The organism is Alcanivorax sp. 97CO-5 (genome assembly GCF_000524665.1).
GTDB lineage: Bacteria > Pseudomonadota > Gammaproteobacteria > Pseudomonadales > Alcanivoracaceae > Alcanivorax > Alcanivorax borkumensis.
The window spans coordinates 115,343-172,004 of the sequence record NZ_KI965905.1; the positions used below are offsets into that span (position 1 = coordinate 115,343).

Consider the following 56,662-nt stretch of genomic DNA (forward strand, 5'->3'; position numbering starts at 1 on the left):
GGGCGACCCGTGAAGAAGTGTTAGCGCTGGCTAAGGAAGTGGAAGCGGCGGGTGCAAGCTTACTCAATTCCGGTATTGGCTGGCACGAAGCACGCGTGCCCACCATCGTCACGTCTGTTCCCCGCGCCGCCTTTGTGGAAGCGACACGGCAAGTGAAAGAGGTGGTCTCGATTCCGGTGGTGGCCTCCAATCGCATTAATGACCCGGATGTGGCGGAAGCGATTTTGGTCGCTGGCCAGGCAGATGCCGTGTCCATGGCGCGCCCATTGCTGGCGGACCCGGATTTCGTCAAGAAAACCGAACAAGGCAAGGCGGATGAGATCAATACCTGCATCGCCTGTAACCAAGCGTGCCTTGACCATACGTTCCAGCTTAAGCGGGCTTCCTGCCTGGTAAACCCCCGTGCCTGCCATGAAACCGAGTTGTTGTACCTTAAAACGGCAAAGCCGAAAAAAATTGCCGTTGTTGGTGCTGGCCCGGCGGGCTTGTCGTGTGCCACGGTGGCGGCAGAGCGTGGCCATGCGGTGACGTTGTTTGATCAGTCGGGGGAAATCGGTGGCCAGTTCAATATGGCCAAGGTGGTCCCAGGTAAAGAAGAATTTCACAACACCATTCGTTATTTCAGCAAAAAGTTGGAAACCACCGGTGTCACCACGAAGTTGAACACCCGGGTGGAAATCGCCGATCTTGAAGCGGCGGGCTTTGACGAAATTGTTATTGCCACCGGTGTGCTGCCGCGTACGCCGGACATTCCTGGTGTGGATCATCCCAAGGTGTTGTCCTATGTGGATGTGTTGCGTGGCAAAGCCAAAGTAGGTGAAAAAGTGGCAGTCATCGGTGCCGGCGGTATCGGTTTCGATGTGTCTGAATTTTTGGCCGAACATCCCCGTGAAGGCGAGCAGCCGTTACCGGAATGGATGAAAGAGTGGGGCGTGGACATGGCCGGCGATACCGCTGGTGGCCTGGTTGAACCCGCCCCTGAAAAGCCGGCACGCCAGATTACCCTGCTGCAGCGCAAGCCTACGCCATTGGGTAAAGATCTAGGCAAAACCTCTGGTTGGGTGCACCGTGCCACACTGAAATCCCGTAACGTGGAAATGCTGAAGAACTGCAGCTACGAAAAAATTGATGATGCGGGCCTGCACATCAAGATCGGTGAAGAAAGCCGAGTGCTCGACGTGGATAACGTCATTCTGTGTGCCGGCCAAGAATCATTGCGAGAGTTGTACAAGGAAGACAGCAGCAATTTCCACTTGATTGGTGGTGCAGATTTGGCCGCTGAACTGGATGCCAAACGCGCAATAAAGCAAGGGGCGGAAGTGGCTGCGAAGCTTTAAGCGCCCCGACAAGCTGTAAGCGAACAGGAACATAAAAAGCCCCGATATTCGGGGCTTTTTATGTTAGCGATTGATAAAAAATGTGCGCCATCCATGCGCATCATTTTCTTGCAGCTGTCCGTTCAGATGTTGGCCCGTAACCGGCGGGTCTTGAAACTGCCAACGCCCATGGTTGCGATAACCTTGAACAGGGCGAGTAATACGCTTTCGTTTGGTTTGGGCTCTTTGCCGGCACCCATGCGGTGTAGCTGACGGGTATACCAGGACACTTCCATCATGGCCATTTCATCAATGGCTTTAATGCCGGTTTTACGCGGGGTGACGCGGCTGACAACACCTTCTCGGCCAGCTTGAATGGCGTTGGGTAGGTCGGGTTCAACGGCTAGAGGACGAGCAATGCCGATGACGTCGGTCGCGCCACTATTTACGGCTTCGGCCATGGCTTTGGCCGAGCGGAAGCCTCCGGTAACCATCAGCGGAACGGAAACCCGCTTGCGAATTTCATTGGCGTAATCGAGGAAGTAGGCTTCCCGGTTGACGGTGCTTTCGCGCACGCCTTTGGCGCCTGCCATGACCGGGTTTTCGTAGTTGCCGCCGGAAATTTCCAGCAGGTCTAGGCCTTCATCCGCGAGGGTTTTGGCTACGGTCATGGATTCTTCTTCGCTGAAGCCCCCGCGCTGAAAATCGGCGGAGTTGAGCTTGATGCTTACCGGGTAGCCCTCACCCACCTCCTTACGAATAGCGCGGTAGATTTCCAGTGGGAAGCGCATGCGATTTTCCAATGAGCCGCCCCATTGGTCTGTGCGACGGTTATGGTGGCCGGACAGGAATTGGCTTACCAAGTAACCATGGGCACCGTGAATTTGTACGCCGGTGAAACCGGCTTTCTTACAGATGCTGGCGGTGCGGGCAAAACGTTGGATGATGTCTTGAATTTCTTCTTCAGTCAGCGCGCGGGGAGTTTTAAAGGCACTTTTCAGTTCCTTGCCAAAGGGTACGGCAGAAGGAGAGAGGGTATCGCCGCTGGCCAGCATACGAGGGATTTGCTTGCCGGGATGATTCAGTTGCACCCAGATAGCGCCGCCCTGAGATTTGCCTGCCTCTGCCCAACGCTTTAGTAGTGGCATGTCACGCTCATCTTCCACCACCACATTGTTTGGCTCACCGGTATGGCGGCGATCAATCATGATGTTTCCGGTAATGTTCAGGCCGGTGCCGCCCTTTGCCCAACGGGCATAGAGACGTTCCAGCTTCGGAGTAACATGATTATCGATAGTGCCCAGTGCTTCGCTCATGGCGGATTTACCGAAGCGGTTGGGTAGGGTAACGCCGCAGGGTAGTGTCAGAGTCTGGCTCAGGGTATCAGCGTGGCTCACAGTGTTTTCTCCGGTGGTGACTAACTGTGACGGCAAGGTTTGCCGCAACGGTATAGTTTGATGGTGGTCAAACTATAAGCTAGTTTTATAATCGTCAAACTGTTTCTCGTGGGGGGTGTGGGTTTTGGCACAGGAAGACACGGTGACGGCGGATCAGCTTGCTGTAGCCTTTCGTGCACTGTCGAACCCCAATCGGTTGAGGATCTATCAGGTTATTGTGGATCATTGCCGCGAGCATGGTCAGGCGGACCTTGCCAATGTGCCGGCAGGCTGTGCCTTTGGGGATTTCATGCAACGATTAAATATTGGTGCGTCAACGGTATCTCATCATGTTCGGGCATTGTCGGATGCGGGTTTAATTCGGGTTGAACGCGAAGGCCGCCGTCGGTTTTGCCATGCGGAGTCGATGATGCAAAGTCGGTTGGCGCATTTTTTTGAAATATAAGGGTACCAAGTACCAGGGGTATGTAATGGCAGTAAATCTATGGGCTCTTTACGGTTGATGACTTAATAAAGTATTTAGCTGTTATCGCTGTCTTGGAGTGACGCCACTCCCCTCCGGCCACTCCCCACCCGCCATTCCCCGCCTCGTTGCTGTTTGAATAATGTCGGAGTGCAGCAAGGTTATGCCTTCTATATTCGGTTAATCAAAAAAGCCGCTTCTGACTAATATCAGAAACGGCTTTTTATCAGAAGGTATTGCTCGGGCAATGTTACTTCAATTCTTTGGAACTAAGCCCCAATATACGGCGAGCGATAACGAGTTGTTGAATTTGTTGGGTGCCTTCAAAGATATCTAGGATTTTTGAATCACGGGCCCACTTTTCTAGCAGTTCATCTTCGGTGTAACCCAAACTGCCTGCTAATTCCACACAGCGTAAAGTAATGGCATTACCAACACGCCCAGCCTTGGCTTTTGAAATGGAGGCCTCCAAGGTGTTGGCTTTCTTATTGTCGGCCATCCATGCCGCCTTCACAGCAAGCCAGTAGGCCGCTTCCCAGTCAGCTTCCATCTTGTAAATTTCCGCTTCTACTGCGGAGCAGTTGTCTACCGGTTTACTGTAATCGTAGTTGATACTGTCTTTGAGTAACTCCTTGATGCGCTCTAGGGAGGCCTTGGCACAACCAATGGCCATGGCCGCCACCAGCGGGCGTGTATTGTCGAAGGTCTCCATGACACCCGCAAAGCCTTTCTTGGTGTCGATCTCCGGGGTGCCGAGCAGATTTTCTGCTGGTACCCGGCAGTCCACAAAATTTATCGCTGCGGTGTCGGAAGCACGGATGCCGAGCTTCTTCTCAAGGCGTGCCAGTTCCATGCCCGGGGTGCCCCAGTCTACGACGAAAGACTTGATGGCCGCGCGGCCCAGTTTTGGGTCCAGTGAGGCCCATACCACCACGCAGTCGGCACGTTCTCCGGAGGTCACAAAAATTTTCTCACCATTGAGAATGTAGTGGTCGCCGTCCTGTTTAGCGGTGGTGCGAATGGCTGCGGAGTCGGAGCCGCAGCCGGGCTCGGTGATGGCCATGGCGGCCCATTTGCCTTTAAAGCGTTCCAGTTGTTCGTCGTTGGCTACTGCCGCGATGGCCGCGTTACCTAGACCCTGGCGGGGCATGGCCAACAGGAAGCCGGTATCGCCGTAGCACATTTCCATGGCACCCAAGCATACGCCCATGTTAGCGCCATTTTTGACGCTGCCGTCATCTTGAACCTTGCCGCTACCGGTGGTGGCGGCGCCAGCGGAATTGGCCGGGTCGCCTTCGTTAAAGCCATCCAATACCGAGGCGAGCATATCCAATTCTTTCGGATATTCGTGCTCACCGCGGTCATACTTGCGCGACAGCGGACGGAGAGTGCTTTGGGCTACCTGATAGGCGTTGTTAATTAGGGGTTTAAACTTCTTGGGAATTTCAATATTCATGGTTGTCTCCCTCCTTACAGGTGCAGGCCGCCGAAGGCGATACCCACAGCACGCAGATCCCGATACCAGCGTTCCACCGGGTACTCTTTAGTGAAGCCGTGGCCACCGAGCAGTTGCACGCCGTCGGTACCGATTTTCATGGCTTTATCTTTGACTAAGGTGCGCGCCAGGTGGGTTTCTCGCTGGAAGCTTTTGCCCTGTTCGGCACGGCTGGCGGCGCGGTAGGTGAGCATGCGCATGGCATCTAATTCGATGGCCATATCGGCGATCATGAATGCCACAGATTGACGGTGGCTGATGGGTTCGCCAAAGGCGGTGCGTTCGTTGCAGTAGGGGCCAACGTAATCGAGTACCGCCTGGCTCGTGCCAATGGCCATGGCACACCAGGCTAGAGTGCCCAGATCTACAAAAGCGCGATAATCAAAATCGTCATTGCCCAAACGGTTGTCTGCTGGGATGCGGACCTCGTCCAGTTTCAGTGGGCGTTGGCTGCTGGCGCGGATGCCCATGGAGGGATCGTTACCGGCAGTGAGCCCGTCGTTGCCACCTTCCACAATGAACACAGCCGGGCCGCTATCGGTTTGTGCCGCTATCAGGAAGATTTCTGCTTCGGCCGCCAATGGCACCAGAGATTTCTCCCCGTTAAGAATGTAATCGTTGCCATCTTTGCGTGCGCTGGTGGCCAGCACCATTGGGTCGAACAAGGGACGCGGCTCGCATACAGCAATGGTAGCTTTGGGCGGATTTTCTTCCGCGAAGCTGCTTAGATATTTGTCTTGTTGCTGCGCGGTGCCCCACTGGGTCAGGGCATTGGCCACGCCCATGGGAGCAAGAATCGCTACCGCTTGGCCCATGTCGCCGTGGGCCAGGTCTTCTGCCAGCAGCATGCTGGTAACGGTGGATCTCTCGGTGGCTGCACCCCCGAGCGCTTCCGGTACCGCGAAGAAGTTAAGGCCCAACTCTTGAGCCTGACCAATAACCTCATCACTAGTCTGCTGTGCGGCGTCGGCGTGTTCGGCCTGCTCACGCAGCACGTCCATGGCAAAGCCTTGAACGCTGTCGCGGATCATCTGTTGTTCGTCGGTAATGCCAAGGTCGAACAGATCGCGGGTATGGCCGGGCGCGGCCAGGCGCTGGGGCTTGTTGCCTGAGCTAGCCGATTTGAACGCACGGGCGGTGGTGGTGAGTACCTGGAACCCGCTTTTGGTGAGGGTGTAGGCAAGCCGTTCGACACTTTTGCGCATGCCGATCTTGTCGAGTACTTCCGAGCAGGCCAGGCGGTTAAGCGCGGTTAGCGCATACCCCACTGCATTTCTCGCCATGGTGAAACCTCATTGTTGTGTCTATGGATTGCACTCGATTATGGCGAGATGGGGCAGAGCCACATTGACCAGTGTGACTGGCTGGCCGGGCATAGTGGCAACAGCCCGGCGCCACAGGCCTAGCCATTGGTAGGATTAGAGGGTATGGGAGGTAAGGGGCAATAGTAGCGGGCCACATTAGATGTGTTGTTTTAAAGAAAAAAGCAAAAGCCGTTTACGGCAGAGATTGCGGAATAAGCACGGCAATCTGTTTTTTTCGGAGGAAAAATGTCTCCTGCTCAATGTGTTACTTTCAATTAGATCACACGGAGAGGGCAGCTGCCGTATGGCACTCATCCCTCCCGCGTGGTCTTGTTATTGCTGCTGATGCAGTTTTTTCAAAGGTTTTCGTACCGGTTCATATCGAGAATGCCAGCCTGGGTTGGCTCGTGCTTTTCCAGATACTGGTTCAGCGCATGGAAGTATTGCCAAAACTCAGGGTGAGTGCGGCGAATACCATAGGCATCCACTAGTTCGGTAAAATCTTTCTCCGTTTTCACCGCTTCCATTTGAGTAACGAAAGCTTGCAGCTGATCTTCCTGCACCAGGAACATGAAGTTGGGATAGCTCGCCAAGACGCCGGGATACAGGGTTAAGGTGTCCAGTGGCGGTTGGTAGCGCAGAGATTCACCCATCATGAACGCGACATTGGTGTGTGCCCGGTTTCGGAATAAGGAATAGATTTCCTGTTCACCCTTGTTGCCCCTTACGTGGATCATGCTGACTTCCGGCATGAAATTGACGGCTTGCAGGTTGGCCGCGCGCCGTGAAGAGATACTGCTGAGGATGTGGTCTGCGTCCTGTTTCCAGGCAGAGACATTGGGCCGTTGGCAGTTTTCACCGTCACAACGGTTTATCGGGTCTGGGCGGGCGTTTAGTTTGGCAAATTTAATCAGCAGATTATTGTTGAACTCGTTCATTGGGGTGCTGGTATCGAACTGGATACTCGTGGGCAGATCCGTATCTACGGATTCATAACTGATCGCCAACCGCAGTTTCCCGGTGTTTTGATACCAGTTGGCCAACACGAGTTGGCGCAGTTTTGCTGGGAGGTAGCGGAGCGTGTTCTGTTCTGCGCCATTACGGATCAGATCAAAGTAGAGGCGAGTCTGCGCCTGATGGGACACGGATCCGAAAACATTAAAGTTCACCACTAGGTTGTAATAGCTGCGTTCGAATAACGGGTAATCCATCACCCAGGTCGTTAAAGGCAAGTCGCCGATCAGGCCTTTGCGTACCGAGGAGTTATCGTGGTGACGGAAGATGGTTAGTAGTGCATTGCGATTATCCCCATCGCCATCCCACAATGAATCCCAATCTGGGCCTTTGGGTTTATTGGTGCCATAGGCCTGTTTGCGAGCTTTCAGGTAGTCGTTACGTTTTTCACTGTACTTGAGCCACTGTGGCCCTAAAGCCAATAGGTCATCGTCTTGACCGGGTAAGCCCAACAGATCACTGACTTGCGCGCGGTAATTGTTATCGGTGATGTAAAGGTCCTGTTCCGGGGCCTGAAACACGGCCCAGAAATGATCGCGAATTACATCGGTGGCTACTTGCCCGCGACAAACCGGACCGCGAATGAAGGTACGAACAAAGTATTCGGCTTCATCCAGCATAAACTGGTAGCGGGCCCGGGCTGGGATAGCGGAAAAGGTAACAAAGGGATTGGCACGTTGTTCGTAGCCATAGCCTGGTAACGTTTCCACGCTCCAGTCAGTGCTGAAGAAGTGCTCTTTGGTCCTAGCCAGTTTGTCCTTGGCTAGGCCAAAGGTAATGTGTGTTTTGTGCACTAAGGTGCCGGGCACAGGTGCAATACGGTACCAGAAATTTTCCGGTGGCATGCCATTGGGGCGATCGGTGGCTACTGGCTTAATCGGCTCCCCGGGAGGGGTGCTAGAGCGATGAAGTTTAAAAAAATGTGCCGGCTTGCTGTCTTGACCTTTGTCCAGGTACAGGTGGGCAAGAAAAAGGTGTTCGTATAGCCAGCGGGCCACCAGCTGGTGTTTTAGGTCTCTTTGGTTGAGAAAAGCTTCCCAGTCGGCAATCAGTTGCTGCTCTTCGTTGGTGGGAGTAATTATTTTAGGCTCCAAAGGGGCCCCTTGCTCCAACCATTGACGGATGGTCGTAAATTCGCTGTCGGTCAGCCCTGCGACCGCCAATGGCATGCCTTCCATGGGGTGACTTTCGGCATAGTCATCGAATTCATCTGGTGCGGGGCATTCGTTCTGCCGAGCTAGGCCCAAGACAATATCGTCTGGAAGTTTCTGGTTCGGTTTAAAACTGTGTTTTTTTCCTAACGCCAGCATTTGATAAAGCAAAGAATCCTGCAGGCCAGAGGTGCTGTCGATGACAGAATAGAAGCCCTTGTCACGCCATTGTGCCGTGGTTTGTGCATCCTTGAACAAGCGCGTTGGGGAGATGGTTTGAGTACGAGCCCCATCGTAAACGTTTTTCTTGCTGGCCCCCCGGTCTAGGCCTTCTACCGCTTCAAGTTTCAATTGGCAGGGGGCGTCATAGCAGCCATGACAGGCTAAACATTTCTTTTCGAAAATAGGATGAATGTCGTCATGGTAATTGGGTGAGGTATTGGTGAGGTACTTGGGAGGGAGCGGGGCGCTGGTAACCGGTGCAGACAGAGCGCAAAGCAAAAAGAACAATATCCCTAGTGAAAAGGGGCCATGTGAATCCCAATGGTTTTTCATATTCCCGAATCTCCCTATAACGGATTGACAGTGTAGCGGGGGCGGACAGAGCCGGCCATGGCTGGCCCCCTATCAGCATCTGTTGTTTTGTAAAAAGCCGAAAATTGGCGGTTAGAAGCAATGCGCCCTTTATAGCATCCAGAACATAGTGGCAGCCCAACCGATCAGGACGGCGATAACGGCGGCGGCGGTGAGTTGATGCCTTAGGTGTCGATACCAAGTGGGGAGTGTGTCATTGAATACCATCTGTTCTGTGCCCCACACGAACATAAGCCCGGCGGCGAGCATGGGCAGCGATAGTTCCAACGGAAGTAGCAGGGAAAGCCATGCCAATAACGCCGGTATCAGACCAAATAGTAGTGTTGGGTACTGGTTGCTGTAGGGCATTTTATCGAGCGCCCTGCCCCAATGAATGGCGCCGAGAAAGGCCAGTACAATGGCGGAGTAGGTGGCCAGAGCATGCAGTGCCCAGCTGCCGGTTTGGGCAAACCAAGATAGCCCAGCCATGCCATAAAAGGGGATAAGTCCAGAGTAGGACAGGGCTTTGGCACGACGGATATTTTTTTCCTGACGTGTGCGCACAGTGTCGATTCCAACGGATGGTTTTTTCTATTATCGATGATGCAGAGTGAAGGTTAAGGCAAGGAGGGGTAGCCAACCCAGGGTTGGGCTTTCAGGTGGCGGGGGAGGTATAGCGGGTGTGCCGGCTCCCCGGAGCGATTAAGGCGAATGTAATGCATGGTAGGCAATTGGCGGACCACCTGCACGGCGCGGTCGTTAAAGCGTCCATGGTTGCCCCAAGCCGCCACGACTAGGTCGGCCTGACGGGCCAAGCGGCGTAGCCAGGCGTCATTTTGTGGGCCCACGGGGTCTGCGGCAGAAAATAGATCCTTTGGGTAAGTTGCCCGATATGCGAACAGGTTGGCCACGCACAGTCCTGAGTAGCCCCAGTCCTGGGCAAAGCCCATGCAGCGACGAATGGTGGGGTTGTCTTGGTGGGGATCAGTGGTGGAGGGGTTGAGGCCAATCAGCAGCATAAAATCATCACCTTCCCCCCACTGGCGCCAGAGCGCATAGCGGTACTGTCCACAGCGTGAAAAGTTGGCGTGACGTTGCAGATTATCGGCTGTCTTGGTCATGGCTGCGTATTATAAATCTCTGGCACAGTGAAGGCTAAGGGCACTTAAACAGGCTAAGAGTATGGAATTTAAAGATGTGATGGCCCGGCGCCATAGTGTACGGGCATTTACCGACCAGCCAGTAAGCGAAAAGGTGCTGAACAAACTGCTCAGCACTGCCGCCTCGGCGCCGAGTTGGTCCAATACCCAGCCTTATCAGATCGCGGTGGCGAAGGGCGAGGTGCTGGAGGATTTGCGGCAAACATTGCCCCCTATGTTTGATGAGTTAATGGACCTAGCGAAGGGCTCTAAATTCAAACAGCTCAAGGCCATGGTGACTAAAAAAGGCATGCCGGACGGTGATTTCAAACCGGTTACCGATTACCCCAAAGACTTGCAGCCACGCCGTAGTGCCACCGGTTATCAGTTATATGAATTGTTAGGCATTCAGCGTGACGATAAGCAGGCTCGCCATCAGCAGATGCGCGAAAACTTCCGTTTCTTTAATGCGCCGGTGGCGGTGTTTATTTTTGTCCATGAAGGGCTAGATGTTTACAGCGCATTGGATGCGGGCATTTTTCTGCAAAGCCTGATGTTAGCGGCCACGGATGCCGGGTTGGCAACCTGTGCCCAAGGGGCTTTGGCAATTTGGCGGTCGCCCTTGGAAAAACATTTTAATATTCCGGAAAACTATAAATTATTGTGTGGCATGTCGCTGGGCTATGAAGCGGATGAAACCATCAACCAGTTCAAACCGGAACGTCAGCCGCTGGAGGCACTATTGGTGCCAAAAAAATAATGGCGGAGTTGCTCTGAACGATTTGGGGTAGATAGATAGACTACAAACCCGCATCCAATCTGATGAAGCCAATGCCAAGGTGTCATCTTGTGCATATCCATCGCTGGTTCTCCTCAATGAATAGAAAATGATCGACTGTTTTAGTTTCAGCGCTGAAGGATGTTCGCGGGGCCTTTCAATGGAGTGTTGTTGTTTTTTTGATCGACTAGACATGGGTCTTCCCTTGTAATCTGCCCATTTCGATGCCACAGATGAAAGTAGATGGAGGGCGGCGTGCTTAAACTAGGGCGTGGTCGCTCACACTCAACGGAACATGTGCCGAAAAGGAGAGCAGTCATGTCTGATGATCATGTTTACAAGAAAGTGGAACTTGTTGGGTCTTCGCGTACCACGATTGAAGATGCCATTGAGAATGCGTTGGTAACGGCCAATGAAAGCTTGGAACTAATGGAGTGGTTCGAGGTAACGCAAACCCGTGGCCATATTGAAAATGGAAAGGTGGGGCATTATCAGGTGACCCTGAAAGTAGGGTTCAGGATTTCCGGCTCCTGAATCGCGACAAGCACGAGCTACAAAAAAACCGCACCCGAAAGGGTGCGGTTTTTTTGTAGAGAGCCCAGCGTGGTGCTGGCTGGGCAGCTCAAGCCAAGCATAACTTGGCTTTGTGTTGCCGTGCAGCGTGAAGCTTGCTGCTTCTCTTTTTTATACCATTTCTAGGTCTAGAGCCTGCTGGCAGACCCGCGCGGTACGGATAACGTGCAACTGCTTTGGAGACAGGTCTTCTGGCAATTCCACGGTGCTGTGGTCCTGATGGATCTTGATTGGACCAATCAGGCGGCTAGGCAGTTTAGCTTCATTGGCAATGGCACCAACGATATTGCCCGGCTTCACACCGTGATCGTGACCTACCTTGATCCGGTAGCGACGCATGGTTTTGTCTGTGCGACCTTTGTCGCCGCGGTTGCGCGGGTTACGGTCTTCGCGACGGCCACCCACGTGGGCGGATTCGCGACGGCGGGGTTCTTTGACCATCTTGGGTTCTTTCAGAATCAACGGTTCGCGTTTGAACATCATGGTGGCCAGTGCGGCCGCCATGTCATTGTCGCTGATATCCATGGCGTCACGTAGTTGATTCACCAGCGCGCGGGCTTCATCAACGTTGGCTCCAGAGGTGAACCCGGCCAGTTGCTCCTGAAAGCGGGCAATCCGCTTGGCATTGAGGTCATCAACGGAGGGAAGCGCCATCTTTTCGATGGACTGGCGAGTAATGCGTTCGATTTGACGCAACACGTGTTGCTCACGACGAGCCACAAACAGGATGGCGTCACCCTGGCGACCGGCCCGGCCGGTACGGCCGATGCGGTGCACGTAGGCTTCCGGGTCGCCGGGCATGTCGTAGTTCACCACGTGGGTGATGCGCGGCACGTCTAGGCCACGGGCAACCACATCGGTGGCGATCAGCAGGTCGAAACGCTTGTCTTTCAGACGCTGTACGGTTTTTTCCCGCTGCTGCTGGGGAATATCGCCGTTCAGGGCTTCGGCACGCAGGCCGCGGCGGTTGAGCTGCTCGGCCAGTTCCAGTGTCGCCTGTTTGGTACGCACGAAAACCAACACCGCATCGTGTTCTTCTGCTTCCAGAATCCGGCACACGGCGTCCAGCTTGTTCAAACCCGCGACGGGCCAGTAACGCTGGCGGATGGTGGTGCCAGTGGTGGCGCCGCCATTATCAATGCGAACCAGTTTGGGTTGCTTGAGGTGCTGGTCGGCAACCTTGCGAATGACCGGCGGCATGGTGGCGGAGAATAGCGCCAGCTGGCAATCATCCGGAGTACGCTCAAGTACCCATTTCACATCGTCGATGAAGCCCATACGAAGCATTTCATCGGCTTCGTCGAGCACCAGAGCCTTCAGATTGTTTAGCTTCATGGAGCCGCGGTCCATGTGATCCATAACGCGGCCGGGGGTGCCGACAATCACCTGGGCGCCGCCGCGCAGGCCTTTCAGCTGGGTGCGGTATTCTCCACCGCCGTAAATGGGCAGAACCTGCAGACCTTTAATGTCTTTGGCAAATTCTTCACACGCAGTGGCAACCTGAATAGCCAGCTCGCGGGTTGGGGCCAGGATCAGCATCTGCGGTTCACGCAGAGACGGATCGAGACGGGCCAAAAGGGGCAATGCAAACGCAGCCGTTTTACCTGTGCCGGTTTGTGCCTGGCCCAGAAGATCGTGTCCATCCAGCAACAGCGGGATGGCTTGCGCCTGAATCGGCGAAGGCTGCTCGAAGCCCTGACGGGCGATCGCAGTGAGCAGAACCTCGGGCAGGCCTAAAGAGGCGAACCCGGAACGGGAATCTGACATGTAGTACCTATGAATTAGGAGGGGAGGAGCCGAGCATGGGTCGGCGAGGACGGCGGAGTATACATAGGTGGGGTTGAAATTGCACGTTTTTTCGCCAGTTGCTGTTAGCGCAGAGGGGGTGCTGTGTTCGTGATGGTGAAAAAATAGAGCGGCTGATTCTGAGCAGGCAGCGATCGGAATCAGCCGGAAGCCGGGTAAAGCAAACCCGGCAAACTTCTATGTGGAGGGGGTTACATCGGTAGCACTTCAACGGTGCCGAGGTATTGCAGGTAGCGTTCCGTGGCTTTGGGGTTGCTAACGTTTTTGTCGCTTGTGCCCGCTTCCAGGAAGTAACGGCCAGCGGCAGGCCATTGGATGCTGACAATGCCTTTATCATCGCTGGTCACGGACCAGCTTTCTTGGCTGTCACGGTAGCGGGTTCCACCCGGAACCAGTTCTACCTTGAGGCCGGAGGTCGGCTTGCCATCGACCAGCAGTTTCCACTGAGCGGTTTCGCCCGCGTAAAGGTCGTTGGGGTGAGTGAGTAACTCAAGTTCCAGGCCCTTGCCGGTGGGCTTCAGGCCGGTTTCGTTTGGCGCCCCTAGGGTGACATAGGTTTCCAAACGGTTGAGAACCTCACGCAGTTTTACTTTATCGGCCCCGCTGGGCACTTCGGCCAGCATCGTATCCGCATCTTTGCCGCGGCTGCGTTTGCGCTCACCGTTGATCTCGTAGGAGATAAAGTAGCTGGGTTGCGCCACACTGATCCGGTAGCTGCCTTCCTTTTCCAGCTGTACGTCAAACACACTACGTGTGTGCATTTTCATGGCGTTATCCACGGTGGCTGGCTTGCCATCCGGGCCGGTCACTTCCATGCCATCGACAGGGTAGGCTCGCTCGAAACCAAAAATTTCATTGGAGATGCTGGCATCAACGGTAATCCACTGGGGCTCAGAAACGGTGGTGTGGCTGGGCAGTAACCACAGCTTGTGGGCATGGGCGGGTAGGGCTGTGGCCAGCACCAATGCGGCCAGTGCAACTTTAGGGAAACGGACTCGGGTCATGGTGGCGCTCCTTGAGTAGTCGGTGTTATTGAGAGACGGTGAGGGTGACAGTACCCAGTTCGTCGGTGCCTATTACTTGCTGCTGTTGAGGGCGTTCCCCGGCCGGCCACTGGAACGGTAATTTCAGCACTTCGCGGCCACCGACTTCTCGGGCTGCTTCTACCACCAAGGTGTATTCGCCGGCGGGCAGGGATTTAAGTGCGTCCACATCACTAAAGTCCACAGTGTGAGTGCCAGGAGAGCGGGTGGCGCCAGTGAGACCGTCGTAGGGCGCCGACTGGCTGCGGCCGGTTCTGCGCCACCACTGGCGAATATCTTTGAGCCATTTTTCCTGGTCGTCGTACCACAGGCCCAGTGGTTTTAGGGTGCTACGGTCAACATTTTCCACCCAGAAGGCCACATAGGGAGCATGATATTCGGCGACACTCAAACGCGGCACTTCCACCTCTACAGAAAAGGTATCAGCCATGGCCTGGCTGGTTAGCAGGGGAAGCAGGGCGAGATAACGCAAGCGCATGAAAATGTTCTTCCTTATCTGAATGTCGGGTCTTAATGCATGAAAAAAATGATCAATAGCCAGGGGAGAACTAACCCCGCCAAAGTGACCGGCCAGGTGGCCGGCCGCCGTTTAGCATGAAGCATCATTAGCCCAAGCCCGGTGAACGCAAACAGCAGGCTGGCGATGGCAAAAATATCGATGAACCAAATCCACACCGTGCCGGTGTGGCGACCTTTATGCAGGTCATAAAAAAACGCAATCCAGCCACGGTCCGTGGTTTCCGCGAGTATCGCCCCGTCACTCATATCAATCGCAAGCCAAGCATCGCCACCAGGCCGGGGCATGGGCAGATAAATTTCATCGGCTGCCCATTCCGGCTCTCCATCGGTGTGCTGCAGGTCCATTTTCCGTGCCAGCCATTGCTGAACGGCGGCGGGCAGTTGGCCGCCGGTTTGGTCTGCGAGCTGAAATAGCAGCTCGGTGGGCAGCGTGTCCTGATGTTCACGAATTACCGGTTCGGCGCTGATCTGGCTGGCATGGTTAAGGGTGATGCCGGTGAGGCTGAACAGCACCAAGCTGATCAGACAGATGGCGGAGGTGACCCAGTGCCACTGGTGGAGTTGTTTCAGCCAAAAGGCTTTGCGTTTCTTGTTCACGGAGTGGCTCGTTCATTTACAACGGAGGCAGGGATGTTAATGAGAATTGTTATATTTAACCACGGTTATCTTCGTAAAGAATGTAATCTTAGGGTGCTTGAATGAGGTTTATTCGATAAAAGCTAGCATTTACGAATGATAATTTCTATCATTTCGAAAATGAACGCCGTTGTGAAAATGCCTGCCCGTTTACTGGTCATTGAAGATGATTCGGTACTCAGTGGCCACTTGCTTGATTATTTTTCAGAGCGGCACTATCTGGTTTCGGTGTGTGCCGAAGGCCCGGCGGGGCTGGATGCGGCGACGGCCGGTGATTATGACCTAGTGCTGCTGGACATCCTGTTGCCCGGCCTTAATGGCTTGGAGCTACTTAATGCCCTGCGCCAGCAAAGCTCGGTGCCGGTGATTGTGGTGTCTGCATTGGGCGATGAGCAGGCCCGTATTCAGGGACTTATCAACGGTGCGGATGATTACCTTCCCAAGCCATTCAGTATGGCGGAACTAGCGGTGCGGGTGGATGCGGTGTGCGCTGGAACGGGTGCGTCCGGAAGAGCCGCAATGGGAATCAGTGGGTAAACTGGTGCTGTGCGACCACAGCATGGCGGCCTTTTACCAAGAAACCGACCTAGGGCTGACCAACACTGAGTTTCGTTTGTTGCAGGTGCTGTTGGAGCACCGAGGTGCGGTGCTCAGTAAACCATTCCTCTACCAGGCGGTTCTGCACCGAGGCTGTGGCCGCCATGATCGCAGCCTGGACCTGCACATTAGTCATGTGCGTCGCAAACTTCGTGACGCCGGAGCAGCAGAGTCGGCGGTGAGAACAGTCTGGGGGCAGGGCTATACCCTGATCACTGACAACCTCTGATGTTAAAACGCTACTCCCTTCTTTGGCGCCTGGCGCTACTTCTTGTTGTTACCGTAGTTACCACCATGGTAGTGGGAACGCGTGTTACCAACGCTCTGCGAAATGATGCCCAGCTTTTGAGTGACCAGGCGGTTGCCGTAATGCGCGGTTATGCGGCGGCTGCGGAGCAGGCATGGCTCGCGGAGGGGCGGGCAGGGGTAGACCAATGGCTGGCGGGCATGCGTTCCCGTGAAAGTGGTGATATCGCTGTGATCAGTAACACTGACCAGTCCCTGAGCAGTACTCCATTGACGGTACAGGAGCGTAGCGGGCTTCGCTTTCAGCGGGGTGTTCATAGCCGCATGAGTTTCCGTTACGGCAAGAAGATGCCTTATCTGGGGTTGCCATTTCCTACTGTCCCAGAACAGGGAAGCCTGCTGATGCAGCTGCCTCCCCGGTTTCGTCCGGGTACCTACTGGCCTTGGGTTGAACCTTTATTGTTAGTGGGGGTTCCTACGATATCGGCCCTCATGCTGGGTGGGCTGCTGTTCTGGCGTGCCCGCGTCTTGTTGAAGGCGTTACAAGCGCAGGTGCTCGTATTCAAAGACGATACTGATGCCCGTGTGGTTGGGCCGTTGGCCACCCGTTCAGATGAATTTGGTGAGCTTGCTCGTAGTTTCAACCATATGGCAGAGCAGGTTTGCGGCATACTCGAAACTCAAAAACAGTTACTCAATGATATGTCGCATGAGTTACGTACTCCGCTGAGCCGGTTGTCTGTGGCCTTGGAAAGCGGAATGAACGAACAGCAACTGCGCCAGCGGTTAGAGCAGGAATTGCGCCACATGCGCACCTTAGTCGATGACACTTTGGCGCTAGGTTGGCAGGACACCGATACCAATACCGGTAACGCTGGCCTGCAGTCTTTGTCGGTGCCGGTGTTGTGGGACATGGTTGTCGAGAATGCGGCGTTTGAGAGTGGTTGGAGTAAACAACGCTTCCCTTGCACCTTACCTGATGACACGGAGGTGTATGGCAATTTGAATACCTTAGCTCAGGTATTTGAAAATTTGGTCCGGAATGCCATTCGGTATTCGCCTGAGCAGGGGACGGTCTTATTGCAGGGGCAGCGTGAAGGGAGTGCCTGGCATCTTCAGGTGGTGGATCAGGGGCCAGGGGTGCCTGAAGATAAGCTGCACAGTATCTTTGCGCCATTCGTGCGCCTAAATACCGCGAGGACGACTGATAGCGGTTTTGGGCTGGGATTAAGTATTGCCCGCAGAACAGTGGAGCGGCTTGGCGGAGAGCTTTGGGCACATAACCGGGACCCTGGGTTGTGTGTGCATTTGCGCCTGCCGGCTCCGGCACGTGTATAAAGTGTAAACCTCCTTTTGTTCTAAATAAGAATCAATACCATTCCTTTTCTTCGGCAGATCCATTGCTGCTTTCAGCAGCCCTGTCTGGCCGATTTACCAGGGGGAGCTGTATCGGTTTTTCGCTACCAGGCGGCAAGCTTGAGTGGTGAAAGGGGGCGGTTGGCACTCCGGTTGGATGTTGTTGTTTATCTTCGAGGAGGAAAACCATGGGAATGCGCTTGGGGACTCTAACGATGGCGCTGGCCGCAGCCAGTGGCGCCGTGTGGGGGGAAGAGGGAGGACATGAGCTGGGGCAGGTGTCTGTGACAGCCGGAGGGTACATTCAACAGGTGGACGATGCGCCCGCGTCGATTAGCGTTATTGACCGTGAGCAGATTGAAGCGCGTTTCTACCAAGACACCACTGATGCCTTACGGGATGTCCCCGGTGTGATTGTCACCGGCGGAGGCTCCGGCGACCGTGGCACCGATATCGTTATTCGCGGTATGCCGTCCTCTTATACGCTGATCATGGTTGATGGTAAGCCGGTGTCCACTCGGGAAAGCCGTCCTAATGGTAGTGCCGGGTTTGAACAAAGCTGGTTGCCGCCGCTGCAAAGCATCGAGCGTATCGAGGTGGTCCGTGGCCCCATGTCCACCCTGTATGGCTCCGATGCCATGGGGGGCGTGGTCAACATTATCACCCGCAAAGTGGAGACAGAGTGGGGCGGCTCTGTACAGCTGGACGCGATCATCCAGGACGATTCCCGCTCCGGTGATAGCCAGCAGGGCAATTTCAGCTTGAGCGGCCCATTGAAAGACGATTTGCTGGGCCTGCAAGTCTATGGAGGCTTTTATAACCGCCAGGAAGATTTATTCGTGGATGGTTATGAGCAAAAAGACCTGCGTAACCTGACAGCTAAATTGACTCTGACACCGACAGAAAATCATGACTTTTCAGTGGAAACTACCCGCACCGAGGATAGCCGCCAGAGTTTGATCGGGCGTAGCGCAGATTCCGACGATAGTTTTACTGATCATACCCGCGAAGCTTTTTCGCTGACCCACACTGGCCGTTGGGCCGTCGGCACATCCGATACCTACATTCAGCGAGAAAAAGCGGAAAATGAAAGCCGTGAAATGACTATCACCAATACCCATGCCAAGACGGCGTTGGTCATGCCGGTGGGTAATCATATGGTGACGGTGGGGGCCGATTTCACGGAAGAAAAACTGGACGACAAAACCTCCAACCGGATTTCTGACCGCACCAATATTGAGTCATCAAAATACGCTCTATTTGTGGAAGACGAATGGATGCTCACCGATACCTTTTCGGTGACCGCAGGTGCGCGGATGGACGATGATGAAAATTTCGGCACCCATGTTAGCCCGCGCCTTTATGGCGTGTGGGGATTCAGCCCGCGCTGGACGGTGAAAGGTGGCGTCTCCACTGGCTTCCGCTCTCCGTCGCTGCGTGAATTGACCCCGGATTGGGGGCAGGTGAGCCGGGGTGGCAACATCTACGGCAACCCAGATCTGGAGCCTGAAACCTCGCTTAACCAGGAGCTGGGCCTGTACTTCAACGCGGGTCGCACGTTGCTGGCCAACGTGACGGTGTTTCACAACGACTTCAAGGACAAGATCACCCGTATTACCTGTCCGGTCAGTATCTGTCCGGATGGTCCCAACCAGTTTGGTTCCGACCCCACCTACCGGGTGAATGTGGATGAAGCGCAAACCCAGGGCGTGGAAGCGGCGCTGTCCACCACGTTGGCGAGGGTGGTGTCCATCAACCTGAGCTATACCTATACCGATTCGGAGCAGAAATCCGGGGAGTACAAAGGCGAGCCGTTGACTCAATTACCCAAGCATCTGGCCAGCCTGAACCTGGATTGGCAAGCGACAGATACGGTGTCGCCTTGGGCCACCGTTCGCTATCGGGGTGAGGAGAGTCAGCCAAACACGGGGCCGTCCAGCTGCGCCACCATCGTGCCGTCGAATACCCTGGTTGATGCCGGTATCGGTTTCCAGCTGACACCGCAGACCAAACTCAATACGGGAATTTATAATCTGGCCGACAAGGAAATTTTCTACGACGAATATGGTTACGTGGAAGATGGTCGGCGTTACTGGGTAGGGGTGGTGACAAACTTCTGATTGTCAGCCCGACGTGGGAACAGGTCATGTAAAAACAACAACGCCGGCGAATGCCGGCGTTGTGTGTTTTGCTGCGTTCAGGATTACATTTTTTCCTGAATGCGGGTGCGGAAGTCCGCATCGTATTGGGCCAGCTGAGCAATCTGGTTATAGGTGCTCAGCTCCAACCCACTCTCTTTAACGGCTTCTACCATTTTCTCCTGTGCTTCTTTCTGCACTTTCATGGCTTCTTCAGGCTTGTCTTTGTTCGCCTGCAGTTGCTGGGAGTATTTCTGCTGGATGCCAGACATGTCTTTTTGTGCATCGGCAAAGGCATCAAGCTGTTTGTCGCTGAATTCAGAGGCCTTGGGCAGCTGCTGCATCTGCTGTTGCTGCATTTGTTGCTGCTGGGTCTGTGGGGTTTGTGACGCGGGTGCACCAGGCTGCTGTGCGGCTACCGTGCCAGTGAAGGTAGCGGAAATCATCAGGGCGCCGAGCGCCATCATCCGTTTGCTCATGCTTCATCTCCTTGTCAATCGCCCCGAAGCGGTCGGGGATTACGGTGTTACCCAAAGTGGCCGAAACCAAAATACGGCGACACTGCAAAGTCCGACCACCATCAGCCTGTAAGTTCGACGAGAAATGTTAAATCATGATTCACAGTGACGATGCGTATCGCATACTGATGTGAACAAGCCTTTTCTAGGTTCTTACGTGCGATTAACTACAGCGTTGGCAGGCCCTATGTGCTGTGGTTGATCGGTTTGGGCGCGGGTTACCCTTTTTGATGGTGCACGGCGAGGCAAAATGGCCGTGCTGAGTTACTGCCTCTGTTCTGTTTTCATATCCCTTTTGGTTATAAAAGTATCACTATATATTACTTTATATTCCTTTTTAGGCCCCTATTATGGCAGCTTGAAATTTCCCTTTTGAGGTGCTGCAGATCATGGGTAATGCACAGCTGATTACACGATTTGGTGACAATACCGTTGGCTTGTCCAAAGAGGCGTTGGAGGAGCTGAATCGTGTCTATCGTCCGCTGAGCTTTGCGGAGCGCATTCGCCGTGTCTACGAAGACTTTGCGCCGGATCGGATCATGGTGACTTCGTCTTTTGCCGCGACGTCGGCTTATTTTCTGCACATCATCTCTACCATCCGTCCTGAGCAATCGGTGCATTTTATTGATACCGGTTATCACTTTGCGGATACCCTGAAGTACAAGGATTACCTGATCGAGCGATTTGGCCTGAATGTGGTCGATGTGACGCCGGATCCGGATCACCACCAGGTATCCCAAGAAAATCGTATGTGGGAAACGGATCCGGACTTGTGCTGCCAGGTGAACAAGGTTAATCCGTTGGAAGAAGCCAAGGAAAACTACGATCTGTGGATTTCCAGTCTGATGGGTTGGCAAACCGAACACCGTGCCGGTCTGGAGGTGTTTGAAGAGCGTCGTGGCATGATCAAGTTCAACCCGATGATTGATGTCACCAAGGAACAGCGTGACGCCTATATTAAGGAGCACGACCTGCCGTTTCACCCACTGGTGGCCCAAGGGTTTGACTCCATCGGGTGCAGCCACTGCACCTTCAAGGGCGAAGGCCGCGAAGGGCGCTGGAAGGGCAACAAAAAAACCGAGTGCGGTATTCATATGTAGCCGTGCGCGAATAGCCAGCTACGCAAACTTCGGTGAAGGGGTAAGTCTCGTTTAACAGCGGGTGTTTAGGTTGCTATACGCGCCTTACCCTTTCGCAAACCTGCTATGTCTTAACATCATGCCGGGCATCTACAGCCTAGCCCTCCCGATTACTTCCTGAAAAGAACCCTCAGCATGTATTGCCCATTGTAGTAACGCCTGTGTGTATGGGGCCTTACACTGCGTTGGCTAGCCTGTGGTTGAAGAATGGGCTGGCCTCGGTCGGCAGAATTTGCTTTTCTTATGAGTAACACCTGGGAGCCGGGTCTCGGTGTCTAGAGCTATAGGGGGAAAGCATGAAGCGATGGGTACAGCAAGCGCAGCGTTGGCGGAGGACGTTGTTGGTTAGCTTGGTACTGTTGATGTCAACGAATGGGATGGCTGCGCCGGCATTGGGGCCGTCATCTGCCGGTTTACGTTTAGATTTGCGCACCAATGTAGGCTGGGAAATGGCCTATTTCCGTTATATGGGCGCGGACTACGGTGAGGCATTGTTGGCCCAGGCTGGGCAAGACATTGGCCTTACCATCCTTACTCACAAGATCGTTCCTCATCACTGTATGCTCAATTTTTCCCATGAGTATTGCGATGACAGTGGGTATCCAGACACTTGGCAGCGAGCGGTGGAGCCGGTGGTGTGTTCTGGGATCACTGCGGCCTCCAGGGCGTTGTTGTCAGGGGACCATGCCCTTGCCGAGCAACTGTGTGTCACCTTTCGTGGGGGCTTTTCTTCTCCAGCAAGTGGTGCGCATACGGCGCCAGATCTTGCCAGCGACTACCTTGCTCACATTGGCCAACCGGAAAGTGGCGATGACCCAATGACGGTAGAGCTGACAGTGACTTTAACGTTGGATAGTGAGCAGCCGCTGCAACGCTTGTCGCCGGGCTGTTACGGTTCGGTTTGTGTTGGCGATACCTTGTCCAGTGCGCAGGCGACCAGCAAGGCGCCGCTGGATATTATTGCAGGGCAAGGTAGCTGTGGCCGTGTGCGCAGTGCGATGTGGCCCGCGGGGCTATCCGCCCAGTTCAGAAACAATCGTATTACCCGATGGGAGGTCACGCCGCCTTCGGATATTCGTACCCACAGCAATGTGGCGTTGGGCGAATCACTACCCTTATACGCACTCTATGAGGGCGTGTTGGAGGAGACCTCGGAGGCCGGGCCAGGGGTATCGCCGATTAAGGCGGTGTACTGGCAAGTACGAGGCAAGAAAGGTCTTCAATACACGCTCAACAGCGACCGGCAGATTATCGCCATGGCTTCGGGCGGTGAGGCGTTAATGGAGGATTGGCCGTGCCAATAGTGTGCTCACCATTGCCAATGGCAGGCTGGAGCGTGCGATGACGTTGTCAGCAACGACTCCTCAGACGATGTTCAATGGCATTATTTTTGATCTGGATGGCACCCTAGTCGATTCTCGTCTGGACTTTGCTGCCATCCGTAAGGCTCTTCGTTGCCCGGAAGATGTAGGTGTTCTGGAATTTATCGACACGTTACCACAGCGTGAGCAGGCAGCCGCTCACGCTGTGGTGCTTGAATATGAGCGTGAAGGGGCGCAACGGGCCACCTGGATACCCGGCGCAGAATCCTGCCTTGAACAATTGTCGGTAATGGGTATTCCTACGGCTATTCTTACCCGTAATGCCCGTGTCATTGCCGAGCTCACCGTTTCACGGCTGAATATTCCTGTGGAGCGTGTGCTGGCAAGGGAGGATGCTGCGCCCAAGCCGGCTCCAGACGGGCTGCTCGCTATTGCCCGTGAATGGAATATGGCGCCTGCCACCATTGCCTACGTAGGGGATTTTAAATATGACCTGCTGGCAGCGCGCAATGCTGGCATGGTTGGGGTTTACTTGGACATGGACGGCCTCAATACCCATGGCTATCTTGCGGACCGGGTTATCCGCCGGTTTGATGAACTGTTGATAGGGTGAATTTTAACCGCGGGCCGCTTGGCGCCAAACTCCAGAGAACGCGAAATCCTTTTCATCATCCACGTGAGTGTTGTTTTTGAGGGGTATTTTTAACTGCCTGTGCCCGTTATAGAAACCTGAGCGGTTTTCCTGCTGGGCTGCCGATGACCTGCTCGTCGAGCATGACAATTTGCCCTGCAATAATCGTGGCCGAAGGCCAGCCTTGCAGCATCATGCCATCGTAGGCGCTCCAGCCTGAAGGTGAGGCCAGTTTGCGGTCATCCACCGCTTGTTTACGTTGCATGTCTACTAAGGTCAAATCAGCATCGTACCCCACCGCAATTCGCCCTTTGCCAGCCATGCCGAACAGCCGCGCAGGTCCTGCGCATACCATATCCACTAATCGCGGGAGGCTGAGTCGTCCCTGGTTAACATGATTGAGCATCAAGGGTAGCAGTGTTTGGGTTCCGGTCATGCCGCTGGGTGAATTCGGATAGGGTCGCTGTTTTTCTTCTCGAGTATGGGGGGCGTGGTCGCTGCCGATGACATCCACGATACCGTTTTGTACCGCTTTCCAGAGCGCATCTTGGTGGCGTTGATCGCGGATCGGAGGATTCATCTGTGCCAGCGTGCCGAGCCGTTCGTAGCACTCCGGTGCCGATAGAGTGAGATGTTGGGGCAGCACCTCTACCGACACGCTGGACTTGTGATGTTGCAAGAACGCCATCTCCTCGGCGGTAGATATGTGCAGCACATGCAGGGGTCGGCCAGCTTCTGCTGCCAGTGCGACAATGCGATGAGTGGCTAACAGGGCGCTGTTTTCATCGCGCCAAACGGGGTGGGCTACAGGGTTTGCTGCTTCTTCAGCAAGGTGTCGGCGAGACAGTAAGCGGGCTTCGTCTTCAGCATGAACCGCCACTCGCCGGCGACCATGGCGGAGTATATTGCGTAACACGTCATCGCTATCGGCGAGCAAATCGCCAAATGAACTGCCCATAAAAATTTTTACACCGCTGCAGGCGGGTAAACATTCCAGTTCTGCCAGCTGCTCGGCATTGGCGGCGGACCCGCCGATATAAAAGGCGTAATTGCACCAGGCATCCCGTTCTGCAATGGCAATTTTGGCCTGCAAATCTTCCGCGTAGAGCGTTAAGGGCTGAGTGTTAGGCATCTCGAAGACACTAGTGATGCCGCCGATAATGGCACCGCGTGTGCCAGCTTCCAGCGTTTCCTTGTGTGTCATGCCCGGTTCGCGGAAATGGACTTGGGAATCCACGGCACCGGGTAAGAGGTGTAAGCCGCGGGCCTCGAAGATCGTGTCTGCCTGAAAGGGCTCGCCAATAGCCACAATGCGGCCATCACGACAGGCCACATCGGTTTCTTCAGGGCCACCAGGCAACAGGACCGTGGCACCTTTGATTAATAGGCTAGAGCTGTTTTCACAGTTCATTTTGAATCCTTTTATAGCCCTGAACGAGTTGCTGATTGGTATCGGATACACTTTCTGAAAACGCGGTGATGTCTTGGCTCACACGGGGAATGAGGCTGAGATCCGTGTCGGGTCCGATACGGCTGGTGGATGGGATATAAAAATTTGCGGGAAGCGTCATGCCGTCGATAACCGCATTGTGACGAATGGCGCAGCCGTCGCCGATAGTGCAGTTGAAAAGCACGCTGTTGAAGCCTACAAAAACGCTGTCTCCCACCTCACAGGGGCCATGCACGATGGCTCGATGGGCAATAGAGCTGTGCTTACCAATCGTGATGGGGCCTCCATCCTTGGAGTGCATGACGACGCCATCCTGAATGTTGGTTCCTTCGCCAATGAGAATGGGGTGAAGATTGCCTTGATCATCCGTTTCGTCCGCTCGAATGACGGCGTAGGGGCCGATAAAGACATGGCGACTTACGATGACTTTGCCACAGATGATAGCGGTAGGGTCGACGAAGGCGTCCGGATGAATATCCGGCAAGTCACCATTAGGGTTTTTACGAATCATTTGTTTCTTCCTTCGTCTTTCAGTGCCTGGTTAAACCAGGTTTTCGTCTGTTTCCAGTGCTCACGGCCGTAAAGCTCAATGAACTTGCGGGTCATGTGGTCATTGTCGTCGTCTAAAGCAATCAGCCTTTCGCGGATAAAACTCTCGGCAAGAGGGATCCCGCATATTTCGGTAATGCAGTGTCGCCATTCGGTGTAGGAGCCGGGCAGGGGCAAATTCACGGTTCTTCTCCACGAAGGTTGTTGATTATTGATGCAATGTTATAACATAACATAAAAGGAGAGCATCATGCCTCATACCATTAGTGAAGAGGCGTTGTTGGCGATGACAGCGTCGCAGTACATGAATGCGAGCCAGCGGGAGTTTTTCCGCAAACGTCTCCTTGCTCTGGCTCTAGAGTGCGAACAACACCTTGGGAACGGTAGAAACAATCTGCAGACACCGGCCCAGGCAGACCCACTGGATGCGGCTGTAGAAGAAGAGACGTGCCGTCACCAGCTACGTTTTATGGCGCGCCAGCAGGCCTTGTTGGGAAAAATACGCGGTGCGTTGAGGCGGCTGCAAAACGGAGACTACGGTTACTGCAAAATCAGCGGTGATCCTATTGGTTTACCGCGTTTGCTCGCTCGCCCCACCACGGAATACTGTGCCGAGGTGAAGGCTCGCCTTGAACAAAATGAACGCCACTATGCCCATCAACGAACCGGATAAAGACATGACAGGCCAGCAAATCAATCCCATTCGCCAGCTTCCCGTTACCGTATTGTCAGGGTTCCTGGGTGCCGGAAAAACCACGGTGCTGAACCATATTCTTAACAATCGAAGCGGGCTGCGGGTTGCCGTTATCGTTAACGATATGAGTGAAATCAATATTGATGCTGCACTGGTCAATCAGAACGTTTCTCTCAATCGGGCAGAAGAGAAACTGGTGGAAATGAGCAATGGTTGCATCTGTTGCACCCTGCGCGAGGATTTGTTGGTGGAAGTGGATCGGCTGGCCAGAGAAGGGAGCTTCGATTACTTGGTTATCGAATCCACAGGGATATCTGAGCCTTTGCCTGTGGCAGAAACCTTTACCTTCGAAGACGAAAACGGTGAAGGGCTATCTTCTGTAGCACGGCTGGACACCATGGTCACAGTGGTGGATGGGGTTAACTTTCTCCGCGATTACAATAGTTGCCGTACGCTCCAGCAAGAGGCAGAAAACCTGGGCGAAGAAGATCACCGCAATGTGGTGGATCTCCTGGTGGAACAGGTGGAATTCTCTGATGTGATCCTGATCAGCAAGACGGATTTGGCCACGAAAAAGGAGCTCGATGCTCTGCAAGCCACCTTGCGGTTGTTGAATCCGGATGCCCGTATTCTACCGATTAGCCACGGTGCGGTGCCGCTGGATGATGTGCTTAACACCGGCCTGTTCGACTTTGAAAAAGCCCAGCAGGCGCCGGGGTGGTTAAAAGAAATGCGTGGCGAACATTTGCCCGAAACTGAGGAATACGGCATCAGCAGTTTCACCTATGAAGCTCGGCGCCCGTTTCACCCGCAACGTTTCTGGGACTTTTTGCAACAGCCTTGGCCCTACGGCACGTTGTTACGTTCAAAGGGTTTTTTCTGGTTGGCCAGTCGGCCCCAATTTGCGGGTAACTGGAGCCAGGCGGGCGATGTTGTTCATCACGGCCCGGCGGGCATGTTCTGGAAAACCGTGCCGGAACAACAGTGGCCCACTGACGAGGAATACCGGGCCTTGATCATGGAAAAGTGGCAAGAACCGTTTGGTGATATGCGCCAGGAGTTGGTGTTTATCGGCCACAACCTGCAACCAGAGGCAACTCGCCAAGCGCTGGATGCCTGTTTGTTGACGGAAGCAGAAATGCTCCAAGGTAAGGCGCTTTGGGAACAGTTGGATGATCCGTTTCCGCAATGGGAGATGGCGGGGTGATGACGATGGCAGTGGCGCAAGCGGAGATTACTACGTCGCAATGGCATTGTTCGCCAGATGCAGCGGTGCTGGCGGACATCGTTCAGGATGATATGGAGGTGGCCGTCTGGGATCGTCCCAGTCCTGTGGGCCAGGACGTGGTAGCGTTGGCCTGCCAACAACGGCTGGCACTAAAACACTGGCTTGAGCTTTCTCAGCTTGAGGGGGCTATCGAGCGAATGCTTCCGGATGAGCGCTATGGGGCGTTGCGGGACGATCTAGTTTTGCTTGCCGACATGACTGCGTGTCTATTTGGCGTGTCTGGCCTAGGGTTACGTGTTACGGCTTTGCAAGCGCCTATGTGCCCACGCTTTCATGTGGACCGAATTCCGGTTCGGTTATTGTGCACCTATGGCGGCCAGGGCAGTCAGTGGCTGCCGTTTGATTGCGTGGACGATCAATTGCTCTCGCCTGGCATTAACCAGCCTTTGCTTTTTCAGCAAGAAAACGTCAAGCAACTTGAGGCCGGGCAGGTGGCGCTGTTCAAAGGCGAGTCATGGCGGGATAATCCGGGGGCAGGCGTGGTCCACCGGTCCCCGCCCATGTCTCCCGGTCAGCAGCGGTTGTTGATCACTCTGGATATTTAGGCTGAGAACATGGCAGTGAGTCGAACAGAGCAGATTCTTAATAGCGCTGAGCAGCAATGTCGAAAGCTGGGTGTGCGCATGACCCCCCAGCGCAAACAAGTTATGGCGCTAATACTGGAGCAAAAAACCCCGCAAAGTGCCTATCAGCTACTCGACCAGTTCAAAGCCCGCTATCAGAGCAATGCACAGCCGCCCACGATTTATCGAGCGCTGGATTTTCTGGTTCAGCAAGGGTTGGCCCACCGGCTTAGCTCCACCAACCAGTATCTGGCCTGTGATCACATTACCTGCCAACACGGCCATCGCGGAACGGTGTTCTTGTTATGTGATCAGTGTGGTGGCGTTCAGGAAACCCCCATGGCGGGGGCCGCTGTTGACGAATTACAACACACCCTGGATGAAGTGGGTTTTGTAATTCAGCAAGAACCGCTGTTGGAAGTGCATGGCCGTTGTGCCGATTGCGCATCGCTAGCGGGCAGCTAAACAACACTCTTCTCGGGAGACAGTAATGCAACGTTTTCGCCTAGACGTGATGGCTATCGGCCTGTCTAGCCTCTGCATGATTCACTGCGTCGCCAGCGTGGCGGGGCTCTTTGCCATCGGATTGTTATCCGCGTTTGGCAGTGTGGATGAAATATTTCACTTGGTCATGCTGGCCATCATCGTGCCGGTAAGCCTGCTCGCCATTGGCGTAGGTTACCGGCGACATCGTCGTCTTTCCGTCTTGGTTCCAGGCGTATTAGCCTTGGCGGGGTTGTGTCTGCTAACCGTTTTTGAACATGCTATGCACGGCACTTTTTGGGAACCATTGCTGACAGTTCTGATCGGACTCTGTTTGGTGGGAACCCATGTGGGCAATATTCGAGGCTGCAATGACTGCGAGATAAATCATGAAAAACCCTATGCAACCTAAGTGGCTGGCTGCTCTATTACTGCCATTGAGTGTGGCTGGCTTCGCAGCAGATGTGCATCAGCATGGTCATGCCGAGGCGGCGGTTGTACTCGAAGGCGATCAGTTAACCGTTAGTTTTCGGGCGCCGTTGATGGATATTTTCGGTAGCGAGCAGCCACCGGCCGATGCCTCAGCGCGATTGCGTTACAGCAAGCGCTTGGCGCAGGTTACAGAACCTCAGCCGTCCTCAGCTGCCCTGTGTGAATTGATCAATGTGTCCTCTCGTTCCGTAGCCGATTTGTTTCCGGAAAGTAAGGCGCATGATCGTGACGACCACGACCACGACCACGACCACGACCACGACCACGACCACGACCACGACCACGACCACGACCACGATGATGATTCCCATGAAGCGGTCAATCATCATCAGGACATCGTCCACGAATGGACGTTTGCCTGCGAGGCTCCTCAGCAGCTGCAAGCCGTAGATCTGCCGTTTCTTAGTACCTTTTCGAGCCTGACCACAGACGTGGTGCTGTTGTTACCGGCCGTCCAGAGCGCTTCGCGTCTGGCTCCGGGTCAAACTCGAATACTCGTGGAGTAAGGCCGTAGTGGGTTTGGTACTGGAGCTCAACGAGCTGGAATACCGCCATCCCGGCGACCTGCGGGCCTTTCTGCAGGTGCCGCATTTTTCCCTGCAGGCGGGAGAACGTGTGTTGCTCCATGGCCCCAGTGGTTGTGGCAAGAGCACCTTGTTGTCCTTGATTACCGGCATTCGTCCGGTGCAGCGTGGCCGTATCCACATTGCAGGCCGGCCCTTTTCCTCGTTGCCCCAGCGCCGCCGAGATGCATTTCGCGCCGATCACCTGGGGGTGATTTTTCAGGCCTTTAATTTGCTTCCTTACCTAAATGCCGTGGATAACGTGTGCTTGGCTGCCGGTTTCTCCCGTCAGCGTTGTGACCGGGAAGGGATTCGCAGTAAGGCCCATAGACAATCCACTGCCCGGGCTTTGCTGGCTCGGCTGGGCTTAGATGACAGCACCGTTACTCTGCCCGCGTGGCAGTTGTCTTTCGGGCAGCAACAGCGGGTGGCCGCAGCCCGTGCTTTGTTCGGTAAACCGGACCTCATTATTGCCGATGAACCCACCTCCGCGTTGGATAACCACAGCCGCGATATTTTGCTTACATTACTGTGTGAACTGTGCGAACAGTCCGGCAGTGCCTTGCTGATGGTTAGCCACGACAAACAGGTGGGCGATCATTTTCAACGCAGTGTGGATTTTGCCCACCTGGCAGGGGAGGCAAACCATGCTAGCTAAGGTGATGCTTGCCTCCCTGAAAACCCGGCGAACATCAGCGCTATTGATCGTTGCTGCCATTGGCCTGAGTGTGCTGATGATCATCGGCATAGATCGGGTACGGCATCAGGTGCGTGCCAATTTTTCCAGTACCATTTCGGGTACAGATTTGATCGTCAGCGCCCGTGGTGGGCCGATGAACATTTTGCTCTACAGCGTCTTCCGGCTCAGTGATCCCACTGCAGGTATTAGCTGGAAGACGGTGGAACATTTGGCTGACCACCCGGATGTGAAGTGGTGGATTCCCATTGCCTTGGGTGATTCCCATCGTGGTTATCCGGTGGTGGCCACCAACGACAGTTATTTAGCGCATTACCGTTATGGCCGAGATCAGCGCTTGGCCCTGCAAAGCGGCGCTTGGTTTGCTCGGGCGGATCAAGCCGTGCTTGGCAGTGCCGTGGCTGCCCGGCTTGGCTATCAGCAGGGTGAGCACATTGTGTTGGCTCACGGTGCCAGCGGGCCGGCCATTGTGGAACATGATAACCGCCCGTTTACGGTGGTCGGTATTCTCGCGCCCACCGGCACCCCTGTGGATCAAAGCGTGCATATCTCTCTGGAAGGCATGGCGGTGATTCATCGCGGGGGCGCGTATAGGTCGGGCCTGCCTCCCATGCTAGGCCAAGCACGGGATAAACCCGATTCAGTGAATGCGGTCATGTTGGGATTGAAACGCCGCATGGCCGTGTTGAGCTTGCAGCGGGAGTTGTCCCGTTATGAGCGCGAGCCGCTTACGGCCATTATTCCCGGCGTGCAATTGCAGCGGTTGTGGCGAATCACTGCCGCCGGCGAAAATGCCCTGCGCGCCACATCGCTGGCGGTGCTGGTGGTCGCTTTGCTGGTGCTGGTGTCCACGGTGCTGGCGGCGCTGGAAGGGCGCCGCCATGAAATCGCTGTCCTGCGGGCGACAGGTGCCGGGCGGCTGGCCGTGTATACGGTAATCGTCGGTGAAAGCCTGTGTCTTACCGTGTTGGGCTGCTTGTTGGGTCTGGGGGTGTTATTTTTGGCGCAATGGGGGTTAGCGCCGATGGCGCTGGCTGAATGGTCGTTGCGACTTCCTGAACACTTTCTCGCGTGGCGGGAATTACCGGCCATTGGCGCTATTCTGCTCGCCGGCTCTCTGGCAGGGCTGATCCCGGCAGAAAAGGCCTTCCGTAATAGCTTGGCCGATGGCCTGACCCCAAGGAACTGATCATGCGTTATTTGCTTGCTGTGCTCTGTTTTAGCTGGAGTCTGTCTTCCATGGCGGCCAATGAGATCGAGTGGGAGGCGCTAGTGCCGGAAGGTTATGACCCCTCGGAGATTTATAACACTCTCTTCGATGATATTTATGGGGAACAGCAAGCGCCTGACTCCATTGCGGATGGCGACGCTCGAGGCAAGAAAATGTTAGACGCCATCGATAAAGCCTGGCGCGAAGCGCCGCTGAAACAGTCCTTAGACAATACTGCCGTGCGCTTGGCGGGTTACGGCGTGCCGCTGGATGGCGATGAAGAATATGTACGTGAGTTCCTGCTAGTACCGTATTTTGGCGCCTGTATCCACACGCCTCCGCCGCCGCGCAATCAGATTGTGTTGGTGAAAATGAAAGGCCGGGGCGTGCCGCTGGATCTGGCTCTGGATGCCATGTGGCTCTCGGGCACGCTTACCGTTAGCAGCCAAGAAACGGAATACGGCACGGCCGGCTATGTGCTGGAAGGAGAAAGCGCAGAGCCATTTACTGGCTATGACCAGTAACCCGGCCTTATTTTAATGCGCTTTATGACAACAGTGTATTAGGCTCGCGATTTGCACTGCCGCAACATGGCCCAGTGTTGTACCGACGTGCCGGGGATATCGCCCTCATGCACAACCTCAAACCCAAACCGTTGATACAGAGAAACATTGTTCGGGTTATGGGTATCGAGATAGCAGGGCAAGCCTTGCTGATCGAACAGGTCTAGCGAGGGTTGCAGTAGCGGTGTGGACAGCCCGCGCCCTTGCTGCGAGGGATCAATACCCAGCAGTAGCAGGTACATATGCGGGGTGGTGAGAACCCGGTGGTGCACTGCCTGCATGGCATCTGCAGCCACCATTTGGCGTTTTATGGCGCCGGGGCCTTGCTTGAACAACGCCCGCACCGCACCAAAACGCAACATATCAATTACGCTGTGTTCAATGGCTGACGAGGGCAACCAGACTGCGGCGCCATTAAGGCTATTATGGTCATCGACAGGCTGCGGCGTGGTGTCTACTTGACCGTTGTGGCGAGCATGGGCGACCAGAAAGCGAAAAGTGAAGAACGCCAGTGCTTGCCGTTGCGACGGGTCCGCAAAAAAGTATTCAAACAGTGGGTCATGAAAAAAGGCCCGGCTGAACACGTGGGCAAGGTCATCGAGTGGTGGTTGTGTGGTTGGCATATCTGAAATATCCGGCTGCGACAGGCAGAGCATACCGTAAACTTAGGGCTTCGGTGAGCCTATTAGGCGCACCTAAGTGAATGGCTCAGGCTGGGCGGGTTTGCTCGTTGGCGGGTTCGCCGCCGAGAAAGGCGCAGGCTCCCAGTGAGTGCGCAGGTTGCACTGCAAACCGCCACAGCTAAATCACCGAATGGCAGCTTACTACCAGGGTGCGGTGGGTATTCTTCCCTTCAGGATATAAGCGCCGTCACGACCAAGCAGGGAAGCCAATCCCCCGTTGCGAATGGCCTCTTCTCGTGGCCGAACTCTTCGAGTTTTTATCCGTTAGAGGATGATGCGCGATTGATGGCTTTTCTTGTTATTTCCCCGCGCCCCCGTTTGCCATCGGCGGTGACTCAGATGCCGGTGTGTACAAGGTTGCCAGCTCTACGAAACAGTTAAAATCCTATGGGAAAATACGATGAGGCTTACAGACGTTGGGCATATAACAGGCAATGCTTTGACGATGCTGTAGGTGGAAATAACGGTTTCTCTTCTGGTGATCTATTCTGATGGTATTGGGGGGGCTCAGCGAGGGTCTTCAAAAAGCCGTTTTCTGTACCTTCGCTACGTCGAACACGAGAATTAAATTCTGTTGCTGCTTCTGCGTTTACCCCGGCTTTGCCCGGGGTTTTTGTTTTCTGGGTTATCGCTAAGCTCCCGCAAAAAAACGCCTTCATGCCCTGTGGGTGCGTTGCCTCTTCTAAGATATAAGCTTCAACCGTCCCTGAAGTAATAACGAGTGCAATAAAGAAGGGTTATGGCGCTCACGTCGCTACGTTGTGAGCTATGCTAGCGTCTATCCGCTAATCGGCATCTGCTCGATAGCGCAACCCGACGGAGACCCCCATGACCAACACCAAACAACAATGGCTGCAGGCTTTCACCGGTGGATTTATTGCCACCCTGTTGTTCCATCAAGGCGTCCTCGCATTGTTTTGGTTGGGCGGCCTTATCCCCACGTTTCCTTGGAACATGACGCCCGTGCCGCCGTTGGGCATTCCTCAAGTGCTCTCTCTGGCATTCTGGGGGGGTGTTTGGGGTTTGCCCGTATGGTTGATCATTCGCCGCTGGCAGGGTATCAATTTTTGGCTTAGCGCCATGATTATTGGCGCCATTGGCCCGACCCTGGTGGCCATGTTGCTGGTTTTCCCTATGAAAGGATTGGACGTGAATGCCACCAAGGTCGTGGGCGGTTTAATCGTGAATGCGGCTTGGGGTTTGGGGTTGGCAGTCTGGATGCAATTTAGCCTGCACCGGTAAAGCTCCCTTTGGGGTTTTCGATGGCGGTGAAGATCCTCCTTCATCACGTGTCGGTGTCAATCACTGGCCCTGCATCAGGTATACTCGCCGCTCCTTGAGTTTTTCGGTGATTTTCCATGCAGGCTACGCCTTCCTCCGTACCCGCTAATGCTTGGCGCCAGCGTCTGAGTGCTTGGCTTAATTCTTCGTTATTCGCGAATAGCATCACCGCGTTGATTCTCCTGAATGCCATTATTCTTGGAGTGGAAACGTCCTCAGTAGCGCAAGAGCGAGTAGGGCAGTGGTTGACCTTGGTCAACCAAGTGATTTTGTTTGCCTTCACGTTGGAAATTGCACTCAAGCTGGTGGCCTTTGGTCCGCGCTTTTTCCGTTCCGGTTGGAACGTATTTGACTTTCTGATCGTCGCTATCTCCCTGACGCCAGCCTCAGGGCCGTTGGCTATCTTGCGGAGTTTACGCATCCTGCGGGTGTTGCGCCTGCTGTCATCGGTGAAACGACTGCGCATGCTGGTGGAATCCTTGATGCAAGCCTTGCCCGGTATCGGTTGGACCGCAGCGCTGCTACTGATGATGTTCTACATCTTTGCAGTGATGGGCACCGAGCTGTTCGGCGAAGCGTTTCCGCAGTGGTTTGGCAGCTTGGGCGCCAGCATTTATAGCCTGTTTCAGATTATGACCCTGGAAAGTTGGTCCATGGGGATCGCCCGACCTGTTATGGAGGTGTATCCCCTAGCGTGGATCTTCTTCGTGCCCTTCATCCTCATTTCCAGCTTTATGGTGCTCAACCTGTTTATTGCCATCATTGTGAGCGCGACCCAAGAAGTACATGAGAGCGAGCAGCGCGCAGAGCGGGAAGCCAATAATCTGATTGCCCACGATGAGCGCCAGGAAATGCTGGATCTTATGCGCGCAATGCACGCAAAAATTGTGGCGCTGGAAGCTGCCCAGCAGGGCAAGGCCGGCCAGTAAAGGTTGGCGATTTACCTATCATGGAGCGGCTCTGTGAGTCGTGCACGGTTGTCTTCTGGGCTGTTCAGTTGAGGTGACCTCGACGTGAAGTGGCTCGCTGACAAATAAACCGAGACCGAACGCCGGAGAGTAAACATGAGTAAGCCTGTCGCCACATTTGTAGACACAGCCGAAGACCCGTCCTCGTTGTGGAAAACCATGGGTGGGCGCAACTGGGTAGCTTCCCAGCAGCTGATTGATTATTTGTTCAAGCCCATCGAAGTGCTGCTGGCCGAAGCGGTGCAGGCCCAATCCCCGCGCCATGTTCTTGATATAGGCTGCGGTACCGGTGGCACAACCCGCACGATTCATCGCCATACCCAAGAAGGGGGCTATGCCACCGGCGTGGACGTGTCCGAGGTAATGATCGACGCCGCACGACAGAGTAGTGAGCAGGATGGTGCGGACAAGGAAGGACCCGGCCCAGAGTTTATCTGCGCCGACGCCGCCCGCTATGATTTCCAAGAAGGCTTGTTCGACATGCTGGTGTCGCGTTTTGGCATCATGTTTTTCGAAGATCCCGTGCGGGCCTTTCAAAACCTCAGGCGCGCCGCTAGCAAAGAGGCCACGGCGTTGTTTTTTTCCTGGCGCTCCCCGAAAGAAACCCCCTTTATGACTACCGCTGGCCGGGCGGCGAAGTCTATCGTCACCTTGCCGCAACAAGACCGGAACGCGCCCGGGCAGTTTGCATTTGCAGACCCCCAACGGGTAGAGAGCATTCTTGAATCAGCAGGTTGGCACGACATCAGCATTGAACCGCTGGATTTCGAATGTGCGTTCCCCGAGACCGAGCTGGTGAATTTTTTCACCCGCATCGGCCCGCTCGGTCGCATTCTTCCCGGCCTGGATGAAAAAACCCAAGCACAGCTTATTACGGTGGTCAGAGAAGCCTTCGAGCCTTTTGTGTTCGGTGATACCGTGAAATTCAACGCTGCCTGCTGGCAGATCAAAGCAAAAGCATCGTGAGATAAGAGGCCACTCTGCGAACGGCATGTGGCTGCGTCTCAGGGGCGCGGCCCTTTGCGTTGATTTGTCTTGCGCACACCAGAATCAAAATCCTGAATAGCATTCATTTATTTGCGCCGTAAGGTCGTGTACATTCGGAACTGAAGCACAAATAAAACGCGGTTAATAATAATGAGCCTGCCAGGATGGTGGGCAATAAAGCAATGAGGGCAGGATGCTTTTATTCCGAAGAACGCAGAAGCAGACAATCTGCCGGATTACCCCTCAGCAATGCCGAACGTTCTCCATGCTGTGCATACTCCTGTGCTCTCCGTTTGCCCATTCAGCCCTGTTCCTTGGTGTCTCACCCGGTGATTCCTGTCTTGAAACCTATGAAATGGAAATTGACAGGGGAGCGGAGGCTGACTTCCCTCTGCACACGATGCTGGAGCACGAACTTCTGGCGTTTTACCGCGACACCCCGGAACGTTCTGAAGTGACTGGGTATCAATGCGGCGAAGACCGTATCTCGTTGGTTTATTACGGAGTCTGGTTCAATAACGAGGAGCACCAAAAGGTTTTCTTTAAAACCCATCAAGCAGCAATAGAGGCAGAATTCGGAGATCCATCATTTAATGCTTTTAATCTCGGCTGGATGGCGAGGCTCGTTTTGTGGTTGGACGGGAAAGAGGACATAGAGGAGACGCTGCCACTGGTTCAGTGGCAGCAAAAAAGTGGCGACAAGCTCATGCTTCAATATTCCTCCTTGCAGATTGATGGCAAAGCCTATGGGGTCACCATGAGCTGGGAGCGATAGTTACCATGGCCACCGTTATACCCAACCTCAGCACCCTGCGTGGCATGACGAAAGGCGAGAGGCGCCTGGGGCAGCGCTTAGAAACGCTATTAGAGGATGACTACACCGTCTGGTACGACACACCGGTGGGCCGCAATCGGCGCTATCCAGATTACATTATCCTGCATCCCGGCCGTGGCTTGCTGTTTCTGGAGGTAAAAGATTGGAAGCTAGATACCCTCAAGACGATCACGCCCCGCGATGCGGAAATTTTTACCTCCGATGGTTTGAAGACCGTCACCAATCCTTTGCAGCAGGCCCGCCAGTGTGCGCTCACCGCCATCAAAAAACTGCAGCGCGATGCGCACCTGCAACAAACCTGCGCACAGCACAAAGGCAAGCTCTGCTTCCCGTGGGGCTATGGGGTCGTGTTCCCTAATATCACCCGTAAGCAATGGAACGAGGCCATTAGTGAGGAGCATCAGGAGCTGGTGTTACCCCCACACCGTTTGATCTGCCGGGATGAAATGACCGCCACCATTGACCCGGAAGTATTCCAGGAGCAGCTATGGGCCATGTTCGAATACACCTTCGGCGACAAACTCACCCTGCCGCAGATTGATCGTATCCGCTGGAATCTATTCCCTGAAATTCGCATAAACGCGCCCCAGCAAGGGCTGTTCGATGCGGAGGGTGAAGACGATGAACCAGAGGTAGGGCAGGGCGGGGCCAATGAGGGCAAGCCGGTGGTCGCGAGCCAGCCAAGTTACAACACCATCCCAGACATTGTCCGCGTGATGGACCTGCAGCAAGAACAGCTGGCCCGGAGCATGGGTGATGGCCACCGGGTTATCCATGGCGTGGCCGGCTCTGGCAAGACGCTGATCCTCGGCTATCGTTGTCTGCACTTGGCCCAGGCCGTCACCAAGCCGATTTTGGTGTTGTGCTTCAATATCACCTTGGCTGCCCGACTGCGAAGTTTTATTGCCGAAAAGGGCATCGAAGAGAAAGTGCAGGTGCACCACTTCCATGAATGGTGTGGCCGGCAAATGCAAACCTACAACGTGGACCCGATCGCCGCCACACCAGAGCTAAAACCCTGGGAACGGCAGGTGGAAACCGTTATACAGGCCGTGGATAAGAATCAGATTCCTCGTGCCCAATACAGCGCGGTGATGATCGACGAAGGCCATGACTTCGAGCAGGACTGGCTGGCCTTGATTGTGCAGATGATCGACCCGAACACCAATTCCCTGCTGCTGCTCTATGACGATGCCCAGTCCATCTACAAGAAACGCAATCTCAAGTTTCCCCTGTCCAGTGCCGGCATTCAGGCCCGTGGTCGAACCACTATTTTGAAACTGAATTACCGCAACACCCGTGAAATCCTTAGCTACGCCTACGATTTCGCGAAGGACTTCCTGCAAGCTCAAGATGCCGACGACGACCACATTCCCCTCATCGCACCGGAGGTGGCCGGTGTGAGCGGCCCGCCACCGGCGTTTCGCAAATTCGACAACTTCAACGACGAAGCCCACTACATCGCTCGCTGCATTCACAAATGGCACCAAAGCGGCCGCCCCCTCAACACCATTGCGGTGATCTACGGTTACACCTGGCAGGCAGACACTCTGCAACGAGCCCTTAACGCCGAAGGCATTCCCCATGCCTGGTTAAAAAACAGCGCCAGCAAGAAAGCCTACGACGCGAATGTGCAGCGGGTGGCGCTACTTACCCGGCAAAGCAGCAAGGGGCTGGAATTCGATACCGTGGTGCTGGCAGGGCTGGGCGGATTGAAAGACGACCAGGAGAACCTGGAGCGCGAGGTGCGGCTATTGTATGTGGGGATGACGCGGGCACGGCAGCAGTTATTGCTGACCGGGAGTGGTGAGAATTGGTTTGTTGGCCGGTTTGGGCAGTAGTTGAATAATGTAAGGGGCAAACTTAGCGCTATTGTTTTTGTAGAGTACCCGGTGGCGCAAACCACTATGGCAAGTGCAGGCCAGGCCTTCTTTGCCGTCTTTGCCTCGCAATGCCATTACCTAGCGTCGTTCAGATTAAATCTGAATTACTCACATTATCTTTACCTTCGTAACCCGTCCGTAATGAACTACATCACGGCTCATGGTGGCATCGCATTACTGCGGCATTCGCCCAGCAGCGACGACCCCATGGCGCGCTTTGGTGAACAACCCTAGCAGCGATACCATGGCCGCCACATGCGTGAAGGCCGCGCTACCGCGATGCGGTGCTGCGAATGAACCCAACAGCACAGACGGTTAGTGGTGCCTGCGCGAACCTAAATGAGGCATTTATGCATGCGTTTTGAGCACCAATAGCGCGCAGCTAGGCTGCCTACGTGCACGGATACAGGGCCTTAGCTGGCCTTTTTGCACAACTCGGCCAGCTTCTGATCTAGCATATTCAGAATATGGCGGCGGCTGATTACCCCCACCACCTTGTTGGCGGCATTCACCACCGGATAGATTTTCGGCTTGGCGTTCAGCATCTGCTGGGCCAGGTTCAGTACATCGTCGTTCAGCGATACCGTCAGTACCTCGCTTTGCATTAGGTCCCTCACGGTTGCTACGCGCTGGTTGTGATATACCACCTGTAAGGCCGCCTGCAGGCATTCGCGCTCACTGATCCAGCCCACCAGCGTTCCCGCGCTATCGGTAACGGGGCTGCCCAGCATATCCAGTTTGATCAGATTGCTGGAGGCTTCCACCACCGGCATCTCCGGGCGGATAGTCGCAAAACGGGTGCACATCAAGTCCTTGATCGATACAGAATCCATGGGGCTTACCTCTTGCTCGGGTCAGGTACCACAAAGGGTTAAGCCAGCAATATGGCTGGCCACTGAGCAAGATACTGCGGGAACCATGCCAACTATTGGATTTCGCAGAAGTGGTGCTGGAGTCGCGAACGCCTCCGTCAGCCTATTGACCCTAAGAAACACCCCCCGCAATTCTGTTCATTTATTTATACCCCACGATTATGTAGATTCGAACTGGATCGCAAGCCAGCAGCCAGGACATTGCCCTGCTCGCCAGCCTGATCCAAACGAAATGACAAGTAAGCTCCAATGCCATCCGGCAGGCGTATAACAACAGGTTGCACTGTTAGCAGTAGCCCTGCCGGGAGCAGTATTGGGCCGAGCAACGGAGGCAAGCATGCCTGTGAAGAAGGTTGGCTGGCGAGATTTGGTCAAAGGAGTGCGGTACATGGTGCCGCCACTGCTGGATATTCAGCGCAGTAACCTGTTGCGCCTAGCCGGGTTGCGGCCCAGCAGCAAGCAGTCCATTGGCAAGGTTATCCAATACTGGGCCAGTCGCACCCCGCACAACATCGCCTTGCGGTTCGAGGATCAGCAGTGGACCTACGCGCAATTTAACGCCTGGGCCAACCGCTTGGCCGCCTGCTGGCGGGAGCAGGGTGTGGGCGCCGGAGACACTGTCGCGATCATGATGGAAAACCGGCCTGAGGCGTTGGCTTGTGTGGCGGCCACCGTCAAATTGGGCGCCATCGCGGCCATGCTCAACCACAACCAGACTGGCGAGGTGCTGGAACACAGTATCCAGCTGGTCAAGCCGCGGTTATTGGTAGTCAGTGCGGAATGTGCAGCGGCCCTGGCCACCACTCGTTTTACTCCAACGCCAAGCGCGCCGAACAGCTCGCCGCCCGCTTCATCAATTGGCTACCTGTGGCACGGCGGCGATCACGGACAGCCTGCGCCGCCGGGTTGGCTAGATCTGCATGAACACAGCAGCCGGCAATCGCAAGCCAACCCGCCCAGCACTTGCCGAGTGCGCGCCGAGCAGCCGTGTTTTTCCATCTTTACCTCCGGCACCACCGGCTTACCCAAGGCCTCGGTGATGACACATTATCGCTGGCTGGCCGCCATGGCGGGTATGGGCGGCTTGGCCTTGGGCATCCGCCGCAAAGAGGTATTCTATTGCTGCCTGCCGCTGTACCACAACAATGCGCTTACCGTGGCCTGGGGCTCGGTATTATCCATGGGCGCCACCCTGGCACTGGATCGCAAGTTCAGTGCCTCGCATTTCTGGGAGCGGGTGCGCCATTACGACGCCACCGCGTTTTGTTATATCGGTGAGCTGCTCCGTTACCTGCTCAATGTGCCGCCCAGCCACATGGACCGTCAGCACCGTATTCGATTAATCACCGGCAACGGGCTGCGCCCGGAAATCTGGGAGCCCTTCGAGCAGCGTTTTGGTATCCACCGTATCTATGAATTTTACGGTGCCAGTGAATCTAATATTGGGTTTATCAACCTCTTTGGTGTGGCCCAGACTGCGGGGTTTACTCCGCTGCCTTTCGCCATCGTCGAATTCGACAATGACACCGAAACCCCGCGCCGTAACCGTGATGGGTTTATGCAGCGCATCCCTAAGGGTGGGGTTGGCCTTTTGATTAGCGAAGTGACCCCGCGGCGGCCCTTTGATGGTTATACCGACCCTGCTGCCGGGGAGAAAAAACTGCTGCGCGATGTCTTCAAGAAAGGCGATTGCTGGTTCGATTCTGGTGACCTGGTGCGCGACCAGGGCTTGCGCCACATTCAATTTGTCGACCGGGTAGGCGATACCTTCCGCTGGAAAGGGGAGAACGTGGCCGCCGGCGAAGTGGAAGGGGCTATGGCTCAGCACCCGGATATTGATCATGGTGTGGTGTATGGAGTCAGCATTCCCGGCTGCGATGGCCGCGCAGGGATGGCGGCCATTACGCTCAGCCAGGGCGTCGCCCTTAATGGCCGGGGCCTGGCACAGCATTTGAGCCGTGTGCTGCCGGCCTATGCGGTGCCCCTGTTTCTGCGCATCCGTGATCATCAGGAAACCACCGGCACCTTTAAATACCGCAAGGTAGCGCTGAAAAAACAAGGCATAGCGCCCGATCAAGTGGCCGAACCCGTGTATGTACTGCTGGATAACCAGCGCGGCTACCAACCGCTGACGCCCCAGCTATACAGGCAGATACAACAAGGCGAGATACGCCTGTAATCCCAGCGAGAGCGGGTTGGCACAGGGTGGTTACCGGGCCGCACTGCGCGACCACCACCTCAAGAATGGCTCAAACAAAGAGCAGTAGAAAGGGGGCCGGGCGGTGTAATTTGACGGTAATCAGGAATGGTGCATTTTCAACAGGCATATCATTGAAATAGCAGTATGGTAGGAATGGAATATCTGACTCCGGAGAGGTGGAATGGATTTTAAGGACTACTACGCCCTGCTTGGGGTGGAGCCAGACGCCGACGCGGCCGCTATCAAGACGGCCTACCGCCGGCTGGCCCGCAAGTATCACCCGGATATCAGCAAGGAAAACGACGCCGAAGCCAAGTTTAAGGACGTGGCTGAGGCCTGGCAGGTGCTGAAAGATCCAGATAAACGCGCTGATTACGACCAGCTACGCGCCTTTCGAAACCAGCAAGGCGATGGCGGTTCGTTTCAGCCGCCCCCTGGCTGGCAGCCGTCGAGCGGGGGCTTTGACCCGGCCGATGCGGGCTTTTCTGACTTCTTTGAATCCCTGTTCACCGGCGCCCGCCAGGCCCGTGGCGGGCACGCCCCATCGCGGCGTGGTGAAGATGTGGAAATCGAGCTGCCCATTTTTCTAGAAGACACGATCAGCAGCGAATCCAAATCTGTTTCCTACCGGCTGCCGGAGTACGACCAGTACGGCCAGGTGGTCGGCGAAAAGAGCAAAACCCTGAACGTGAAAATTCCGGCCGGGGTGACCGACGGTGAACGCATTCGGCTAAAAGGCCAGGGTATTGCCGGCATCGGTAACGCCCCCGCGGGCGACGTGTACCTGCGCATTCGCCTGGTGCCGCATCCCTTGTTCGATGTGGAAGGCCACAACCTGATCGTTACCGTACCGGTGGCGCCCTGGGAAGTGGCGCTGGGGGCGAAAATTGAAGTGCCCACCCTCACCGGCGCAGTACAGATGACCATCCCGGCACACAGCCAGAACGGCAAGAAGCTGCGTATTCCTGGCAAAGGGCTGCCCAGCAAGGCAGGGAAGGGCGACCTGATTGCCGTGTTAAAAGTAGTCATGCCCGATGCCACCGGCGAAGACATTGACGCGCTGTGGCAACAACTGGCCGACAAGGCAAGCTTCGATCCACGTGCAAAATGGAGACGGTAATTATGGCCTCTCAATTAAGAATCACGGTATGCAGTAACGACATTTGCCAACGGGTGCAGATATCAGAGCAGGATCTCATCGACATCGTCAGCCTCGGCATTATCGAACCCCAGGATAGGCAGGCCAGCGAATGGCAGTTTGACGATGCCGTGCTCGCCGAAATCGCCCGCGCCACCCGCTTGCGGCGGGACCTGGAGATCAACTGGGAGGGCGTAGCACTGGCCCTGGAATTGCTCGATGAAGTGCAGGCGCTACGCCGGGAAAACCATGCGCTGCTGCGGCGGCTAAAACGATTCGAGGCGTAACTCCCAATGGCGCTTTCGCCACCAGGCTGGGAGCCTTTTTCTCTTTGTCGCGGCGCCACTGGAGGGCGGCCTCTGCGTTCTCTCTCCTGCAAAGCAAGCCTCCTGAAGCCTATTCATTTCTTTGCGCCTAAAGATTGTGTACATTCAAAGTAATCGCAAATAACACGATATCAATAACCGCGGCTGGCCAGGATGGCACGGCTTGTAATATGACTCAGGGGAAAGGATGCCAGTCTGGTTATCACCATATTCAGTATGGTTACCCCCGTTTACGGCTAAACGGGGGAGAAGCCCTTGGAATTAGGCGTTCTACTGGTTATTGCCATTGGCGTCATGCTGATCCTGGCCCAACAGAAACGGCCGGGTGGCGGGGCGCCCGCTTTTGGCTATCGCCGCAAACCCTACCTGCTGTCCAAGGCCGAACGCTCCTTCTACGGCGTGCTCACACAGGCCGTGGGCGACAAGGCCCTCATCTTCTCTAAAGTCCGCGTTGCGGATGTGCTCACCCCGCAAAAAGGCCTCAACCGGTCCAACTGGCAACGCGCCTTCAACCCGATTTCCGCCAAACACGTCGACTTTCTCCTCTGCGACCCACAAGACTGCGCCGTAAAACTGGCCATTGAGCTGGACGATGCCAGCCATGGTTCGGCCTCCCGGCAGAAGCGCGATGCCTTTCTGGAACAAGCCTGTGAATCGGCGGGCTTGCCGCTGTTAAGAATCAGGGTGGCTAGGGGCTATGTCGTAGCGGATATTCGCCAGCAGATTGAGGCGATTCTGTTCCCTGGGACGGGTGAGGTGCCTTTGAAGAAAGCTGCCGAGCCAGAAGCGCAAAAGCGCATTGCCCCCTCGGCGGGCACGACTGATAGGTTTCATGCTGCTGCACCAGCTTGCTATAAATGTGGTGAGGCGATGGTGTTGCGAAAAGCGCGTTCTGGAAAACAGGCGGGGCAAACGTTTTGGGGATGCAGTGCGTTTCCGAAGTGTCGGGGAGTTAGGAAGTGTTGAGTTGGAAAGGGTCAGTTGATGCAGGGGGCAAGATCTGACATCCATTTTTCCGGATGTCTCTGTATCTGGGATTGTCCACTCCCCCTAAACTGAGACAGACGCTGATTAGCGTTTTCTGGGAATATCACCTCTCAGGAGACGACAATGAAGAGATCACGCTTTACTGAAACCCAGATCGTATCGATCTTCAAAGAGGTCGATCTGAGCCTGAAAAGGCCGCTCGGAAGAATCTATTGGTCCAGGGTTGGGGACAGCCATCAACTAGCAGATCCGTTGGCGTTTTTTCCTGATCTGGATCAACGTACGTGACCTGAAACAAGGACAGACTCTGAAATAAGCATTCAAAAAGGAGGCTGCCATGAAAACCAATGTGGGTAATACAGACCGTCTTTTCCGGTTAGTGTTGGGTGTGGTTATCATTGCTCTGGGCGTTGTATTCCAGAGCTGGTGGGGGGCTATCGGCATTATCCCGCTGTTGACCGCTACCATGCGTTGGTGCCCGGCTTATTTACCGTTTGGCATTTCCACCTGCAAGACGCCCAAAGTCTAGGCGTGAGGAACGGATAAACAGGAATAGGGCACCTATCCGTTCAACCATTGTAGGCCTTGGTTCTCACTGACTGGGCGTGCAGCGGTTCGCCGTAGGCCGGTGTGTTATCACGTGGCGAAATCCGCCAGCGATGTTTAGCCTGGGCAACCGTTTCTCCCTGTTCATCAACGATATGGGCTTCTCCCTGAACCTTGTGGCTGCTTGAGCAATCTTGCTGATGCAGGATCGTTTCTGTACTCAACAGGCTGCGGCCTTCTTCTGGTATTCGATATCCATGCCGGTAACGCTCTAGCACCCATTATCCGATGTGCCCATCTTCGCATACAGGTACGGACAGCGGCCTTGAGGGATAGCCTTACCGCCAGCGCCCCAATCGCAGGGTTGTGAGGCTTGGCAACCGGTCCCGAATCGTAGATCGGGTAATTTCGCCACTATCAACTTAGGAGCCGAGCGATGAAGAGAGAAGTAATAATCGCGTTAGCGATAGCGACCACATTACCAATGCTTGCTAGCGCAAAGGAGGTTAGCGCTGGCGCACACGGCGCTGTAGCGGATAGCGTTATATCTAGACAAAGAGAAATGCTTGCAGAAAACACAAAGGGCAAAGGGTTTGGGCCACAATCTCCACGTGATATTGATGCGACAGCCGGGAATAATTCACGGGTATTTACTGCTGCTCCTGCACCTACAGAAATGAATCTCTGTAATATCCATTTCCATAAAAATGCTGAGCATAAAGGGGGTGAGTTTACTCAATATGCCGGTAATGGAGATGGCCACGGTTTCCACAGCGGTTACAAATATTCAGGTAAGTTGAGTGCTTCTGAGCTTAAACCCGTCGGTCATGATATCTGCCCTAGCATGCATGGGGGGTTAGCCGCTGGTGATACTATTGAAGTTCACTATGTGCTTTCAACGGCTCAAGCCGAACCAGGCCCAACGTTAGCTTCATGCCTAACGGATGCGATCAATAACCCTCAGCTGCGCGTGGAAGCACAGGTTTATGTTTTGGTTAATGATAAACAGGCTCTTGATTTCGAGAGACTAGCGCAATATAGAAGAAACAATGGTTTGTATCAGGCAACGAATATTCCAAGCAATACGGGCACACCTGTTCAGTATGCTGGTTCAACTACAGGCCCTGGTTACAATGAAAAAGGATCACCGTTTCAGGTTTCATGGAGTGTGCATCCACATGTTGCCAAAGTGAATATCGAGAGCGTTGGCAAATGGTGTAAAGGGAATGTTTTTAATGAAGATCATGCTCATGGAGTAAGAAACCTCATTACCAACCTGGATCTTCTTTCAAACATAACAACAGGCACTCTTTAATTGGCCGATGCTCGATGGTGCGGGTGGGCAGGAGTGAATATGCCCCCCCCCCCGATTAGCCGTTACCGTATGAATTTGAGGGTTGTAAGGCTACAAAGGGTCGGTGGTTCCTGTGTTGTAATGCCCAGGCAAGCTTTGCTTATTCACCTGCAATAGCAATCGGCAATACCCTCAAGGCGGGGTGCTAGAGGTAAAGCCTGCTCACAGCGTATGGGGCTGAAGTGCCGTTTAACTTATGAGCCGTTCTCTTCCACGCGACGAAAAGACGATGAGGAAGAGAAGTTGGTGGCGTTGAGGTTTTCCACAATTTTATGGAGTTTGTGGCGCTGGCGTAACGATACCAGTTGCTTGGTGTCCCACGAGGTCGGGCTTAGAGCAAATTGGTTGGCGTTGTAGGCTAGGTCGAAGCCACGCTCCGCACCAATCGGTTTGTTCTCTGGCCCATAGATGCCGATAAGGCGCAATTTGATATGGTTGAACTCCAGGTCTCCCTTAGGCATGTGCCCGTCCATTTCGATGCCTTCATCTCTGGCCAAACGCTGGACCAGTTCACTGAACGTGCCTATATGCGAAAAACCGCCGGGTTTGACGGGGCCTTGCCGGGTGTTTTCTGTCACATCCATTACACCGGATGATGACCCTGAGCGGTGAGTGCGCTTTTCTGGATCTTCGTCGCCTTGGTTATATTCCTGCTCGAAGTCTGTTACATCCATGGTGATGACGCCTTGTGAGGTGTGCAGTTCGGCGATGATGTATTGAATGAAAACGGATTCGGCGCTCATGTTGCTAATTAGGCAGAGCGCATTGATATCTTTGTTGCGCCCGCGATTAATAATTAAACGTGGGCTACGTTGCCGCCGGAATCCTAGATAAAGCAGCTGTGCATACACCAACCAAATAAGCACCGAGCTGAAGCTGGCGATAACCGATAGGCTTTTTTGATGTTCTGCAATCCAGCTAAGCATGCATTTATCCTCCAGGGGGCAGGTTAATAACGCTTTACCGTTTTGCGTTTTACGGTGATCAGAATTTCATACTGTACCGGAGGCAATGGTGGGAGTGCGAGAGGCAGGGTTTGCGGTGGGTCTAAGAATAACAATGGGTTTGTTAAATAAAGAAAAACCCCGGCGGGTAAGCCAGGGTTTTTTGTTTCCAGCCCTGCCCTTGTGAGGCGGGGCCGGAAATAGGGTGCCGGGCCTGAGCGCCGAAGTGTCTCCGGCGTCAGGTTTTGGGCATCAGGTGTTGGTTAAACCCGTTCAATAATGGTAGCGATACCCTGACCCAGGCCGATACACATGGTGGCAAGGCCGATTTGGCCGTCTTTCCATTCCATGACGTTCAGCAGGGTGCCGGTGATACGCGCACCGGAGCAACCCAGCGGGTGGCCCAGGGCGATAGCGCCGCCGTTCAGGTTCACTTTCTCTTCCATTTTGTCCAGCAGCTTCAGGTCCTTGGCCACCGGCAGGGACTGTGCAGCGAACGCTTCGTTCAGCTCTACATAGTCGATGTCGTCGATGGTTAGGCCAGCACGTGCCAGCGCTTTCTGGGTGGCCGGTACAGGGCCGTAACCCATGATGGCGGCGTCGCAACCGGCTACGGCCATGGAGCGGATTTTGGCACGGGGCTTCAGGCCCAGGGCTTGGGCACGCTCGGCGCTCATGACCAGCATGGCGGAGGCACCGTCAGACAGGGCAGATGACGTACCGGCAGTCACGGTACCGTTGGCCGGATCGAATACCGGACGCAGTTTCTGCATGTCTTCGATGCTGGCACCCGGGCGAATCACTTCGTCGATTTCGCACAGCACTTTGTGGCCGTTCTGATCGTGACCTTCGATGGGTACGATTTCGTTGTCCCAACGGCCTTGCTGGGTGGCTTCCCACGCCAGCTTGTGTGAACGAACGCCGAAGGCGTCTTGTTGTTCACGGGTGATGCCGTGCATCTTGCCCAGCATTTCCGCGGTCAGGCCCATCATGTTGGACGCCTTGGCGGTCACTTTGGACATTTCCGGGTTCAGGTCGATGCCGTGATCCATGGCCACGTGGCCCATGTGCTCTACACCACCGATAACAAAGACATCGCCGTTGCCGGTCATGATGCTTTGTGAGGCGCTGTGCAGTGCCTGCATGGAAGAACCACACAGACGGTTCACGGTTTGTGCAGCGCTGGTGCGCGGCAGGCCGGCCAGCATGGAGATGTTACGGGCGATGTTCATGCCCTGTTCTTTGGTCTGGTTTACACAGCCCCAAATCACGTCTTCAGTGAGCTGGATGTCCCAGTTCGGGTTACGGGCCATCAGCGCCTGGATCAGCTGAGCTGACAGCTTTTCGGCACGCACGTGACGGAACTGGCCATTACGGCTCTTGCCCATGGGGGTACGGACCGCATCGACGATAACAACGTCTTTTGGATTCAAACTCATTTCATTACTCCTGCTTGTCCGTGGCTTAGGCGAAGAAAGACTCGCCCTTGGCGGCCATGTCTTTGAGCATCTGCGGTGCTTCGTAGATGCCACCCAGGTGCGCGTACTTGTCACACAGCGCGACGAATTCTTTAACGCCAACACTGTCGATGTAACGCAGCGGACCGCCACGGAAGGGAGGGAAGCCGATGCCGTAGATCATGGCCATGTCGGCCTCGGCAGCGGAACCTACGATGTTGTCTTCCAGGCAGCGAACGGTTTCGGTGCACATGGGGATCATCATGCGGGCGATGATTTCTTCCGCATCGAATTCCTTGCTGTCAGCCACGTGCGGCTTGATCAGTTCGTAGGTGGACTCGTCGACAACCTTTTTGGTTTTGCCTTTCTTGTCCAGCTCGTACTTGTAGAAACCGACGCCGTTTTTCTGGCCGTAACGATCGTTTTCGAACATCACAGTGGACGCATCTTTGAAGTCGTACTGCATGCGCTCGGGGTAGCCTTCAGCCATTACCTCAGCCGCGTGAACACCGGTGTCGATGCCAACCACGTCCATCAGGTACGCCGGGCCCATAGGCCAGCCGAACTTCTGCATCACTTTGTCGACCGCCTGGAAGTCGGCACCGTCGCGCATCAGCATGCCGAAGCCGCCGAAGTAGGGGAACAGTACACGGTTAACCAGGAAGCCGGGGCAGTCGTTAACCACGATGGGGGTTTTGCCCATTTTCTGAGCGTAGGCCACCAGGGTGCCAACGGTTTCGTCGGAGGTCTTTTCGCCACGGATCACTTCCACCAGCGGCATCATGTGTACCGGGTTGAAGAAGTGCATGCCGGCGAAGTCTTGCGGACGCTTCAGAGCTTCAGCCAGTTTGGTGATGGAAATGGTGGAGGTGTTGGAGGCCAGCACGGTGCCCTCGGTTACCTTATCTTCCACTTCCGCCAATACGGACTGCTTGACCTTCTGGTTCTCAACTACCGCCTCAACCACCACGTTCACGTTGGCGAAGTCGCCGTAGTTCAGGGTCGGACGGATAGAGGACAAAACCTGCGCCATTTTGGCGGGCTTCATTTTCTTGCGATCAACACGCTTGGTCAGCAGTTTGCTGGCTTCGCTCATGCCCAGGTCCAGCGCTTTGTCGGCGATGTCCTTCATGATGATCGGCGTGCCTTTAGAGGCAGACTGGAAGGCGATACCGCCGCCCATGATGCCCGCGCCCAGTACGGCGGCCTGATTGATCTCTTTGGAGGCTTTAGCGGTTTTGCCGTTGACCTTTTTCACTTGCTGGTCTGCCAGGAACAGCCCAACCATGCAGGTGGCTTGCGGAGACTTGGCCACTTTGGCGAAGCCTTTGGCTTCCACTTCCTGTGCTTCTTTGCGGTTCATGCCAGCATGCTTTTGCATGGCGTTTACGGCGGCTACCGGGGCCGGGTAGTTCTTGCCTGCCTGGCCCATCACCATGGCGGTGCAAGTCTGGAAGGCCATCATGTTTTCCATGGGTGGCAGTTTCAGCGGCTCCAGTTTCTCGGCACGCTTGGCGCGGAAATCGATTTTGCCGGCCAGGCACTGCTTGACCAGATCGATGGCCGCGTTCTGCAGTTCGTCGTGGGCAACGACCGCGTCGGCTACACCTACGCTCAGCGCTTTGTCCGCTTTGTGCTGACCGCCAGCGGCGATCCACTCAACGGCATTATCTACACCAATGACGCGGGGCAGGCGCACGGTGCCGCCGAAGCCCGGGTACAAGCCCAGTTTTACTTCCGGCAGACCGACCTGAGCTTTTTCGCTCAGTACGCGGAAATCTGCGGCCAGACACAGTTCTAAGCCACCACCCAAGGCGATGCCATTAACGGCCGCCACTTTGGGAATGTCGAGATCTTCAAGGGCGTTGAAGACTTCGTTAGATTTCAGACACCAGCTGGCGATTTCATCTTCCGGCAGTTTGAACATGTCGGTGAATTCGGTGATGTCGGCGCCAACAATGAAAACCCCTTTGCCGGAAGTCACGATTAGGCCTTTGATGTCGCTGTTCGTTTTAACAGCTTCCACAGCCTTACCGAGGTCTTCCACGGTTTCCTGATTGAACTTGTTAACGGACTCGCCCTGAAGGTCAAACTTCAGTTCGGCGATGCCGTCGTCAAGCAGTTGTACGCTTACGGCGTTGCCTTGATAGATCATAGCTTCTGCTCTCCAGTCCCAAAGTACGCGGTTTAAATGACCGCTTTGGTGTGCCCCAGGCCCCGAAATTCGGGGTGGGCGCGTCGTTTATATGGCATTCATGTGAGTGTTTGCTTACATAAGCGACGAAACTCGTAGGCCCGCAAGTATAGGGAAGCGGGATGACTTTTTTAGCCCTAATTTGTGACTATTTAGTCGTGATAGCCATTGGGAGGTGCTGTATGGCGAAAATTTGATCATTTACTCCATGTGTTCGTGCTGTTCGGGCGGTGCCGTGGCAGACTGCAGGGCGGGTGCCGCCTCTGCCCATTGGGGCATTTATAGTACAGGTATTTAGTACAGGCATTGGTGCCCACAAATCATCGCTCGCTCCACGCCTCACCGTGCAGCTGATGGCTGGGGGCACCCTGCGAGTATGACGAATATCCAATCTGGCCAGAAATCCGCTACTAACGAGCACGTTCATGCCGATCGACACACCTCGCTTGCCCAAGATCACCCGTCGCCCGCAGTACACGCCAGATTGGCCTGATGTGCCGCCCATGCTGGCGCGGATTTTGGCCGGGCGGGGGGTCACCGATCCGGCGTTGCTGGATCTGGGACTCAAACGCCTGCCACATCCTGAACGCTTCACAGGGTTGCGTGGGGCTGTGGCGTTGCTTTTACAAGGGCGAACTGAGCAGTGGCGCATTTGTATTGTCGGTGACTACGACGCGGATGGCGCCACCGCTACCACCTTGATGGTGCGTGGCCTGGAGCGGCTGGGCTATGCGCGCCCGGATTTTCTAGTGCCGGACCGGTTTGAGTATGGCTATGGCCTGTCGCCGGCTATTGTTGATCTGGCCAAAGAGCTGTACGACCCGGACCTGATTATCACCGTGGATAACGGTATCGCCAGTGTGGATGGCGTCGCGGCCGCACGGGCCCAAGGCATGCGGGTGCTGATTACCGATCACCACTTGCCCGGCGAAACGCTGCCGGAGGCGGACGCATTGGTGAACCCGCGCCTGCCCGGTTGCGAAGATTTTCCTGCCACCAATTTGGCCGGGGTCGGGGTAGCGTTTTATTTATTAATGGATTTGCAGCGGGCACTGCGCGAGCAGGGCGTTGCCGCCAGCGCGCCAATAACCGACCTGTTGGATCTGGTGGCACTGGGTACGGTGGCGGATGTGGTGGTGTTGGATGACGCCAACCGGGTATTGGTGGAGCAGGGCTTACGGCGGATTCGCGCCGGTAAAGGCTGCCCAGGAATTCGCGCCTTGTTACAGGTGGCCGGGCGTGATCCTAACCGCGTGTTGGCGGCGGACATGGGTTTTGCGGTCGGCCCACGGTTGAATGCTGCGGGGCGGCTCACCGACATGACTCAAGGCATCGCCTGTCTGTTGGCACAAACCGATGCCGAGGCCACCGAGATGGCCCAGGAGTTGGACACCATCAACCGTGAGCGTCGCTCCATTGAGCATGGTATGCGTGATGCGGCCATGGAAGAGGTGGCCCGTCTGGATGCGGATAACCTGCCCGCAGGCCTGTGCCTGTATGGCAAGGAGTGGCACGAAGGGGTGGTGGGCATTCTTGCCTCGCGGGTGAAAGAAGCCATTCACCGGCCGGTGATTGCTTTTGCCCCGGCGCAGCAACGTGGGCAACTCAAGGGTTCGGGTCGTTCGATTCCCGGTTTGCACCTGCGCGATGCGTTGGATGCGGTGGCCACGGCTAACCCGGGTTTGCTGAGTAAGTTTGGTGGCCACGCCATGGCGGCGGGGTTGTCGCTGGAGCTGGAGAAGCTGGAAGACTTCAAAGCCGCGTTTGAAAAAGCGGTGGGGGAGCTGCTGTCGCCGAAAGCGCTGGAGCGCATTGTAGAAACCGATGGCGAGCTGGACGATCACGAGCTGTCGTTGACCAATGCAGAACTACTCAGCCACCGCTTTCCTTGGGGCCAAGGCTTCCCTGCGCCCAGTTTCGATGGCGAATTCGAAGTGCTCAAGCACCGCATTGTTGGCGAGCGCCACCTAAAATTGACCCTGGGCCTGCCAGGGATCAGTGGGGTGATTGATGCTATTCATTTCAATGTGGCCGTGGAAGCGTTGCCCAGCCGCATTAGCAAGGTGCGTGGGGTTTACCGGTTGGAGGTCAATGAGTTCCGGGGGCAGCGTAATCCTCAGTTGCTGTTCGAGCATTTGATCCCGCTTTGATCGTCCCGATGGGGTGGGAATGTCGAATTACGGCTACGCCTAAGCTGACCTACTAAAACCAGACTCCCCCGTGGTTTTTAGGTTGAATTAGCCTGAAAGGCGTAATCCAACATTGGGCCCACAAATCGAAACCGCATCATGCTGCGACCCCCTCAGGGCTTCCCCTGTCGTCTCCCGGCTAAATTGTCGACAATGGCTGTCGGGGCGCGTGGTTTTTGCTAGGATTGCCCATTGCGCTCAATACTGGGTGCCCTTATTTCTTTGGTGTGCGGCCCAAAAGGCCGTGCTACAACGACTTTGTGGCGTGGCTATCGCTACCGCTGTGGTGTGTCCTTAACGGAGGGGCTCAAATGAAAACGATTCACAAGCATCGACTTAATATCAACACTGACGTGCAGGACATCCGTCTGCCGCAAGAAGGAAAGGTACTGCGGGTGGATTACGTTCCGCAGGAAGCCGTGATTTTCATGTGGGTGGAAGTGGACGCGGATACGGTGATAGACACGCCGAAAGAAGTTCGTCGCTTCAAGGTATTCAACACCGGTTCTGGCATTCCGAAAAACGCCAGCTACATTGGCACGACCATCGATAATATGAAACCGGCGGCGTACCACGTTTACGAGCTGAAAGATTGATCGGTATTGCCGCAGCACAAGCACTGAATAACGTCGCGACTGGTGCAATAAAAGGCTGACTAAAAAGCCTGTTCATCACCGCGCGCGCAGAGTACACAGAGAAGTACACAAAGAGAGCCTCCTTTTCGTAGGCGATTACTGTGTACTTTGTGGTAAATCTGTCTTCGTTGGGGGTTGCGTTATCCAGCCTTAGCGCGTGGCCAGGGGGGAGGTTGCTCGCCCCTCGTCAGTGCCCCCGCAAACCGTTAAACTTCGCCGTTTGCCGAGCACCAATCCGGCTTGGCACCTATTTCTGCAATTTCAGAGAGACGTAATGGAAGTCAATCCGCTGCGAACCCACCTTTCCGACCTCGCCGAGCGTGTCGAAGCGCTCAGGGGGTATCTTTGACTACGTTCAAAAGAGTGAACGCCTGACTGAAGTCGAGCGCGAGCTCGAAAGCCCCGATGTCTGGAATGATCCGCCCTATGCTCAGGCATTGGGTAAGGAGCGCTCTCAGTTGGAGGGGGTGGTGAAAACCATCGACGACGCTAGCCAGGGCTTGGAGGACACCTCCGCCTTGTTGGACCTGGTGGTGGAAGAGGGCGACGAAGATACTCTCTCAGAAGTGGAAAGCGATCTGCGAGATCTGGAAAAGATGGTGGCGGATCTGGAATTTCGTCGCATGTTCTCCGGGCAGATGGACCCCTGCAGTGCCTACTTGGATATTCAATCTGGTTCCGGTGGCACCGAGGCCCAAGATTGGGCAGAGATGATGTTACGCATGTACCTGCGTTGGGGCGAAGCCCACGGTTTTAAAACAGAGCTGGTGGAAGCTTCCGCCGGTGATGTGGCGGGTATCAAATCTGCCACAGTGCGCTTTGAAGGTGATTATGCTTACGGCTGGTTGCGCACTGAAACCGGCGTGCATCGGCTAGTGCGCAAAAGCCCTTTCGATTCCGGTGGCCGCCGCCATACCTCATTCAGTTCCGTGTTTGTGTCTCCTGAGGTAGATGACGACATCGATATTGAAATCGATTTGGGCAATATGCGGGTGGATACTTACCGGGCGTCCGGCGCGGGTGGTCAGCACGTTAACCGGACCGATTCTGCGGTGCGCCTGACCTATCTCTTTAAGGATGATGGGGGCACTGAGCATACCGTAGTCACCCAGTGCCAGAGCGAGCGAAGCCAGCACCAGAACAAAGACAAGGCCATGAAGATGATGCAGGCTAAGGTCTATGAGCTGGAAATGCAGCGGCGTAATGCCGAGAAGCAAGCCTTGGAAAACAGCAAGGCTGACATCGGTTGGGGCAGCCAAATTCGCTCTTATGTTCTCGATGATGCGCGCATTAAGGATTTGCGCACAGGGGTGGAAAACCGTAATACCCAGGCGGTACTGGATGGTGCCCTGGATCCCTTTATTGAAGCGTCCCTAAAAGCGGGATTGTGATTGATACGCTGGGTGCCTGACGCTTGCCGCTTGACGCTAACTCCAAAGCGTCAGGCGTTAAGCGTGCGGCGCCTGGCGCTTTACCGGAAGCACTGAGTTATGAGCCAAGACAACACCACACAGAATGTCGACGCCTCGCAGCAGGCCGCTGCTGAAAACCGTCTGATTGCAGAACGTCGTGCCAAGTTGGCCGAGTTACGCGAAGGCGGTAACCCGTTTCCCAATCATTTTCGTAGGGATTCCCTTGCCGCCGATTTGCAGGCGCAGTATGGCGAATTCACCAAGGAAGAGCTGGAAGAGAAAAATATTCAGGTGGCGGTAGCCGGCCGTATGATGCTGGATCGCAAAGCCTTTAAGGTGCTACAGGACATGTCCGGGCGCATTCAGATTTTCGCGCCCAAGGACGAAACCCGCGATGTGCGTAAAGAAACCAAGAGCTGGGATCTGGGCGACATCATTGGGGTGCGTGGCACGCTGTGCAAATCCGGTAAGGGCGACCTGTATGTGATGATGGATGAGTATTTTTTGCTCACCAAATCCCTGCGCCCGCTGCCCGAAAAGCATAAGGGGCTCACTGATACCGAAGCCAGGTACCGCCAGCGTTATGTGGACTTGATCGTTAACGAGGACACTCGAAAGACGTTCCAGATCCGCGCCAAAATTGTGGCCGGGATTCGCAACTTTCTGGTACAAAAAGATTTCGTGGAAGCGGAAACACCCATGCTGCAGGTGATTCCAGGCGGCGCGACTGCACGTCCGTTTATTACTCACCACAATAGCTTAGACATGGACATGTACTTGCGCATTGCGCCGGAACTGTACTTGAAGCGGTTGGTGGTCGGCGGTTTCGAAAAAGTGTTCGAGATTAACCGTAACTTCCGCAATGAAGGGCTCTCGACCCGGCATAACCCGGAATTCACCATGCTGGAATTTTACCAAGCGTTTGGTGATTACCACGACCTGATGAACCTGACCGAAGAAATGCTGCGCACCTTGGCCGAGACGGTGTTGGGCAGCACGGATGTGGCTTACCAGGGCGATGTGTTTGATTTTGGCAAACCTTTTACCCGCATGACGGTGTTCGATTCCATTTTGCATTTTAATCCTGATATTGATGCCGCCAAATTGGCAGATATTGAGGGCGCTCGAGAGATCGCCACCGGCTTGGGTATTCCGCTTAAAGACGGTTACGGCTTGGGTAAGGTGCAGATCGAGATTTTTGAGAAGACGGTGGAACACCGCCTGAAAGATCCCACCTTTATTACCGAGTATCCCACCGAGGTTTCGCCGCTGGCGCGCCGCATGGACGATAACCCCTTTGTGACAGAGCGGTTTGAATTTTTTGTGGGTGGTCGTGAAATTGCCAACGGCTTCTCCGAGTTGAATGATGCGGAAGACCAAGCCGAGCGTTTCCGTCAGCAGGTGGAAGAAAAAGCCGCAGGTGACGACGAAGCCATGTTCTACGATGAAGATTATGTGGTCGCGCTTGAGCATGGCCTGCCACCGACCGCTGGTGAGGGCATCGGCATCGATCGTCTGGTAATGTTGTTTACCGATGCACCGTCCATTCGTGACGTTATTCTGTTTCCGCATATGCGGCCCCAGGGCCGGTAAGAACGGTATTTTCGGGCGTCATTTTCGCCCGTTGTGTTGCAGGAGCGTCGCAGGGAGAGTGATACAATTTAGGGTGTGATAAAACAGGCTGGCTGTATCCATGACAACTGAAATTCAGTACCAGGGAAGGAAAACCCGCCGAACGGGTAGCGAGCAGCGTCGACAGGCTATTCTTGAGGCCTCGTTGAATATTATTGTGCGCGATGGTATCCGGGCGGTTCGCCACCGTTCGGTTGCCCGTGAAGCGGGCGTTCCGCTTTCTGCGACAACCTATTACTTTAAAGATCTCTCTGATTTGATCGCTGACACCTTCGCATTGTTCGCAGAACGAGCAATAAAGGAGGTGGTTGAACCCTTTAAAGAGCAGGCGTTCGGGTTGATGTCGCAGTTTTCCCGCGACAGCCTGAAAAACCCGCAAGAACGGGGGCGGTTGGTGCAGCTGCTTGCTCAGATGATGGGCGCTTTCATCGTT

The 56,662-nt window shown here is 54.9% G+C and carries 56 protein-coding genes (2 of these 56 cut by a window edge); 36 read left to right on the forward strand and 20 right to left on the reverse strand.

The annotated features are described in order from the left end of the window. Nucleotides 1–1,337, forward strand: partial view of an NADPH-dependent 2,4-dienoyl-CoA reductase gene (locus Y017_RS12170; protein WP_035461098.1) — the 3' portion only. Its footprint begins 682 nt before the window's first position; only the last 1,337 of its 2,019 coding nucleotides appear in the window; its start codon lies off the left edge, out of view; its stop codon occupies nt 1,335–1,337. 122 nt (nt 1,338–1,459) lie between these two features. Here the strand turns inward: Y017_RS12170 and Y017_RS12175 are convergent, their stop codons facing one another. Beyond that, on the reverse strand, nt 1,460–2,713 hold the full coding sequence (locus tag Y017_RS12175; RefSeq protein ID WP_011588985.1) for an NADH:flavin oxidoreductase/NADH oxidase family protein: 1,254 nt from the start codon (nt 2,711–2,713) through the stop codon (nt 1,460–1,462). A gap of 115 nt (nt 2,714–2,828) precedes the next feature. Here Y017_RS12175 and Y017_RS12180 point away from each other — a divergent pair, with 115 nt between their 5' ends. Beyond that, complete coding sequence (locus Y017_RS12180; RefSeq protein WP_051428762.1) at nt 2,829–3,158, forward strand: helix-turn-helix transcriptional regulator; 330 nt, start codon at nt 2,829–2,831, stop codon at nt 3,156–3,158. A gap of 268 nt (nt 3,159–3,426) precedes the next feature. Here Y017_RS12180 and Y017_RS12185 read toward each other — a convergent pair whose 3' ends face one another. From Y017_RS12185 to Y017_RS12205, 5 genes are all read right to left on the reverse strand, one after another. Continuing rightward, complete coding sequence (locus Y017_RS12185; protein WP_011588983.1) at nt 3,427–4,632, reverse strand: acyl-CoA dehydrogenase family protein; 1,206 nt, start codon at nt 4,630–4,632, stop codon at nt 3,427–3,429. A gap of 14 nt (nt 4,633–4,646) precedes the next feature. Further along, complete coding sequence (locus Y017_RS12190) at nt 4,647–5,954, reverse strand: acyl-CoA dehydrogenase family protein (protein WP_035461102.1); 1,308 nt, start codon at nt 5,952–5,954, stop codon at nt 4,647–4,649. A 377-nt stretch (nt 5,955–6,331) separates the two neighbouring features. Then, entirely contained in the window at nt 6,332–8,695 is a 2,364-nt protein-coding gene (locus Y017_RS12195; RefSeq protein ID WP_011588981.1) for a fatty acid cis/trans isomerase, read from the reverse strand. 129 nt (nt 8,696–8,824) lie between these two features. Further along, nucleotides 8,825–9,277 (reverse strand): DUF3429 domain-containing protein, encoded by a 453-nt coding sequence (locus Y017_RS12200; RefSeq protein ID WP_011588980.1) that lies wholly within the window; start codon nt 9,275–9,277, stop codon nt 8,825–8,827. Between the two features lie 53 nt (nt 9,278–9,330). Then, the gene (locus Y017_RS12205; RefSeq protein WP_011588979.1) at nt 9,331–9,834 is read right to left on the reverse strand and encodes a DUF1643 domain-containing protein; all 504 of its coding nucleotides are present in this window, start codon (nt 9,832–9,834) and stop codon (nt 9,331–9,333) included. Nucleotides 9,835–9,895: 61 nt separating this feature from the next. Here Y017_RS12205 and Y017_RS12210 point away from each other — a divergent pair, with 61 nt between their 5' ends. Both Y017_RS12210 and Y017_RS12215 read left to right on the forward strand, forming a co-directional pair. Beyond that, a complete protein-coding gene (locus tag Y017_RS12210) occupies nt 9,896–10,612 on the forward strand; it encodes a nitroreductase (RefSeq protein WP_011588978.1) in 717 nt (238 codons plus the stop codon). Nucleotides 10,613–10,948: 336 nt separating this feature from the next. Continuing rightward, nucleotides 10,949–11,164, forward strand: coding sequence for a dodecin (locus Y017_RS12215; protein WP_011588977.1), 216 nt, complete (start codon nt 10,949–10,951; stop codon nt 11,162–11,164). 150 nt (nt 11,165–11,314) lie between these two features. Here Y017_RS12215 and Y017_RS12220 read toward each other — a convergent pair whose 3' ends face one another. The 4 genes from Y017_RS12220 to Y017_RS12235 all read right to left on the reverse strand — a co-directional run bounded on the left by Y017_RS12220 (nt 11,315) and on the right by Y017_RS12235 (nt 15,168). Beyond that, nucleotides 11,315–12,970 carry a DEAD/DEAH box helicase gene (locus Y017_RS12220; RefSeq protein ID WP_011588976.1) on the reverse strand — a complete coding sequence of 552 codons (1,656 nt, stop codon included), beginning with the start codon at nt 12,968–12,970 and terminating at the stop codon, nt 11,315–11,317. A gap of 230 nt (nt 12,971–13,200) precedes the next feature. After that, the gene (locus tag Y017_RS12225; protein ID WP_035461104.1) at nt 13,201–14,013 is read right to left on the reverse strand and encodes a DUF4198 domain-containing protein; all 813 of its coding nucleotides are present in this window, start codon (nt 14,011–14,013) and stop codon (nt 13,201–13,203) included. 25 nt (nt 14,014–14,038) lie between these two features. Beyond that, a complete protein-coding gene (locus tag Y017_RS12230; protein ID WP_035461106.1) occupies nt 14,039–14,530 on the reverse strand; it encodes a DUF2271 domain-containing protein in 492 nt (163 codons plus the stop codon). A 32-nt stretch (nt 14,531–14,562) separates the two neighbouring features. Beyond that, nucleotides 14,563–15,168 carry a PepSY-associated TM helix domain-containing protein gene (locus Y017_RS12235; protein WP_035461107.1) on the reverse strand — a complete coding sequence of 202 codons (606 nt, stop codon included), beginning with the start codon at nt 15,166–15,168 and terminating at the stop codon, nt 14,563–14,565. Nucleotides 15,169–15,345: 177 nt separating this feature from the next. On the opposite strand from Y017_RS12235, the gene Y017_RS15480 reads away from it, so the two are divergent. The 4 genes from Y017_RS15480 (at nt 15,346) to Y017_RS12255 (ending at nt 19,526) form a co-directional block, all read left to right on the forward strand. After that, entirely contained in the window at nt 15,346–15,744 is a 399-nt protein-coding gene (locus Y017_RS15480) for a response regulator (protein ID WP_231483505.1), read from the forward strand. Next, entirely contained in the window at nt 15,737–16,033 is a 297-nt protein-coding gene (locus Y017_RS15485) for a winged helix-turn-helix domain-containing protein (RefSeq protein ID WP_035461108.1), read from the forward strand. The genes Y017_RS15480 and Y017_RS15485 overlap by 8 nt, the downstream gene beginning before the upstream one ends. Then, on the forward strand, nt 16,033–17,388 hold the full coding sequence (locus tag Y017_RS12250; RefSeq protein WP_035461109.1) for a sensor histidine kinase: 1,356 nt from the start codon (nt 16,033–16,035) through the stop codon (nt 17,386–17,388). Before Y017_RS15485 ends, Y017_RS12250 begins: the two co-directional genes overlap by 1 nt. Nucleotides 17,389–17,600: 212 nt before the next feature. After that, complete coding sequence (locus Y017_RS12255) at nt 17,601–19,526, forward strand: ligand-gated channel protein (protein ID WP_035461219.1); 1,926 nt, start codon at nt 17,601–17,603, stop codon at nt 19,524–19,526. Between the two features lie 83 nt (nt 19,527–19,609). On the opposite strand, the gene Y017_RS12260 is transcribed toward Y017_RS12255, so the two are convergent. Next, complete coding sequence (locus Y017_RS12260; protein WP_011588968.1) at nt 19,610–20,023, reverse strand: DUF4168 domain-containing protein; 414 nt, start codon at nt 20,021–20,023, stop codon at nt 19,610–19,612. 428 nt (nt 20,024–20,451) lie between these two features. Here Y017_RS12260 and Y017_RS12265 point away from each other — a divergent pair, with 428 nt between their 5' ends. From Y017_RS12265 to Y017_RS12275, 3 genes are all read left to right on the forward strand, one after another. Next, nucleotides 20,452–21,162 (forward strand): phosphoadenylyl-sulfate reductase, encoded by a 711-nt coding sequence (locus Y017_RS12265; protein WP_035461110.1) that lies wholly within the window; start codon nt 20,452–20,454, stop codon nt 21,160–21,162. A 335-nt stretch (nt 21,163–21,497) separates the two neighbouring features. Then, nucleotides 21,498–22,505, forward strand: coding sequence for a hypothetical protein (locus Y017_RS12270; RefSeq protein WP_035461111.1), 1,008 nt, complete (start codon nt 21,498–21,500; stop codon nt 22,503–22,505). A gap of 37 nt (nt 22,506–22,542) precedes the next feature. Further along, nucleotides 22,543–23,136, forward strand: coding sequence for an HAD family hydrolase (locus tag Y017_RS12275; RefSeq protein WP_051428769.1), 594 nt, complete (start codon nt 22,543–22,545; stop codon nt 23,134–23,136). Between the two features lie 106 nt (nt 23,137–23,242). Here the strand turns inward: Y017_RS12275 and Y017_RS12280 are convergent, their stop codons facing one another. Genes Y017_RS12280 through Y017_RS12290 form a run of 3 tightly spaced genes read right to left on the reverse strand, consistent with a single transcriptional unit; the run spans nt 23,243 to nt 25,336 of the window. Continuing rightward, nucleotides 23,243–24,565, reverse strand: coding sequence for a dihydroorotase (locus Y017_RS12280; protein ID WP_035461113.1), 1,323 nt, complete (start codon nt 24,563–24,565; stop codon nt 23,243–23,245). Further along, nucleotides 24,555–25,115, reverse strand: coding sequence for a carbonate dehydratase (locus Y017_RS12285; RefSeq protein ID WP_011588963.1), 561 nt, complete (start codon nt 25,113–25,115; stop codon nt 24,555–24,557). Before Y017_RS12285 ends, Y017_RS12280 begins: the two co-directional genes overlap by 11 nt. Continuing rightward, a complete protein-coding gene (locus Y017_RS12290) occupies nt 25,112–25,336 on the reverse strand; it encodes a hypothetical protein (protein ID WP_035461115.1) in 225 nt (74 codons plus the stop codon). Before Y017_RS12290 ends, Y017_RS12285 begins: the two co-directional genes overlap by 4 nt. 67 nt (nt 25,337–25,403) lie before the next feature. Here Y017_RS12290 and Y017_RS12295 point away from each other — a divergent pair, with 67 nt between their 5' ends. The 9 genes from Y017_RS12295 to Y017_RS12340 are packed head-to-tail and all read left to right on the forward strand — an operon-like array spanning nt 25,404 to nt 31,667. Beyond that, complete coding sequence (locus Y017_RS12295; protein ID WP_035461117.1) at nt 25,404–25,826, forward strand: TraR/DksA C4-type zinc finger protein; 423 nt, start codon at nt 25,404–25,406, stop codon at nt 25,824–25,826. A 4-nt stretch (nt 25,827–25,830) separates the two neighbouring features. Then, nucleotides 25,831–27,054, forward strand: coding sequence for a zinc metallochaperone GTPase ZigA (gene zigA / locus Y017_RS12300; RefSeq protein ID WP_035461221.1), 1,224 nt, complete (start codon nt 25,831–25,833; stop codon nt 27,052–27,054). Continuing rightward, the gene (locus tag Y017_RS12305; protein WP_051428770.1) at nt 27,054–27,680 is read left to right on the forward strand and encodes a DUF1826 domain-containing protein; all 627 of its coding nucleotides are present in this window, start codon (nt 27,054–27,056) and stop codon (nt 27,678–27,680) included. Before zigA ends, Y017_RS12305 begins: the two co-directional genes overlap by 1 nt. A gap of 9 nt (nt 27,681–27,689) precedes the next feature. Then, on the forward strand, nt 27,690–28,163 hold the full coding sequence (locus tag Y017_RS12310) for a transcriptional repressor (protein ID WP_011588958.1): 474 nt from the start codon (nt 27,690–27,692) through the stop codon (nt 28,161–28,163). 25 nt (nt 28,164–28,188) lie between these two features. Further along, a complete protein-coding gene (locus Y017_RS14930; RefSeq protein ID WP_011588957.1) occupies nt 28,189–28,593 on the forward strand; it encodes a MerC domain-containing protein in 405 nt (134 codons plus the stop codon). Continuing rightward, nucleotides 28,571–29,179 (forward strand): DUF2796 domain-containing protein, encoded by a 609-nt coding sequence (locus Y017_RS14935; protein ID WP_081737621.1) that lies wholly within the window; start codon nt 28,571–28,573, stop codon nt 29,177–29,179. Before Y017_RS14930 ends, Y017_RS14935 begins: the two co-directional genes overlap by 23 nt. Nucleotides 29,180–29,186: 7 nt before the next feature. Then, a complete protein-coding gene (locus tag Y017_RS12330) occupies nt 29,187–29,894 on the forward strand; it encodes an ABC transporter ATP-binding protein (protein ID WP_035461118.1) in 708 nt (235 codons plus the stop codon). Beyond that, the gene (locus Y017_RS12335; protein ID WP_035461120.1) at nt 29,884–31,122 is read left to right on the forward strand and encodes an ABC transporter permease; all 1,239 of its coding nucleotides are present in this window, start codon (nt 29,884–29,886) and stop codon (nt 31,120–31,122) included. The genes Y017_RS12330 and Y017_RS12335 overlap by 11 nt, the downstream gene beginning before the upstream one ends. A gap of 2 nt (nt 31,123–31,124) precedes the next feature. Beyond that, nucleotides 31,125–31,667 (forward strand): DUF3299 domain-containing protein, encoded by a 543-nt coding sequence (locus Y017_RS12340; protein ID WP_051428764.1) that lies wholly within the window; start codon nt 31,125–31,127, stop codon nt 31,665–31,667. 38 nt (nt 31,668–31,705) lie between these two features. Here the strand turns inward: Y017_RS12340 and Y017_RS12345 are convergent, their stop codons facing one another. Next, nucleotides 31,706–32,329, reverse strand: a complete 624-nt coding sequence (locus Y017_RS12345; protein ID WP_035461122.1) for a GNAT family N-acetyltransferase — start codon at nt 32,327–32,329, stop codon at nt 31,706–31,708. Nucleotides 32,330–33,217: 888 nt separating this feature from the next. Here Y017_RS12345 and Y017_RS12350 point away from each other — a divergent pair. The 5 genes from Y017_RS12350 to Y017_RS12370 all read left to right on the forward strand — a co-directional run bounded on the left by Y017_RS12350 (nt 33,218) and on the right by Y017_RS12370 (nt 38,301). Continuing rightward, nucleotides 33,218–33,631: a hypothetical protein gene (locus Y017_RS12350; RefSeq protein WP_035461123.1), complete on the forward strand. Its 414-nt coding sequence runs from the start codon at nt 33,218–33,220 to the stop codon at nt 33,629–33,631. A gap of 116 nt (nt 33,632–33,747) precedes the next feature. Next, nucleotides 33,748–34,599, forward strand: coding sequence for an ion transporter (locus Y017_RS12355; protein WP_011588949.1), 852 nt, complete (start codon nt 33,748–33,750; stop codon nt 34,597–34,599). Nucleotides 34,600–34,734: 135 nt separating this feature from the next. Then, nucleotides 34,735–35,604: a class I SAM-dependent methyltransferase gene (locus tag Y017_RS12360; RefSeq protein ID WP_035461125.1), complete on the forward strand. Its 870-nt coding sequence runs from the start codon at nt 34,735–34,737 to the stop codon at nt 35,602–35,604. A 214-nt stretch (nt 35,605–35,818) separates the two neighbouring features. Beyond that, complete coding sequence (locus tag Y017_RS12365) at nt 35,819–36,400, forward strand: hypothetical protein (protein ID WP_011588947.1); 582 nt, start codon at nt 35,819–35,821, stop codon at nt 36,398–36,400. A gap of 5 nt (nt 36,401–36,405) precedes the next feature. Then, nucleotides 36,406–38,301 carry a 3'-5' exonuclease gene (locus Y017_RS12370; protein ID WP_035461127.1) on the forward strand — a complete coding sequence of 632 codons (1,896 nt, stop codon included), beginning with the start codon at nt 36,406–36,408 and terminating at the stop codon, nt 38,299–38,301. Nucleotides 38,302–38,756: 455 nt separating this feature from the next. On the opposite strand, the gene Y017_RS12375 is transcribed toward Y017_RS12370, so the two are convergent. Continuing rightward, nucleotides 38,757–39,176: a CBS domain-containing protein gene (locus tag Y017_RS12375; RefSeq protein WP_011588945.1), complete on the reverse strand. Its 420-nt coding sequence runs from the start codon at nt 39,174–39,176 to the stop codon at nt 38,757–38,759. Between the two features lie 376 nt (nt 39,177–39,552). Between Y017_RS12375 and Y017_RS12380 the strand changes: the two genes are divergently transcribed. The 5 genes from Y017_RS12380 (at nt 39,553) to Y017_RS12400 (ending at nt 44,395) form a co-directional block, all read left to right on the forward strand. Next, nucleotides 39,553–41,394 carry a long-chain-acyl-CoA synthetase gene (locus Y017_RS12380; protein WP_035461129.1) on the forward strand — a complete coding sequence of 614 codons (1,842 nt, stop codon included), beginning with the start codon at nt 39,553–39,555 and terminating at the stop codon, nt 41,392–41,394. Nucleotides 41,395–41,596: 202 nt separating this feature from the next. Further along, nucleotides 41,597–42,535 (forward strand): curved DNA-binding protein, encoded by a 939-nt coding sequence (gene cbpA, locus Y017_RS12385; RefSeq protein ID WP_035461131.1) that lies wholly within the window; start codon nt 41,597–41,599, stop codon nt 42,533–42,535. A 2-nt stretch (nt 42,536–42,537) separates the two neighbouring features. Then, nucleotides 42,538–42,840 (forward strand): chaperone modulator CbpM, encoded by a 303-nt coding sequence (locus Y017_RS12390; RefSeq protein WP_011588942.1) that lies wholly within the window; start codon nt 42,538–42,540, stop codon nt 42,838–42,840. Nucleotides 42,841–43,134: 294 nt separating this feature from the next. Further along, entirely contained in the window at nt 43,135–43,845 is a 711-nt protein-coding gene (locus Y017_RS12395) for a DUF2726 domain-containing protein (RefSeq protein ID WP_035461133.1), read from the forward strand. A 358-nt stretch (nt 43,846–44,203) separates the two neighbouring features. Continuing rightward, nucleotides 44,204–44,395 (forward strand): DUF2892 domain-containing protein, encoded by a 192-nt coding sequence (locus Y017_RS12400; protein WP_011588937.1) that lies wholly within the window; start codon nt 44,204–44,206, stop codon nt 44,393–44,395. A 40-nt stretch (nt 44,396–44,435) separates the two neighbouring features. On the opposite strand, the gene Y017_RS12405 is transcribed toward Y017_RS12400, so the two are convergent. After that, nucleotides 44,436–44,690, reverse strand: coding sequence for a hypothetical protein (locus Y017_RS12405; protein ID WP_035461136.1), 255 nt, complete (start codon nt 44,688–44,690; stop codon nt 44,436–44,438). 158 nt (nt 44,691–44,848) lie between these two features. On the opposite strand from Y017_RS12405, the gene Y017_RS12410 reads away from it, so the two are divergent. Beyond that, nucleotides 44,849–45,727, forward strand: coding sequence for a delta-class carbonic anhydrase (locus tag Y017_RS12410; protein ID WP_035461138.1), 879 nt, complete (start codon nt 44,849–44,851; stop codon nt 45,725–45,727). 233 nt (nt 45,728–45,960) lie between these two features. Here the strand turns inward: Y017_RS12410 and Y017_RS12415 are convergent, their stop codons facing one another. From Y017_RS12415 to fadB, 3 genes are all read right to left on the reverse strand, one after another. Further along, on the reverse strand, nt 45,961–46,692 hold the full coding sequence (locus Y017_RS12415) for a hypothetical protein (RefSeq protein ID WP_035461140.1): 732 nt from the start codon (nt 46,690–46,692) through the stop codon (nt 45,961–45,963). Nucleotides 46,693–46,973: 281 nt separating this feature from the next. Beyond that, on the reverse strand, nt 46,974–48,149 hold the full coding sequence (gene fadA, locus Y017_RS12420) for an acetyl-CoA C-acyltransferase FadA (protein WP_011588934.1): 1,176 nt from the start codon (nt 48,147–48,149) through the stop codon (nt 46,974–46,976). A 25-nt stretch (nt 48,150–48,174) separates the two neighbouring features. Further along, the gene (gene fadB / locus Y017_RS12425) at nt 48,175–50,322 is read right to left on the reverse strand and encodes a fatty acid oxidation complex subunit alpha FadB (RefSeq protein ID WP_035461142.1); all 2,148 of its coding nucleotides are present in this window, start codon (nt 50,320–50,322) and stop codon (nt 48,175–48,177) included. 464 nt (nt 50,323–50,786) lie between these two features. Between fadB and recJ the strand changes: the two genes are divergently transcribed. The 5 genes from recJ to Y017_RS12450 all read left to right on the forward strand — a co-directional run. Continuing rightward, nucleotides 50,787–52,511, forward strand: a complete 1,725-nt coding sequence (recJ, locus tag Y017_RS12430) for a single-stranded-DNA-specific exonuclease RecJ (protein ID WP_035461144.1) — start codon at nt 50,787–50,789, stop codon at nt 52,509–52,511. A gap of 350 nt (nt 52,512–52,861) precedes the next feature. Beyond that, complete coding sequence (locus tag Y017_RS12435; RefSeq protein ID WP_011588931.1) at nt 52,862–53,146, forward strand: hypothetical protein; 285 nt, start codon at nt 52,862–52,864, stop codon at nt 53,144–53,146. Between the two features lie 313 nt (nt 53,147–53,459). Then, nucleotides 53,460–54,576, forward strand: a protein-coding gene (prfB, locus tag Y017_RS12440; protein WP_101235026.1) for a peptide chain release factor 2 whose coding sequence is annotated in 2 segments (ribosomal slippage) — nt 53,460–53,531 and nt 53,533–54,576 — 1,116 coding nt in all. Because the reading frame shifts where the segments join, the coding sequence is not laid out codon by codon here. A gap of 99 nt (nt 54,577–54,675) precedes the next feature. Continuing rightward, nucleotides 54,676–56,190, forward strand: a complete 1,515-nt coding sequence (gene lysS, locus Y017_RS12445) for a lysine--tRNA ligase (protein WP_011588929.1) — start codon at nt 54,676–54,678, stop codon at nt 56,188–56,190. Nucleotides 56,191–56,290: 100 nt separating this feature from the next. Continuing rightward, a protein-coding gene (locus Y017_RS12450) for a TetR/AcrR family transcriptional regulator (RefSeq protein WP_011588928.1) crosses the window boundary here: on the forward strand, nt 56,291–56,662 show its 5' portion. The gene runs 297 nt beyond the window's last position; only the first 372 of its 669 coding nucleotides appear in the window; it begins with the start codon at nt 56,291–56,293; the stop codon falls past the right edge of the window.

Bases quoted from the DNA above. Each gene is read 5' to 3' on its own strand.
- Y017_RS12185 (WP_011588983.1), bottom strand. From the start codon at position 4,632: ATGAATATTGAAATTCCCAAGAAGTTTAAACCCCTAATTAACAACGCC.
- Y017_RS12190 (WP_035461102.1), bottom strand. From the start codon at position 5,954: ATGGCGAGAAATGCAGTGGGGTATGCGCTAACCGCGCTTAACCGCCTG.
- Y017_RS12195 (WP_011588981.1), bottom strand. From the start codon at position 8,695: ATGAAAAACCATTGGGATTCACATGGCCCCTTTTCACTAGGGATATTG.
- Y017_RS12205 (WP_011588979.1), bottom strand. From the start codon at position 9,834: ATGACCAAGACAGCCGATAATCTGCAACGTCACGCCAACTTTTCACGC.
- Y017_RS12210 (WP_011588978.1), top strand. From the start codon at position 9,896: ATGGAATTTAAAGATGTGATGGCCCGGCGCCATAGTGTACGGGCATTT.
- Y017_RS12215 (WP_011588977.1), top strand. From the start codon at position 10,949: ATGTCTGATGATCATGTTTACAAGAAAGTGGAACTTGTTGGGTCTTCG.
- Y017_RS12220 (WP_011588976.1), bottom strand. From the start codon at position 12,970: ATGTCAGATTCCCGTTCCGGGTTCGCCTCTTTAGGCCTGCCCGAGGTT.
- Y017_RS12225 (WP_035461104.1), bottom strand. From the start codon at position 14,013: ATGACCCGAGTCCGTTTCCCTAAAGTTGCACTGGCCGCATTGGTGCTG.
- Y017_RS12230 (WP_035461106.1), bottom strand. From the start codon at position 14,530: ATGCGCTTGCGTTATCTCGCCCTGCTTCCCCTGCTAACCAGCCAGGCC.
- Y017_RS15480 (WP_231483505.1), top strand. From the start codon at position 15,346: ATGCCTGCCCGTTTACTGGTCATTGAAGATGATTCGGTACTCAGTGGC.
- Y017_RS12250 (WP_035461109.1), top strand. From the start codon at position 16,033: ATGTTAAAACGCTACTCCCTTCTTTGGCGCCTGGCGCTACTTCTTGTT.
- Y017_RS12255 (WP_035461219.1), top strand. From the start codon at position 17,601: ATGCGCTTGGGGACTCTAACGATGGCGCTGGCCGCAGCCAGTGGCGCC.
- Y017_RS12260 (WP_011588968.1), bottom strand. From the start codon at position 20,023: ATGAGCAAACGGATGATGGCGCTCGGCGCCCTGATGATTTCCGCTACC.
- Y017_RS12265 (WP_035461110.1), top strand. From the start codon at position 20,452: ATGGGTAATGCACAGCTGATTACACGATTTGGTGACAATACCGTTGGC.
- Y017_RS12270 (WP_035461111.1), top strand. From the start codon at position 21,498: ATGAAGCGATGGGTACAGCAAGCGCAGCGTTGGCGGAGGACGTTGTTG.
- Y017_RS12275 (WP_051428769.1), top strand. From the start codon at position 22,543: ATGACGTTGTCAGCAACGACTCCTCAGACGATGTTCAATGGCATTATT.
- Y017_RS12280 (WP_035461113.1), bottom strand. From the start codon at position 24,565: ATGAACTGTGAAAACAGCTCTAGCCTATTAATCAAAGGTGCCACGGTC.
- Y017_RS12285 (WP_011588963.1), bottom strand. From the start codon at position 25,115: ATGATTCGTAAAAACCCTAATGGTGACTTGCCGGATATTCATCCGGAC.
- Y017_RS12295 (WP_035461117.1), top strand. From the start codon at position 25,404: ATGCCTCATACCATTAGTGAAGAGGCGTTGTTGGCGATGACAGCGTCG.
- zigA (WP_035461221.1), top strand. From the start codon at position 25,831: ATGACAGGCCAGCAAATCAATCCCATTCGCCAGCTTCCCGTTACCGTA.
- Y017_RS12305 (WP_051428770.1), top strand. From the start codon at position 27,054: ATGACGATGGCAGTGGCGCAAGCGGAGATTACTACGTCGCAATGGCAT.
- Y017_RS12310 (WP_011588958.1), top strand. From the start codon at position 27,690: ATGGCAGTGAGTCGAACAGAGCAGATTCTTAATAGCGCTGAGCAGCAA.
- Y017_RS14930 (WP_011588957.1), top strand. From the start codon at position 28,189: ATGCAACGTTTTCGCCTAGACGTGATGGCTATCGGCCTGTCTAGCCTC.
- Y017_RS14935 (WP_081737621.1), top strand. From the start codon at position 28,571: ATGAAAAACCCTATGCAACCTAAGTGGCTGGCTGCTCTATTACTGCCA.
- Y017_RS12335 (WP_035461120.1), top strand. From the start codon at position 29,884: ATGCTAGCTAAGGTGATGCTTGCCTCCCTGAAAACCCGGCGAACATCA.
- Y017_RS12340 (WP_051428764.1), top strand. From the start codon at position 31,125: ATGCGTTATTTGCTTGCTGTGCTCTGTTTTAGCTGGAGTCTGTCTTCC.
- Y017_RS12345 (WP_035461122.1), bottom strand. From the start codon at position 32,329: ATGCCAACCACACAACCACCACTCGATGACCTTGCCCACGTGTTCAGC.
- Y017_RS12350 (WP_035461123.1), top strand. From the start codon at position 33,218: ATGACCAACACCAAACAACAATGGCTGCAGGCTTTCACCGGTGGATTT.
- Y017_RS12355 (WP_011588949.1), top strand. From the start codon at position 33,748: ATGCAGGCTACGCCTTCCTCCGTACCCGCTAATGCTTGGCGCCAGCGT.
- Y017_RS12360 (WP_035461125.1), top strand. From the start codon at position 34,735: ATGAGTAAGCCTGTCGCCACATTTGTAGACACAGCCGAAGACCCGTCC.
- Y017_RS12365 (WP_011588947.1), top strand. From the start codon at position 35,819: ATGCTTTTATTCCGAAGAACGCAGAAGCAGACAATCTGCCGGATTACC.
- Y017_RS12370 (WP_035461127.1), top strand. From the start codon at position 36,406: ATGGCCACCGTTATACCCAACCTCAGCACCCTGCGTGGCATGACGAAA.
- Y017_RS12375 (WP_011588945.1), bottom strand. From the start codon at position 39,176: ATGGATTCTGTATCGATCAAGGACTTGATGTGCACCCGTTTTGCGACT.
- Y017_RS12380 (WP_035461129.1), top strand. From the start codon at position 39,553: ATGCCTGTGAAGAAGGTTGGCTGGCGAGATTTGGTCAAAGGAGTGCGG.
- cbpA (WP_035461131.1), top strand. From the start codon at position 41,597: ATGGATTTTAAGGACTACTACGCCCTGCTTGGGGTGGAGCCAGACGCC.
- Y017_RS12390 (WP_011588942.1), top strand. From the start codon at position 42,538: ATGGCCTCTCAATTAAGAATCACGGTATGCAGTAACGACATTTGCCAA.
- Y017_RS12400 (WP_011588937.1), top strand. From the start codon at position 44,204: ATGAAAACCAATGTGGGTAATACAGACCGTCTTTTCCGGTTAGTGTTG.
- Y017_RS12410 (WP_035461138.1), top strand. From the start codon at position 44,849: ATGAAGAGAGAAGTAATAATCGCGTTAGCGATAGCGACCACATTACCA.
- Y017_RS12415 (WP_035461140.1), bottom strand. From the start codon at position 46,692: ATGCTTAGCTGGATTGCAGAACATCAAAAAAGCCTATCGGTTATCGCC.
- fadA (WP_011588934.1), bottom strand. From the start codon at position 48,149: ATGAGTTTGAATCCAAAAGACGTTGTTATCGTCGATGCGGTCCGTACC.
- fadB (WP_035461142.1), bottom strand. From the start codon at position 50,322: ATGATCTATCAAGGCAACGCCGTAAGCGTACAACTGCTTGACGACGGC.
- recJ (WP_035461144.1), top strand. From the start codon at position 50,787: ATGCCGATCGACACACCTCGCTTGCCCAAGATCACCCGTCGCCCGCAG.
- Y017_RS12435 (WP_011588931.1), top strand. From the start codon at position 52,862: ATGAAAACGATTCACAAGCATCGACTTAATATCAACACTGACGTGCAG.
- lysS (WP_011588929.1), top strand. From the start codon at position 54,676: ATGAGCCAAGACAACACCACACAGAATGTCGACGCCTCGCAGCAGGCC.